Raw genomic sequence first — 57,671 nt, forward strand, 5'->3', positions numbered from 1 at the left:
AACGAGCAGATTGCCGATAAGGATCGCACGCCCTACCTGGACACGCAGTCGAAAGAAAAAATTGAAACACAACTGGGAAGCGACCAGGCCTTTACGGCGCTGACTGACCAGGTCGAGCCTGCTGATAATTCAAAAGTGGCCGTGCCCACCATCTCGCATACAACTCCCGTTGGAGAGAACGGCAAAGCTTCCAAGGCAGAGCGCTGGGGGCCGATCCCCGATTTCCTGAAGGAAGTCGATCTGCCTGAAGAGCAGTTTTCGAGCCCGGAGCCATCAGAGTCTGTCTTTGAGCCGAATCCGCCTCAACCTGAAGCAAAACCCATCTCGCAAAACTCAACACCGAAGCCGGTCACCGGCATCGAGAATATCAAGCCGGAACATAATAACGCGTGGGAAGTAAATCCGTCACAACAGAAACAGGAACCTGTCCGACCTGCCCAGGCTCCCGCTCCTCAGATTCGCATTCATACGGTCAAAGCGGGCGAAACGCTTTCGGAAATTTCGATCCGTTACCTGGGAACCAGTCGGAAATATCGTGAAATCTTTAATCTGAACCGTGACCAGCTTCGCAGTCCGAATGACATTCGTGAAGGAATGAAGCTCAGGATTCCCGTTTACCGCGGTCCGGAATCTTTGCCTCCGTCGGCCAATCGCCAGACCAACGTCGACAACCCGGTTATGACCGGGAAGCGGACCGTGGGACAGATGGTTTCCCAGCCGACTTTGAAATCAGATCCGGCTTCCTCAACGGTTCAGTTTGAAGGTTTAATTGAGTCGCTCTCGAGTACTCCTGCGTCAGTCTCAAAAGGCCAGCTGGATCAGAAACAGTTGATCCAGGAACTGGAAGAGTCAATTCAGACTGAGAAACTGCCAGCGGGAATCAAAGAGATTCCGGATAATTACCGCAAATTTATTCCTGTCCCCCGTTCTCCTTTTACGCCTGGAAACGCATCACAGGGTAATGGGGCTACTTCGGGTTCCGGGCGTTCTCTCTCGCAGGTTCAACCAGAGAATGTGGATGAGATCGTGGATGATCTGTTCGGTAAACAGGCTGAGCCAACCAGTCCGACAGCAGAGCCGAAAACCTATACAATTCAGCCTGGTGACACCCTGGAATCGATCGCCTTGCAGATCTACGGTAAACGTTCTGTTGCATTCAAAATTTATCAGCAGAACCGCGATCTTCTGAAGAACGCCAATTACATTCGTCCGGGAATGAAGCTGCAGCTGCCTTAAGTGATCACGTTTCTGAGCTGCATTTAAAGATGAACTTTCAGTCCGTTGAGTGGTAACGACAGTCCGTCATAAGCCAGTTCGACATGCTCGGGTAAACTTGCGTTCGTCTCTTCGTGTTCCAGCGAATGCGAAATGTGAGTGAAATAAGCCCGTTTGGGTTTGACTCGTTCGACCACTTCCAGACTCTGTTCCAGACAAAAATGCGTGGGATGAGGTTTGATCCGCAGTGCATCCAGGATCAGATAATCCAGGCCTTCCAGGTACTGCCAGCTTTCTTCAGGGATCTCGCTGACGTCGGTGCAGAATGCAATATCGTTGATCCGGTATCCAAGGATCGGCAGAGTGCCATGCATCAGTCGAATTGGCTGGATTCTGAGTCCCAGCAGATCAAACGGTTCGAGGCTCACGGTTTTGAAGTCGAGATGGGGCCGCGACATATGATGGCGATTATGTGTCGGTTCTTCGAAGGCATAATTAAAGGAACCCCGGATCTGCTCTTCGACGGCTTCTTCACAATACAGTTCGATTGATTTCTCCAGCCTGTAGCCGCTGATACGCACATCGTCGAGGCCGAAAATATGATCGGCATGGCTGTGAGTATACAGAACCGCGTGTACCCAGGGAATGTGCTCGCGCAGTAACTGCAGTCTGAGTTCCGGCGGTGTGTCGATCAGAAAGCCCCCTTCCGGTGCACCGATATAGACGGAGGTCCGGCTTCGCTCATTTTTGGGGTTCGACGACTGGCAGACTTCACAGTCGCAGCCAACGATGGGAATTCCCACGCTGGTTCCTGTACCCAGTGTGATGAACTCACCCTGCCTTTGAGAAAATATATTCGATTCCTGTTGCATTATATATCATTCGCTCTTGTGCGGGATTCACGGTAATCAGGTGCGGGCTGCGACCAAGTTTAATTGATTGGTGGCCGTAATGGTACCGATGCCGGGATCAGGTGTAGAGTTACTGTTTGCTCAAATTCAGCTGACGCCACAATATTCGCTGACCCCATCTGCGGTGACCACCAGTAACTGATCGGTGAGGGGGTGGTCCATATTCAGGTAGTCATTGGCGATATTATGCTGAATTTTTTCGATGACCTGCGATTCACTCAGGCTGAGTGCAAGTAAAAAATCACGATTGGGAACACCTGCCAGAAATTCGCTTCCCAGGAACTTACGGGCCTGCTGATAAAATGAGGGGCTGAGGACCTGGCTGGCGTTATAAGCGTCTGCTTTGCTCTGGATGATCATATTGGGACCTTCTTCCCGCGACATGCAGATCAGCTCTATGTCATTCTGCAGGAAATAATGATCCAGATTGGTCAGCGCGATCTCGTGTAACACTTCCCGGCTGATTTTCCATTTTTGCAGCAGCTTTTCATGGATATACCAGTAAGCGCGTGACTCATCCACCACGTAGAGTATCGCCAGATTCGCAACCCAGTTTTCACCGACAAAGTTCGGGAAATGTGTTTTCCACGATTCCTGGGAAATCAGAATGGGCATGATCCGGTCCTGAATGTCAATCAGATCCGGTTCGGTCTGCTCATCCCCCCATTCATTAATCTGGAGCACGGTTGCCAGTGCCGAGACAATATTCTGTTCGTAGTCATCCGGTGAGCTCAGATAAGACCGGTAAAAATTGGTCAGGTTCAGTTCCGATTCACCAAATTTGATTCGAAAACCGGGAATGATCTGTGAAGAAATCAAAGGGAATTTTTTCTGGGCCAGCTGCAGTACATCCTGGGCAAACAGTTCCGGTGGATTAGCCGGATTCAAATTCAGTTCCACCGAATGCAGGATCCTGTGTACGGTTTCGAGCAGTTCTTCACGATCCTGAGGTTCGTAAAAAAACGTAACCACCATTTGAATCGAACGCTCGCGGATCAACCACAGATTCCAGTGATGCCAGTTTTTTTGAAACAGGGAGGATTGCGCGAGCAACGCTTTCCACCAGGATGAATTTTTTTTGATGATGGCTTCACCGGAATAGGCCACTGATTCATGTTCAATCACCAGCGGCGGACGTTTCAATATATTCCGATGTTTGACGAAGAGCTGGTCGAAATCAATCTCAAGCCCTGCCCCGGACTGTGTCTGAGGCAGCACCGATTTCCAGTGACAGCTGATGGTTAACGTAGCGTTACCACCTGGGGGGCTGAGTTGGAGTACTCCATCCTGGTCATCCCTGGTCCAGTCAGAAGGAAATGCGAGAGAGTACCAGTTGGCGGGACCGGTGTATTGCGCCCATTGATCAAGATGATAGTCCGACAAAAAAATCACCATCAGCACAAGAAGTGTTTCTGATTCCAGAATAACCGGCGGCAAAGAATATTGCGCCCTGTGGTTATTTCAACGGTGTCTTACTCTGTCTTTTATAGTAGACGATTTTTGAAATGCTGCCTATCTGAAAATGAGGCTGATTCTTTGTGCCATGCTGCTGTTAATCTAAGCAGCAAAATGCCCTTCTGGAGGGCAATTTGGGAGAAAATCAAACGTCGCCGAACTCATCAGATTTTAATTTAATATTGTAAGTTGTTTCCTGGAAGCGACTTACAAAAAACTGTCTGAGATGAGCTCTTTGCTGGTACGACGTTTGCTTAAGAGATAACTACAGACAGAGAAAAGAGCAACTTCTACTGTCTGACTTGAACTTCACCAAAGGATACGCTGCTGGGGAGTATAGCCGAACTTTCCCTTGTCGGGACTGTTTGGGCGAGCGCCTATACACTCAGCGGCGTCCTTTTTTTAGTCGTGTCAAGTAACGACTAAAACGCATCATATAGAGGTTCAGCCGCTTTTACCAGTCTTTTCTGGTGAGAATTTTCCCCTTGTTTGTCCAATGGTCTGCTATTTTTTGGCAGGTTTTTGTGCAGTGGACACGGGTTTCATAATCAGCAAACCTAATGGTGGCAGATTCAACGTGATACTGTGATTCATGCCGTGGCTGCTGATTTTCTCACTATAGACTCCCCCGGCATTCCCCATATTAGACCCACCATAAATCTTGGCATCGCTGTTGATGATCTCGTGGTAGAAGCCTGGTTTGGGCACGCCGATGCGATAACCGTCCCGGGGAACGGGAGTGAAATTCGCGACAACGATCACATGCTCTTCGGTATCGGTCGCAGTGCGCTGAAATGCGAAGACGCTGTTCTTGGAATCATCACATTGGATCCAGGAAAAACCTTCCGGAGTGAAGTCAGTTTCGTAGAGTGCTTTTTCTGAACGGTAAAGGTGGTTCAGATCTCCGATCAGGCGACGAATGCCATCATGTTTTTCGTGGCCAATCAGTTTCCAGTCCAGTTCCTGATCGTGATTCCATTCGACCCACTGGGCCAGTTCGCCCCCCATAAACAGCAGTTTCTTGCCCGGCATCGTATATTGATAACCGTACAACAGCCTCAAATTGGCAAACTGTTGCCACAGGTCGCCGGGCATTTGAGAAATCAATGCGCGTTTGCCGTGTACCACTTCATCATGCGAGAGCGGCAGCACGAAGTTTTCCGTGAAGGCATAGATCATGCGGAACGAGAGTTCGCCCTGATGGTGTGAGCGGTAGATGGGATCGAAATGCATATACCTCAGGGTATCGTTCATCCAGCCCATATCCCATTTCATATTGAAGCCGAGCCCACCGTTATATACCGGGTGAGAGACTCCGCCCCAGGAGGTCGATTCTTCCGCGATCGTCAGAATGCCCGGATGCTGGCCGTGCAGACTGGTATTGGCATCTTTCAGGAACTGGATGGCTTCCAGGTTCTCGCGTCCGCCGCTCGGGTTGGGCACCCACTCCCCTTCCTTGCGTGAGTAATCCAGGTAGAGCATGGAAGCGACCGCATCCACGCGGAGACCGTCAAAGTGATATTTATCAACCCAGAAATGGGCGCTGGACAGCAGGAAGTCCCGGACTTCATTGCGTCCATAGTTGAAAATGTAGGTTCCCCAGTCCGGATGAAAGCCTTTACGGGGGTCCGCATGTTCGTACAGGCAGGTGCCGTCAAAGCGACCGAGAGAGTGACCGTCAGTCGGAAAGTGACCGGGAACCCAGTCAAATAAGACGCCGATGCCTGCCTGGTGACAGTAATCGACGAAATACATCAGGTCATGCGGACTGCCGAAGCGGCTGGTGGGGGAAAAATAACCGGTTGTCTGATAGCCCCAGGAACCGTCGAACGGGTGTTCCGTGATCGGCATCAACTGGATGTGGGTGTATCCCATCTGCTGGACGTATTCGACCAGTTGTTTTGCCAGTTCGCGGTAGGTAAAAAACTGCCGACCATCTTTGGGACGTTTCCACGAACCGAGGTGCACTTCATAAATGGTGATGGGTTGATCGTGCCAGTTGGTGGTCGCCCGCTTCTCGAGCCATGCATCATCCTGCCAGGGAAAATTTTCCAGGTCGTAAACAATCGAGGCGGTCTTGGGACGCAGTTCTGAATAGAATGCATACGGGTCACATTTTTCGAAGAACTCTCCGTTCTGGCCACGCAGACTGTATTTGTAAGCGTCTCCACTGGAAACACCAGGCATAAAAGCGGACCAGACCCCTGTATCGCTGGAGTTCAGATAGAATTCACCATGTTTCCAGTGATTCTTATCGCAGACGATGCAGACTTCCTGTGCATTCGGTGCCCAGACGGCGAAACGTGTTCCAGAAATTCCGTCAACTTCGTCCGGGTGTGCCCCCATAGATTGATACATGGTACAGTGCATTCCTGTCTTTAGTGCATGAAGTTCAGCAGAAGTAAATAAAGGCCGCCTGGTCTGAGATTTTGACTGCTGGCTCTGTGACCGCCACGGCGTTGTCGAGCGGTTTGTATTTGATTCAAAATGAGAAGGTTGACTCATTAGAGTGGAAATTTCATCAGCAGTGTAGTTGAAGACGCGAGCCTCGAAACCATCATAATCAGTAAACCCATTATAACAAGATTTCGACCAGATTGTTACTCTGCCTTAATGTGCTTTTCGCGTTAAATGGCGTTCAGGCCTTCTCTTTTGCGTCAGGATGTCAGACCTGGCTGCGTCAGTCTGTCAATCCGCTGTCGATTATGATGTCTGGGTAATTTACGGCGATCAAGTCGAATAATGCAGACGCGGGATCGTCAACCTGCGACTATTTCCAGATTCCCGTATTCTTTGCTCAAGTGGTACGACCTGCAGCAAACTATAATTAAGCATTCATCGATTTATGTGAATCGTTTTCCAGAAACAGCCCGGGTGCATGTTACCTGTGCTGTCTGATTGTGAGTGTCTTTTGTCTCTGCATCGGCATGCATTACTGATCGCGGGACCATTGGTCCTGGTCACGGGCTTTTATTTTCTGATCTTCTCCGGAGCTCAGGAGGGAAGAGCCTCAGCGAACGCGGTGCGCCTCAGCCCGCCTGAGCCATTCAAAGCACCGCCGGAAATCAAAACGCGCGAACAGAAACCACGACTGCAGACCGCATGCGAAACCAAAGCGGCCTGGCTGCGAACCCGGATTTCGATTCCCGTCAATGTACTGATTCAGCCTCCTTATGTCATTGTCGGCGATTATGAAGACTCAACGCTGGAGGCACTCTACCGCAAAGCGATCTCTCCGACCGAATATGCATTGAACGTTTCCTATTTCGATACCCCCCCGGATCGTCCGATTACGATTGTCGCACTCTCATCGGAAGAGCGGTATCAGCAGGTTGCCTCTGACCTCGACCAGAGAAAAACCGGTTCCTACTATGGTTACTTTCAGTCGAACGACATGCGGGTTGTGTTGAATCTTTCCACAGGCGGAGGAACGCTGGGACACGAGTTGACTCATGCACTGGCAGAGATCGACTTCCCCGCCATGCCGGAATGGTTTGACGAAGGCCTGGCATCGCTGCACGAACAATGCGAGTTTTCAGACGAGCAGACACAGCTGATCGGCATCCCCAACTGGCGCGGGCAGCTCCTGCTTTCCGCCCTGGATCGCAATCAGCTCCCCCCCCTGTCCACCCTGGTGAATCAGGTCAGAATCGATACCCGACGCGAAGCATTAACCTATGCTTATGCCCGCTATTTCTGCCTTTATCTGCAGCAGAAACGACTCCTTTCCCCCTTTTATCGCAAGTTGAGAACCAGTCAGGAATTCGATCCTACCGGAAGTGAGACTTTGAAACAGCTCTTAAATATCAATGATCTCGCCGACATCGATGCCGACTTCCGCATCTGGCTCAATGGATTTCGCCAGATAAAGACACCGGCAAAGACACCGACAAAGACACCGACAAATCACCCCGGATAGCAACACATCCTGCTGCGAAAAACGCGATCTGGTGAAGAATGCAAGACAAGGCTATTTTCCGGGCATCCTGCAGCGTCTATAATCAGGATGTTGAATCTGAGCTCCCTTCTTCTAATTGAAGCATCCACTTATGAATCCATCCGCCTTAAATGTCTGCAGTTTCGAAAGTCGCAAAAGCGACGCCATGACCACCCTGATCGAACGCAACCAGGGGAATCCCACGCTCGTGCATTCCATGGATGAAATTCCGCTGGAAGACAATGCCCAGGTGAAGTCGTTCTGCGAGAAACTGTTTCGAGGCGAGATCGATGTGATCGTCTTCATGACCGGTGTGGGAGCGACGGCGCTGCTGAATGCGGCTGAACTCTATTTCCCGCGCGCACAGGTTCTGGATGCCTTCCGCAAGATTATTGTTGTTGTGCGCGGTCCCAAGCCGACGGTCGTGCTGCGGAACTGGGAAGTCCCCATCCACTACTCGGCTCCGGAACCCAACACCTGGCGCGAAATTATCACTGCCTTTGATGAAAAGAAGTTTTCCGTCACCGGCAAACATATCGCCGTTCAGGAATATGGGAAACCAGTAGAAGAATTCTACGAAACGCTGCGGAACCGTGGTGCCCAGGTCCTGCCGATCGCCGTCTACCGCTGGGCATTACCCGATGATACCAGCGGGCTCCGCAATGCCATCCATGCAACGATTCGTGGCGACTATAACGTGCTGATGTTTACCAGCGCGCAGCAGATCACACACGTCCTGCAGATCGCAGAAGAAGAAAATGTGAAAGAAGACTGGTTATTGGCCGCTTCCAAAACAATGATTGCCTCGGTCGGTCCCGCCTGTACCGAAGCACTGCAGGAAGTCGGTCTACCCGTCGATTTTGAATCGAGTCCTCCCAAAATGGGCCCGCTGGTCAAAGATGCCCTGCAGGCTGCTCCCGAAATCCTCTCCCGCAAAGGCTGAAAAACTCTCCTGGCTTTCCTCCGTTTCCGGGAAACTCGACGGCGCTGAATTTCAGTCCGCAGAGTTTCCTGCTAAACTGTGTCCAGTTTTTTACTGTAACGTCTCCAGGACTTTTAGAACCGAGTATATTGGATTGAAAAACGTTATGGTTGAATGCGGTGGGCTCTGGAATCGTCTCACATCGCTGAATACCCAATATTTGTAATCGAAAGAAGAAACATGGATGCCCCCCTGGCTGAGACCGCCGGTTATCAGAACAGTCGTTTTATGAAAGCGGTCCGCCGCGAACCCGTCGATACGACTCCCATCTGGATTATGCGTCAGGCGGGGCGCTATCTGCCTGAATACATGGAAGTCCGCAACAAAGTGACTTTCATTGAACTCTGCAAAACCCCCGAACTCGCAGCCGAAGTCACGCTCACGGCGCAGCGCGTACTGGGCGTGGATGCTGCCATTCTGTTTGCCGACCTGCTTCCGATTCTGGAGCCGATGGGCCTGGATCTGGAATACCTCAAAGGGGAAGGCCCGGTCATTCACAATCCGATTCAGGACGCGTCCCAGGTGGATCGTCTCACAGATATCGCCGACATGGACTGTCTCGATTATGTCTTCCAGGCGGTCAAACTGATTCGCGCCGATCTGCCTGCCGACATTCCTCTGCTCGGCTTTGCCGGCTGTCCTTTCACATTGGCCAGTTACGCGATTGAGGGGGGGAGTTCCAAGAATTACCGCCGCACCAAACAGATGATGTACAACGACCCTGGTGCCTGGGCGGCGTTGATGAACCGCTTTGTCGATAACCTGGTTATCTACCTGCAGCGTCAGATCGCTGCCGGCTGTCAGGCCGTGCAGATCTTCGACAGCTGGGCCGGATGTCTTTCACCGGAAGATTATCAGCAGTACGTGCAACCCTATACCGCGAAACTCGTCGCTGGCGTTCAGGACCAGGCCCCTGTCATTAACTTCCTGACCGGGAACCCTGCATTGCTGGGTTTGCAGCGTCAGGCCGGCGGTCAGGTCTTTGGCGTGGACTGGCGCATCAATCTGGCGGATGCCTGGGAGATCTTCGGACCCGATGTCGCCATCCAGGGGAACATGGATCCGATTGCCCTCTATGCCGACCTGCCGGTTCTCAAGCAGAAAGCGAAAGCCGTTCTGGATGCCGCCGCGGGCCGCAATGGACACATCTTCAATCTGGGACATGGCGTGATGCCCGATATGAACCCCGATCATGTCAAAGCCCTTGTGGAAATGGTACACGAACTGGGAACCAGATAACCCGCCTGCCCCGTGAACTTCGCTGTTCAGATCGAGTCTGTTATGAATCAGTCTTCACCCGCAAAACGAATCGCAGTGGTTGGCGGGGGAATTACCGGCCTGTCCGCTGCATTTCGTCTGCAGGAACTGGCGCAGGAAAACAATCAGCCGATTGAACTCACGCTGTTTGAATCACAGCCTGCAGCAGGAGGCTGGATCGGAACGATCAATCAGGATGGTTATCTGATCGACACAGGCGCGGATATGTTTATTACGAACAAACCCGCGGCGATCGAACTCTGTCAGCGGCTCGGCCTGGAAGATCAGTTGATCTCCACCAATCAGCAGTATCGCGGCGCGCTGATTCTCAAAGCGGGCAAACCGGTCCCCGTGCCATTGGGGTTTGAGTTGATGACCCCTTCGCGGATTCTTCCCATGTTGAAGACACCTCTGCTCAGTCCGTACGGGAAACTGCGGATGGGGCTCGAATACTTTCTGCCCCGTCGTCACAGTGAGGCTGGTCTGAACGAAGACGATGAAAGTCTCGCAGAGTTTGTGACGCGTCGCTTCGGGAAAGAAGCGCTTACGCGACTGATTCAGCCTCTGGTGGCCGGTATTTATACTTCCGATCCCGAAAAATTAAGTTTGCGGGCCACACTGCCTCGCTTTCTGGATATGGAACGCGATCATCGCAGCCTGATCAAAGCGATTCGCCAACAGAAGAAAAAGTCGAAATCCGCTGACGCCACAGGAGCGCGATACGGTCTGTTCGCCGCCTTCAAAGAGGGGATGCAGACGCTGATCCGTATGCTGGCTGAACGCGTTTCCTTGAAGGGGACGATTCTCTACGATCACCGCGTGACACAGGTGACCGCCGCAGATGCAGGATACGTTCTCACCTTTGAGTCTGCCGGTCACACCCAGACTGAGCATTTCGATGCGGTGCTCCTCACAACCGCCGCACCGCAGGCGGGCAACATGCTGGCTGCTTACGCGCCTGTGCTGTCAGGACTGCTCAGGCAGATCGAATATGCGTCGACCGCGATTCAGGTCAGCGTGCATCGCCTGGAAAATATCAGGCATCCCCTGAATGCCTTCGGGCTGGTCATCCCTGCCGCTGAGCAGCGGAAGATTTTCGCGGTGGCATTCGCCAGTCGCAAATTTCCCGGACGGGCACCGGAAGGCTGTGTGCAACTGCGAACGTTTGTGGGGGGGGCGATGCAACCTGAGTTGCTGGAACATTCAGATGACGAACTGAATGCGATTGTGAATCAGGAACTGGCCGACATCCTTGGTGTTTCCGGTGAACCCGTTTATTCAAAGCTGCTCAGGCACAATCAGTCGATGCCGCAATATCATCTGGGGCATCTGCAACTGGTTGAGCGAATCGAACAGGCAGCCGCGGGATTACCGCGACTGGAACTGGCGGGCAATGCGTATCGAGGCGTGGGGATTCCCGACTGCATTCACAGCGCCGAACAGGCGGCAGCCCGTCTGATGGCGGAGCTTACCGCACCCGCTTAAGCACGAAGCCCTTCACGTCCAGCAGTTCGGAACCGGGCTTTTTGACTCCGGTCAACGTGAGGTCGCAGGTTCCTTTTTTCAGAGTGACGGTTCCCAGCTTGACGTTCGCCCAGTCTTTGCTCATGTAGTTGTCCGACTGTTCGACACGATCCTGATTGCCAATCTTGGGGGGATCGTGAGGCTTTGAAATCGTGGCATTCAAAGTCTGACCATTCACTTCGGCCTGTACTTCACAGCCGACATCTTCGGCGCGGCACGTGTATTTCAAGTTGACTTCATAACTGCCCGGCTGCAGTACCTCCAGATGCCAGACGGCGGACGCGTTGGGATCGGTCCAGTCTTCAAGCCAGCTGTTGGCGTAACCGTTGTGCCCATTGCCGCTGTAATTGATGCCCTCCCCTGCTTCGGGTGACAGAAATGATTCGTTGGCGGGCAGCGATACGAATGGTTCTCTGGGATGCCCCACGGGAATCGGAATCGGCTGGAATCCTGCCTGTGAGACATCCTTGAACCAGTCCTCGTAAGCGGCACTCAATTCTTTCATCACCGCAGGATGCGCTTTCATGACATTCTGTTTTTGAGACGGATCCGCCTGCATGTCGTACAGACTCCACTTGCCCCGCTCGTAAGCGGCCCGCCAGCGATCGGTACGCACCGAGCCGTTAGGTAACTCGGCACCCGGGATCGAATTGCGAAACAGGCGATCAGAAAAGAGCATGCGCTGCGGCCAGTCTGCCTTCCCGTTCTCCGTCAGTAACGGCACCAGGCTTTTGCCATCCAGAGGTTGATCGGCAATGTTTTCCACGCTGCAGAATTCGAGCAGGGTCGGCAGAATGTCGATATGTGCAGCGATCGGTTTGACGACAGTTCCCGGTTTGATTTTGCCCGGATAGCGGACAAACAGCGGGACCCGGATTCCCCCTTCGTGAATCGATCCCTTTCTCCCCCGCATGTTGCCATTATAGCGGTCACTGTTCGGGCCGTTATCGGTCAGGAACAGGACGATCGTGTTGTCGGTCAGTTTCAGATCATCCAGAGTCTGCATCAGTCGACCCAGATTGTCGTCCACACTTTCCACCATCGCATAGGCACAGCGCGCCTTTTCATCCAGTCCTTTGTTCGCGTATTTATCCCAGTACTTCTCCGGCACAATCCAGGGAGAATGTGGTGCATTGTAAGGAACGTAGCAGAAGAAAGGCTGGTCTCTGTTCAGCCTGATGAAGTCTATCGCTTGGTCGGTCAGGACATCAGTAATGTAACCTTTCGTCTTAACCGGCTTTTTATTGTGTTCCAGATTCGTATCGAAATAGCGATTCCAGTGACCGCCACAGAAACCGAAGAATTCGTCAAAGCCCTGCCCGTTGGGATGCATGGGATAATGTCGGCCGTTATGCCATTTGCCGAAGGCCCCTGTTTTGTAGCCGGCGGCCTTCATCATTTCGGCGATCGTAGTTTCTTCGGCCCGCATGTTTTCAAAGCCGCGCGTTACGCCATGCACGCCGGTCCGCAGGCTGTAGCGACCCGTCAGCAAGGAAGAACGCGTCGGTGCACAGACAGGAGAGACATAGAACCGTTCAAACCGCGCCCCCTGTGAGGCCAGCAAATCCTGTTGCGGCGTTTCAATCAGTGGATTCTCATGGATGCGGACATCCCCCCAGCCCTGGTCGTCAGTCATGATCAACAGCACGTTGGGACGTTCCGCAGCTTGCAGAATCGAACTGCTACTGAGGATGAGCGTGACTACAGATAACAGGACAAAATTCAAAAGGAGCGCGCGTCTCATGATAAAATTCAATATCCTCAAGGATCAGATTAGATGAATCGTGTGGCACTGTCGGCTTGCCCGAAAGTGAGAAAACTGGACAAACTTCAACTTGGAATTCCACTGGAATCTTTCCAGTAGATTGATCGTGTGGCAGTGTTGGCTTGCCCAAGAGTGCTCATGGAATAACAACTCTCCCCAGTAAAACGTATCCCCCGACCCCCGTCAATCCCACCACCAGCGTGCGGGCTGCTGCAGGTCTCGTTTGCTGACAGCAGACTGTCTTTCTTCCAGCGACGTATCGCGGCTCACCTGGAACTCTGTCTGGTTCAAAACCGCACGGGCATTGATGGTGACTCCCCCGCCTACCAGGCAGATCATCAGTTTCCCTGCCTTTTTATAATTCATGGCTGTCGGCACCTGTCTGGGAATATTCCCCTCGGGGACCAGGTAGTCTGAAGCGGTGGAAAAGAAGGAGTGTCGCCAGTCGATCTGTTCGTCCAGTCGTTCCCGGTTGATCAACGCTGCCAGCACGGTCAGGTCGGTGATCGACTGCAGTTCGGCGAACGTAGGGTGCAGGTCGGCCAGCTTCGCGAAATTATTTGTGAACTGCTGGGCATACTTTGTGGTCGAGACCCGGGTCTGGGCGGCATCGGTCCGTTGACCGGCTGCGTTCACGAATTCTTCCTGCGACATCATCTGCAGACGCTGTCCGGCAAACTGAAAAGCATCCCGGTCGACTGTTGTGGTGAAGGCATCATACAGGGGCGTGAACCACCAGCGCTGCGTGCTGTTCCCGCCCCCTCGGAGTGTGGCGAGATGACTTTTGATTTCGCGGATTCCCGAAGGCTCCAGGCCGATGGAAATCCGTTTGAGCATGTAGTCTGCTTCGACCAGGATGCGGGCATAATGCGAGCCGGCGGGAACTCCGGTCACACTGACATCCTGCATACCCAGGATCTGCGCCATGGTTTTGAAACGGACGGCGGCGGTCGCTGCGGAAGACGCGTTATTGGTGCGGCGGATGTACTCATTCATCTTTGCCAGGTTTTCCGGCTTCGCATCGAACGAACATCCGGTGATCAGCCCACGATCCTGAGATTGAAACGCGACCGCCAGATCATCCAGACGAATGGGAGGCCGCCCGGTTTCGACGCCGACGATCCGATTCTGGTCATTGGGGGCAAAGCCTTCTGCGGGACCGGCGATGATCAGATCACGGTTCGCACGATCGACAAACAGAAAGTCAATCCGCGTCAGTCCCGCCAGATACAGAACCTCGGGAGGCAGCGGCTCGTTCTTCGCTTGGTATTCCTGGCAGACCTTTTCCAGTTGCACCAGCGAGATCTTACGGAACTCCGATTTGCGGTTCAGATCCTCGGGTAAAGCTTTGGCAGCAAGCGCCTGCAGGCGCCGCTGATTCAACTGGCTGCTGTTCTGCGTCATTCGAAACGGCGCGGCGATCACGCCATCCGCATTTATGGTGATGCCACCCGCATTCTGGTTATTGTTATTGTTGCCGTTCTGATTGTTTCCGCCGTTGTTGTTGCCCCCATTGTTGGTCTGTGCCAGACCAGCTGCGCAGAAAGAGAAGAGCAGACAGAGGCTCGCCATTGAGCGCAGGATGCTGTTTCGATGGGGAATGAGAGAGAGGCCTTTCATCAATCAACGCTTTCCGCCTCGAGAGGCTGTCAGAAAATGCGGCCCGCAGATTAAAGATGACATCTGCTATTCTAGCAGGGCAAGCAGGCGGGAGGCAGGACTTTTCCGGTATTCTGAATCAGATTCCAGCAGATTCCGTGAGCTTCTGTGGCTCGCAGAATGCGGAATCGATGGTTAATGTAGTAGCGTATACCGTGTTTGTGGGTTGCCTGAAACAGAATGAGAAAGTATATGGCTGCGGTTGCTGAAATCAGACTCTATCATCAGAAGTATGCGGCTGCCCGGGATGATGCAGCTCAATTGGCTCAACTGGTCAATCACTCTTTCGAGCAATGTCGCCAGGCACTGGTGATGCTGGAAGAGCGCCTGGCAGAACTCGGCTATCCGGTGGCCTCTTTAATCCTGCAGCCTGAAGCAGAACAGGAATCGCGTATCACTCACATGGAAGCAGTGACGCAGCGCGAGGTTCCGGCTGTGTTCAAGCAATTGTGGCGGACCCTGGGTGGGATCTCTTTCATTGATCTGGCTGACTACGCGCATTGTGAATTCTGGGACCAGCTGGGAATTGAAGGAGCGCACGGATTTTGTGACGGTGTCCACGTCGATTCCTGTAGTCAGGAATGGCTGGATTACACCCTGGATGATTTCGAAGCCTGTCAGTCTGACAACGCTGTTTCGGAATTCCTTTATTCATTTGCCCCGGATGGCTATCACAAAGACGATATCTCCGGCGGCGGTCCCTACAGTCTGCGGGGGGAAGGCTGGCTGGCAGAAGTGGTCTTTTTTTTCTGGTCCGGTACTCGGGATCCGGAGAGTGCCCCTGCCTTTCCGCTGGATCTTTTGAGCTATCTGCGGACTTCAATTCTGGAGTGTGGCGGGTTTCCGGGATTATTCGGACATCCGAAATTTGAACGCATTCGCGAAAAACTGGTAGCGGGGCTGCCTCTCTTCTGATTAAATGGTGGATGACGCCGATCTGATCTAAGTGTGAACTCAACGGACGGTTATTTCTTAACTCTGAAATCAAACTGGAAAAAGAGCAAATCAATGACACGTTTTTCCCTGATACATGCTGGTGTTCGTCTTCTGGTGTTGTCTGCTATGATCGCGGTCTCCTGCCCCGGTTGGGCCGACGAAAAGCCGTCGGTGGATGAGCGGTTGCAGAAGCTGTTGCAACGTTTTCCCGACGCCGACAAAAATAAGGATGGCAAACTGACGCGGGAAGAGGTACTGGAATTTCGCCAGAAGCGTCAGAGACCGCGAGGTGCAGCCGCCGAGCCGACCCATGCGAATGTGAAGTATGGCAAACACGAACGAAACGTGCTCGACTTTTATCAGGCGGAATCGGATCAGCCGACACCGCTGGTGATTTACATTCATGGAGGCGGCTTTGTGGGTGGCAGCAAAGCGTTGAACCCCCGGATCGTGCAGCTTTATAACGATGCCGGCATCAGTATGGCTGCGATTCATTATCGCTTTATTGACGGCGAAGACATCCTGCTCCCTGAGCCGCAACGCGACGGTGCCCGGGCGGTGCAGTTCCTGCGGAGTAAAGCGAAGGAGTGGAATATCGATCCGAAACGTGTTGCCTGTTATGGCGGTTCTGCTGGTGCAGGGATTTCGATGTGGATTGGTTTTCACGACGACCTGGCCAAGCCGGACAGTAAAGATCCGGTCGAACGTGAGTCGACCCGCATCCAGGCGATCGGCACGATGGGAGGCCAGAGCACTTATGATCCGATCAAAATCAAAGCGTTGATCGGCGGCCGGGCCTGGGAGCATCCTTCCATCTTCAAAGCGTATGGCGTGAAAACCGCCGAAGAAGCACTGCACCCGACTCCGGAACAGCAGAAACGCTACGATGAATCCTCAGCGATTATGCATCTGACCAAAGAGGACCCGCCACTCTACATGATCTACAGCGAAGCCGACGGTCCCCTGCCTGCCAATGCGCGGCCCGGCCAGGGCATCCATCACCCCAACTTCGGCCGCGATCTGGTCAAGAAAATGAACGAGCTGGGCATCGAAAACGTCTTCATCTACACCGGCGACAACAAAAGCGGTGCCTCCCCCCAGGCAATGCTGGAGTTCTTTCAGAAACAGTTCGCCAAGGTGAAAGATTAAAAAGTGTTTCTGAACGAATATCAGTATTTTTATGCATTGGAGCCGCGCTGGTTCAGGCTTGATCGACACTATCGAATATATCTGACGCCTGATCGACTTTGTGGTGCCTACATTGCCGGACAAATCTTTGACGAACAATCCGCTGCGATTCAGTTACAGACGTTCTATCTGTTTTTTCGATATTTTGTAAAACGCACGCTTAAAAAACGAAAGGATCGCGAAGCTCGTTACGACTCGATGGATCCGACAGACAATTCCTTTCTTCAGGAAGATGATCTAAATTTTCATATTGATCGCAGGCAGGTGGTGTCTATCGCGGTGAATCGAAAGCACAGTTTCTGGACTCCGATCAATGTTGGCACTGTCAAAATTGAATTGACTGATGGAAGTGTCCGCCACTTCATTCTGATTCAACATCAGAATCCGGATCGGATCGCTAAAGAATTGAGTCTCTTTTCACCTGACACGGATATCAGCGGAAAGTCAGTACCACACCCAATCCACCGCAAACCTCAACAATCGGATTGGCTACGATTTGTATTGGTTTCTTTTGTCTTGTTTGGTTTTGCACTATTTTTTCTCGTGGCTGCGATTCTTAAATTACCGCGAATGAACTCTCTGTTAATGGCACCGCTCAATCTGATTGGTGCTCTCTATTTCCTGAGAAAAGCACTTAAGTATCGTAAGATTCCGTCAGAGGATGCTACCATCGAATCTTAGGTTCACTTGATTCTTTTTTTTGTGTGCTTTCGTACTTTTCGTGGTAGAAAAATAGTTCGTGCTCAATCAACCGAAAACAGTTTTCATCGTGGTTGATAAATCCCGGAAGGCCTGCTCTCCGTTGCCGGTGAAGTTGGAGCCGTGCATGATCGCCAGGGAAATGTATTGACGATATTTTCTCAGAAAGATCACATCTACTCTGCCTGCAGAACAGGGGTGGCCTGTACACACCGATCAGACAGGGAACATATCTTCGTATTTGATTCTGATTTTACAGGGGAGTGCCGCAAGGATGCAGAATCCCAGAAATGGCAGAATGAAGAGGGCCAGAAGCGAACTGATCAAGTCTTGTAACAGGACTACGAATCCGGGGATGTACATCGAACCTATGAAGTAGTTTTGCCCCTGCTTATGTAGAAAGTACCCTGTCATAAAAGCGATCAGAAATAATGAGATGGGAACCATAAATACCAGGAAGAACCCAAGCTCTCCGGTGTATCCTTTATCCTCGGCGATGTGAATGACACTGATGAGAGAGCCAATAATCAGAACTGCCAGTGACAGAATTCCGACGGAAGTCGCTAAAAAATTCCATGGTATCCAACTTGTGCTGCCGGCCTTTGTGGCGATAAACGCTAAGGCAAAGAAACAGACTCTCAATACGATGTAGAAAAAGACGCTTTTCAGCAGAGTCATATACCCGCTGCTTAATGGTCGCTTCGATTTGGCTTCCATCTCTGCTACTGCTTCCTTACGGAATGTCGGCAGCGTCTCGCGTCCCTCTTTGAGAACCGACATCAGTTCGCCAGGCGTGGTGACGGAAACCGTATTCGGCCACTGCGAGGAGTTCTGCTGCGCGTTATTTTCTGAAGTTACGATTGCCGTCCCCTCATTCCAGGCAGGCAGAATGACGAGGTCTCCTTTTTTTGCCAGTTCGAATAAGAATCGCATATTATCTTTGGAAATTCCATAGAGGCGAAACTTAATGCTGCTGGAGTCTGACTGATCCTTAAGACCATCCAGGTAGACTTCGACTTTGCTGCAATCCGCCATATGGGGATGATAGCAGCCATGACTGTCAGGCTCGGGGGCATCTGCTGACTTCAGAATTTCGCGAAGTGTTTCACACCGTGAGACCAGGGACGATTTACTGGAAGTCGCATTTCCGCTCTCCGCTGAGGTGGCTGCTACTTCTGCCTGACCGGGCAGGTGACGAAACTGAAGTTGAAAGTCGAAACTCATGGAAAATTCCCTGCACTTGGATTGATTTAAATTCCGAGACCAGTGTATTCAATTGTGCAGAAAGTGTCTATTCTCTCCTGAGTATTTTCTCCCCTGCCGATTTCGCGGAATGTCTCTGTTGAGGTTTGAATTCGTTCAGAGAAAGTTTGCGAGGTGAGCGAAACTCGTTTCGTGTGATTTCGTGACATTTCGTGGTCGCAGAATCCGATCGTGCTCTCTTACCCGAAAACCGTTTTCATCGCGGTCGACAGATCCCGGAAGGCCTGTTCTCCGTTGCCGGTGAAGCTGGAGCCGTGCATGACGGCCAGCGTTTTCGGGTTCAGGTCGGCCAGGCGGTTGAGAATCCGGTCGGTCTGTTTCGTGTAGGGGATGTAGTCGGCCAGTGGTCCTGCCTGCATCTGCTGCATTGCGGTCAGCACCTGTTCTGACAGATCACTTTCGGTGAGCGGCACCGGGTTGCCTCCCTGGTGAAACAGGTCGGAACAGAAGAGTGTCCCCTGCGTCTCTTCATACAAGAGCCCCGCATCCCAGCCGTGCGGCAGCTGCGCGGTTGAGCAGAAGCGGTACTGGTATTTTCCCGTATTGAGCTGTTCGCCGTCGACCATCCCTTTGGGAGGACGGATCGCGAAGTCGTTGATATTGACCATCGCCGAGACCAGGCTGCAGACCGGCTCTGCCTCGGGGGCCACTTCCAGCCACTGGTTGAGCGCCCCGCATTCATCCGATTCAAAATGACTGAAGGCGATGTAGCGGAGTTTCGCCGGATCCATCACCTGGGCGACCGCTTTGTGCAGCAGCGGAAAGCTGGACTTGTACCCGGTGGTAAACAGCAGCGGCGCGTCATCGCGGACCAGAAAATAATTAAACTGCAGATCCAGCCCTGCTGCATAACAGCCAATCCGAAACACATCCGGGGCAATTTCATGGATCGTGGGAGTCGCGAAGTCGAACATGGGTGTTGCTCTCTTATTAGTGAAACAGCCACAATAGATTTGATGTTTTTCAGATCGAAATGTTGCTCAGATCATACCGGACTGGTTCAAACTGTCAACTTTTGAGTTGATTGATTGATGACTGTCAAGCTGCTAAAACGATGACTACGACCTCAACCTACATTGAAAATAAAGAGAACGACAACCACAACGGTATGTTCGAGGAACCTCTTTAACTTACGGATTATTCCATGAAACAGCGCAAATCGGTTCGGGGGATTTTATTGAACGAACGGGATCAGGTGCTGCTGGTACTGCATCAGGATGCGTTGCCCGCTGATCCGACGCAGCCGGACGTCGTTGCTTACTGGGCGACTCCCGGTGGGGGAATGGAAGTCGGGGAATCGGAGACGGAGTCACTGCAGCGGGAGTTGCAGGAGGAACTGGGGTTGAGCGAGGTGGAGGTCGGGCGCTGTGTCGGTGTGCGGGAGGTGCAGCTGGAGATCCCCGGCATCGGTTCCGTGCTCAGCCATGAGACGTACTTTGTATGCCGGGTGAAAGAGACGCCTGTTTTGAACTACGAAGGATTGTCAGAATCGGAGCGGCGGACATTGCAGGCGATTCGCTGGTGGTCGCGACAAGAGCTGGCAGAGACGTCCGAAATTTTGCGGCCGGCGGCGTTACCGGAACTGGTGGCGCATGCCTGCTCTGAAGAGCGGGCTGTGATCCTGTCGCTTACAGAGTGAAAACCGGAAGCAAGGTGAATTTTCCCAGGTCTGTCTGGCCCGTGAAGCTTTGATTGAGAGATGCTATGCAAAAATAAGATGCGTTCTAGTGCGGGATTGGTTCCTCGAACCGTGGGGATTCGTTTTTCAGGGGCTTGTTTTCCAGGATGCGGTATAAGGTTCTACGATGCATTCCCAGTGTTCTGGCGGCTTCCGCTTTGTTGCCGCCACAACGCTTTACGACCTCGGTTACCATATACTGCTCCATGGATTTCAGGTCACCGTTGAGGGGGACCGATATGGAATTTCGACTCCCCATTGATTTTGCCGGATTTGAATTTTTCAGTTGTGCATCGACGAAGGAATTGTCGCCTAGAATTACAATTTTGGACAGAACGGTTGTCAGTTCCTGCACATTACCGGGCCAGTCATAGCGGGTAAGCGTTTCCCACGTGTCGTGATCGATGATGTGTCGGCTGCTTTGATGATTGTCATCTCCCGACCGGGTTAACTGTTCCAGAATATGGATGCTGAGCGGTTTGATATCGGCTCGTCTTTCCCGGAGTGGTGGGACGTTAATCGGAAGCAGATTCAGCCAGTCGTACAGACTCCTGTGAAAAGTACCTCTGGAGACCGCTTCACTGAGGTCGGTTGTCGTTGAGGCAATCAGTCGCAGAGATGTGGGTTCAGAGTTGATGCGCGCAGGCAGTTTTAACAAGCCATGTTCACGCATGCTGAGCAGCTGTTTCTGTTCATACATCGGCAGCTGGTCGATATCCTCGAGAAAGATGGTCCCTTTGTTGTAGTTCATGTTAGAGTGACTTCGTTTCAGCATTTTTAAAACAAAGTTCTCCGGCGGATAGACCTGTTCGATGTTGCTGATGGAAGAACAGTTGAAGTGTGTGAAAGGTTCGTTTGCAACTTGACTGAATCGATGAATCTTTTTCGCGAGTGTTTTTTTTCCGACACTGATTTCCCCCTGCAGCAGGACAGGAAAATCCAGGCGCGCAATGCGCTTGATTGTCGAAAGGACTTTCTGCATGGAAGCACTGACGCCGATGAAGGAATCATCGGCGGGACTGGTTGCAGGCGCACTCTGAATTTCCTGGGGAATGCTTTTTCGCTTGATCAATTTACTGGTTCGGTTGACCTGAATCGCGTGGTGCAGCGAACTGATGATTTGCTGTTGATTAAACGGCTTAGTGACGTAATCGCAGACTCCCAGACGAATGCCTGCGATGGCAGAATCCAGAGAACCACAGCCGGTCATGATGACGGAAGTGATGTCGGGTTGGATTTGCACCGCTTGACGAATCAGGCTGAGTCCATCTTCATCGGGAAGCTGCAAATCGGTGATTAAAACATCAATGGGATGCTGGTTTAAACAATCGATCCCTTCTTTTGTATTTAACGCTAGAAAGGCCTGCAAGCCTTCATTCATGATCATTTTTCTGACGATATTCCCGACTCCTGTATCGTCTTCAACTATTAGTATCGTTTCCAGGTTTGTCATGAAATGCTCTCACTCATGAGGATATTGGGAATGTAATGATTTTGTGCTAGCGCTATCGAGCGCTGACTACTTCCTTTGCAATACCCGGAGAGATGGATCCGAACTGTTTGAAAGTGACATCTGATATGAAATGTGATTTTCAAGGAACGCGCATCATACTACTCATGTGTCCAATCTGTAAATCTCAATATTTGTTTGTTTCGGTCAAAACGATCAGGCATGTCAGATTGTCTTAGCTGGGAGTTCGTCCTGCCCCGACAATTTCAGGATGATTGGAATGCCCGTGCTTTTCATCACCTTGATTGAAAATTTGTCTGAGCAGTAGCCGTCTGTGACAACAGGTCACGTTCATCTTGCGCACCTGTGACAGACTGTCACGAATCTGAGCTTCTTTCTGTATTTAGTGATGTGATTTCGTTAGAGCGACGATAAGTTTTGCGTTAATTGAATAGTGATCAAGTGAAAGAGTTGTGCTCCATTTCACGTTCATGACTCAGGTAGTGCCAAAAGGAATGAATTATGAAGAGTCAATCTGTCGTATTTCGAAATCTACCGCAAATGGCTATGAAATCAGAGTCAAATCATAGATATGGATTCGATCTGGCATTACAGGTGTCAAAGCGAAATGCCGCAAATTCAGAGTCGAACGACAAGCTTGATCGTACGAGAGTGATACCAGAGAGTGCCTTTTTAAAATTATTGAGAACGGAATTCAATAAGTCTGTTGATTGAATGGTAAGTATCTGAGCAACGCCCCACGCCTCCTGATTCAAAAAAACAATTCCCCATTGCCGTCCAGGGTATATGATTTCAATAGTGCTGATAAAAACACCATACCGAAAGGGAATCTGATTTTCATTTCCTGAAAATGACAGGGCTCAAGGTTTAAGTTGTATTCAATGATACCGCGATTTCGAAAAATACGCTAAGGGAAATCGCATCGAGTGGAAGGATCAGCAATGACATGCCAGGAAACAGTTCTGATTATCGATGGTGAAGACAGTGTCGGACGATTTGTCAAAGACACTTTAGAGACTGAAGGCAAGCAGGTATTGCTGGCCTTCACGGCGCGGGAAGGTCTGGAATACCTGCAGAGTCAACGTGTCGATATCGTATTTACAGAGCTTAAACTTCCAGACGGAAACGGAATCTCGGTTATCCAGACAGCCCTGCAGGTCCACCCGAACATCGCTTCGGTGGTAATAACTGGATTCGGGACTCTCGAATCCGCCATCGAAGCGATGCGCTTGGGGGCCTGTGATTTTATCACGAAGCCTTTCAGCCGGCCGCAGATATTGAAAGCACTTCACCGCGCCATCAATCTCACAAAGCTGAATACATTTCCCAAGTGGGAAAATGCTTCGACGCCTCCCTCCCGGGAAAAAATCAACAAAACATTTGTTGCACACAGCAGTCCCATGCGGGAAGTGATTGCCCAGGCGAAAAAATTCTCACAAATGGATATTCCCGTTCTGATTCAGGGAGAAAGTGGCGTCGGGAAGAAGTCACTGGCAAGAATGATTCACAGGGAGAGTCCCTTTTCCGATGGTCCTTTTATTCACATCAACTGCTCAATCATAGAAAGTACCGTACGCTTTAATAAACAGGGCGTTGGTATTCTTGATCGTCTGCTGCAGGCTGATTCCGTAGAAAACGAACAGAAGACGACACTTTTTCTGGAAGACATCGATCAGTTACCAAAGCTGGAACAACGCCAGCTGCTGAAGATGTTGAAAGAGGGACTGGTCAGGGCTCCCTGGGCACCCGTTTCGAAAGTAAATTCTATTCGGCTGATTACTTCTACATCCGTTGACCTCAAGGCAGCCGTACTTCTGGATGAATTTCATCGCAGTCTCTACGATAATTTGAACATACTGCCGATACAGGTTCCCCCACTGCGTGAGAGAAAAGAAGACATCATTCCACTGGCGATGCAGATCCTGGAGGAACTCTGTCAGGCCTGGAGTTGTAATTTTGCGGAATGTCGAAGCCGGATGAGCACCGAAATCTGTGAAAAGTTGTATGAATATTCCTGGCCGGGTAATGTTCAGGAACTGACCAGTGTGCTCTCCCGCTTACTCTTAACAGGTGATAGCGTGGTGGTGACCAAACTGCTCAATCAGTCTCAGTCGTCGAATGAGCAGGAAGAAACGATTTCCGTTCCTTTTCTTGGCGATCTGAAACAGATGGAACGCCATATGGTGAGCGAGGTCGTAAAGCGTTGTGGCGGAAATAAGGCGGCGGCGGCCAGAACACTGGGCATGCATCGCAGAACGTTGTACCGTATTCTGTCTAACGAAAGTGAGGATGAGGAATCGGGTCAGTCTGTGGGTATCAAACACTGAGTCCGATTCGTTAACCTGGAACGTTTCTAAACTCTGGAATTTCTTTCGTTGATCAGCGGAATGCAGTGGCTTAACAGCGAAACAAGTTCCTCGTCAGTTGAATGTGCAATCATTTCCATCTCAATCTGGTTTGCCTGTGCTGCGGCGACCTGTTCTGCCTGAGCCAGGCGTTCTGCTTCTTCTTTCAGCAAAACTCCAGAATCCTTCCCATTGGAGATTCGTTTCACATCGTGTTCCACACGTGATTCGGTCGCCAGCTTCTGCGCTTTCACTTTCGACATGTGAACGACTTTCAAGCCAATCATCGAAGCCAGTCCAAACAAGCCAATGTTGGCCCAGAGGTTTCGGATTGATGTATCAAATTCTGCCCCCCAGCCTGCAGCAAGCAGTGACAGGCTGAGCCATCCAATCAGGTTCGTCAACGAATTGCGACTGGTATCGTATAAAGCAATGCTGGACATGAGATTTACCTTTCGATCAATGCAGATTGTCATTTGTCTGTTTACTCGGAACCAGAACACCTTCCACGATAAGTATAAGTTCAGTTGCGCAAGAGGACTGTAAATTTGCAGGAATCTGTACCGAAAAGTAATTTATGAGACAATAGAGCACACAGTGTGAGACTTTTTGTCGCACTTCTGCTGTAGCTGGGAACGTGGATGAGTCAGCGATGACGATTTTGTTGGTACTCTTACTGACGTACGACGCTGCGTTTTAGCCACTGAGTCAATCAACCGGGGAGTGCCAGGGATGGTAGATGCTTCGGGGGCACTTTCTGCTACTGCTTAAACGCCGTGCGTTCAGCCGATTCAAATTGACTGCAGGCGACCTGGCGGAGTTGTGCTGCGGCCAACACCTTTGCGACCGCTTGATGCGACGGTGGAAAGTGGGACTTGTACCCGGAAGTAATCAGTAGCGGCGCGTCGTCGTTGATCAGAAAATAAATCGACATCAGATCTGCCTCACCGCATAACTGCCAATCCGAAATATGTCTGGTGCAATTTCGTAGATCGTGGAAGTCGCGAAGTCGAACATGAGGTAGGTTCCTGTTTGAATTGAACACAGATGTTTTGTTTGGATAAGGGCACTGTATTTCAAGGTCCTAAGGAAATTTATGTACTGCAAACATTTTAATTGGGGACGTACTGGCAAAATCTTAATTGTGTGTGGCAATATGTTCAAATTATGTTCATTCTATTGATCACTTACTATTGGTGGCAAATTTTATAGTTTGTGAGGTTCAGGCGTTCTATTCAACACAATTTATGTATCGGAAGATATTTGTTAAGTGTAACACAGGTAGTTGCTTATGGCATTTTGTGTATTATTTTTTCAAATTGAGTGTTGAAAAAATGATACTATATGCGATATCATTAATAGCATGGGTTCCCGTTAAAGAAGGGATTGATGCCAATGTCGAAAGTGAAATACGTCCTCTTGCTTCCAGTAAATTACAATGATGGAAGTGAAGTGCCCGAACAAGTTCGAAATGAAATTTTAGATCAGATTTATATTTTGGCAGGAGGGTATCGCGTCGACGGTGAAGGAGAAGGAGCCTATCGAATGCAAAATGGAACAAAGCAGGTGGATCGATCAATAGCAGTCTGGATTGTCGTGGATGAGGACGATATTCCCGAATTAAAAAATCTGGCAGGTGAGATTGCTGCTAAGCTTGAGCAGGAAACAATTTATCTCGAGCATACTGGGAGTACTGTCGAATTTATTCCGCCTTTTAAATTGGAAGGATAGATATGGCTTCGCAAGATAAAAAGATTCTAGAATCAGCAAGAATCATAGCGCAGTCAGCTGAAACATGGGCTGATCTGTCGAATGCACTTTTCGACCCTGAAGTGGGATTGATTGCAAAAGCATATCCTTCTCGAGAAGAGAGGGAAGCGTTTGTAAAGTCAGATGAGTATAAAGCGATTCGCCATTTGATAGACTCTGCTGCAGAACGGACTGGTTTGATAGCTGGAGCCACTCCGAAGAAAAAAAGCGGGAAATTTGTAGTTCGTCTTCCAGTCTCTCTCCATTCTGCACTTGAATCTGAAGCTGAGGATGAAGGGGTAAGCCTAAATCAACTCGTTGTAACAAAGCTGGCAGTTCAAATCTCTCGACTTGCATCGGGACGTTCTCCAGAGATGGCTGGCATTGCTCAAGCGTATTTGGAAGTTAGAGATGGTTATTCAATTGATCGTGTTGTTGCCGATCCTGAATTGAATGAAAAATTCCTTCTAAGATGTCGAGAACTAGGACTAACAGGATCTGGTTTTGAGCTGAATTGGACGCTCTTTAATGCTCGAAAAGCGAAGAAGCTTAGCGAGCTACCTAAAACAAAGAATTATACAGCGTCTCGAAAAGATGAATTTGAGTTCTCTAGCGAGATCGCTGTTCGTTACGTGCAAGAATTAGTCTGGAAGCGAGAGGCTCGTTCTATTTCTCTTGACAATATTATCTGCGATCCAGGCTTGGCTGCAGAGTTTGATGCAATTGCAAAAAAACTTGCTCCTGGATTCAGTCCACTTGATTACAGATGGGTTGCTTTAGGGGTACGAAAAGCTTCCGGGCGTTATGCAAAAAAAGCTGCAGAGGTTGATCTTCCTGATTTTGATGTTTTAGGTCGTACCTGCAATGTAAAACCAAGTAAACTTCCTACTGAACAAGGACTATATTACTTTCGATGTGAGGATGATTCCCTTTTCGTCGGGGACACCAATAACTTACGTCAACGGATTGAACGTCACTTCGAATCTGCTGGAGACGAGGGACTGCCTGATTGGCTTTATCAACGAGGGGCAAAATCAATTAGCTTAGGCATTGTTCCAATGCCAAAAGTTAGCCCAACTTCACGGAAAATAATCGAACTTGGGACAATTAAAAAATATAAGCCACTATTTAATTATCTTGGTAGTCGTGTTGTTTAGCGAGGAGCATGGATGAAACCAACAAATTCAAGGAAGTCAAAGCCAAGTCACTTACGACCGCCTGTGAAATGGCACGGAGGAAAGTTTTATCTTTGTCAGCGAATCATTGAAGAATTCCCCGAGCATCACACATATTTAGAACCCTTTGGTGGCGCAGCATCCGTATTGCTTAATAAAGTGCCTTCAAGCGTTGAGGTCTACAATGATCTCGACCATCGAATAACTCGATTATTTCGAGTGCTACGAGACAATGGAGAAGAGTTGCATCGACGACTAAGTCTTTCGCCATATAGTGAAGAAGAATTTATTGGCTCTTCAGAAAACTGTGATGATGAAATAGAACAAGCTCGACGGGACTTCATTCGGTGGAGACTTTCAATTGGTGGTAGAGGTTCGTCTTTTAGTTATACGCTTCATAGAGTGAGAAGGAATATGGCGGATGTTGTTTCGGGGTACCTCTCAATGATTGATGAGCAACTTCCATATATTATCGAGAGGTTTCGAACAGTACAAATTCTATCTCGTCCAGCAACAGAAGTGATTCGGACATGGGATGCGCCTGATACTCTAATCTATTGCGACCCTCCTTATGTGTCCTCTACTCGTCATGAAACTAGCAGATCTGTTTATGGCTACGAAATGTCTGATGAAGAGCATCTGGAGTTGGCAAGTGTTCTAAATAAGTGTGAATCAAAAGTGGTAGTAAGCGGTTATCCATCGCCTCTCTATGATGAGATTTTTAAAGCTTGGAGAGTTATCACCTTTGATATTGCAAATCATTCAGCTGGTGGAAAAACAAAAGCAAGGAAGCAAGAGACACTGTGGATTAATTGGTAAGTTCGATTTTGAATTCGGGGCAAAAAAACTTGGGTTCAAATTTAGAGACGAATGGATTGTATTATATGAGGTGTGAAAGGATTAACGATGTCCAAGACTATTACGCATGTGAAAATCTCACTGACTCAGTTTTTAAATTTTTCTACCAAGCCGCCAGAACAACAACTTACTGTAGTTAGGGCTATCCGAAAGCAGCATGAAGTAGGATATCGGGTTCCACCAGATTGCTATAAGCAGTTTCGGGAAGCTGTTATACGAATGCATCAAACAGGAAAGTCAAAAGATTATCTTGATCAGTTAGCTGGGCAACAAACTGAGCCAACGCGTGCGAAGCATTACCCAGGTCTAGTTGCTGGCTATAAAAAATTCATGGGGCGAAAAACTCTAGATTGGTTTGAACGACCAACAGGAGTCTGGGTGTGTGAAGATTTGAAAATAAATATTCGACCTGAACTTGCTTTGGTTATTGATGGGACTCCTACCGCAATTAAGATGTGGCTGAATAATGATGACTCATTGAATAAGCGGCGAGCTGAGATGATTACACATATGATGACAACAGCAATTCCCTCAGCTAATGATGAACTGACAACAGCAGTTTTAGATGTTCGAAAAGGAAAATTGTATCGTCAGGGGAAATCTGACAAGGAGCAAACTGCACTGCTTCGATCTCAAGCTAAGTGTTTTCTGTCTCTCTATCGAGAACTCTAATATTAAATGTTCTCTTTGATAGTTGAAATTTCTAACATTCCATGGAAAAGTGCAAAACGGTTCGAGGGGTTTTGTTGAATGAAGGGGATCAGGTGTTGCTGGTGCGGCATCTGTCTGCGTTGCCCGCTGATTCGACACAGCCGAAGGTGTCAGCTTACTGGGGGCTTCCTGGTGGGGAGATTGCAGATGGGGAATCGGAGGTAGAGGCGTTGCAGCGGGAGTTGCAGGATGTACTGGGGTTGAGTGAGGTAGCGATCGGACATCGGTTTTGTGTAAGTGAGAGCCGGGCAAAACTCACTGGCGGCGGTTCTATCGTTAGTCGTGAGGCGTACTATGTCTGTCGGATGAAAGAGGCGCTTGATCTGAATCGCGAAGGTTTATCGGAATCGGAGCAGCAGGAGATGCGAGAGATTCGCTGGTGGTCGCGGGAAGAACTGGCAGAGTCATCAGAAATTATGCCGCCTGTGGCGTTATCTAAGATTGTGGAGATGGCCTGCTCTAAGGAGTGAGAAACAGCACGGTTGTGGGATAGAAGCCGGGGTTATTCTTTAATCAGCCGAACAGGGATTGCCAGAGGGCGTTGACACGGTTGTTGATTTCATTCGGGTTGAGATGAAATGCACGGGCTGGAGGATGGTCTGACCAGGACCAGCGGCCGGCGACTTTGCCCGACTGATTGACGGCGATGGTTGCGTGTGTGTCGCCGCGGTGCCAGGTGCGCAGGGTAAAGAGTTGCACGCTCCCCTGTTGTGCTGAGCGTGGGTTGTCCGCGGTGAGCATCGTGGTGGAATTCAGGAGTGTGCCCCGTATTTGAGAAATGGCGTCGGGAGCACGCCCCAGTTGCGCGTCCGCTTCTGCTGTGGAAATTCCCAGGGGGATGCGGGCAGTGATGGATTCCAGTTCGGTTACCTGGTGGCGGGGGGCGTGTTTGAAGAAGATGCCGACCGTCACCAACAGCAGGAAATCCAGTGATGCGAGAATCAATGTCAGATAATGTTTCTTTCGAAGATACATTGGCTTGAAAACTCCCGTCTGCGAACTGGCTGCCTTGATTGTATCTATCTTAAACCTGCGCTGCTGAATTGTCACGTTGAATTTGAATTCTGCTGCGCGCTGTTCATCTGAGTTGAGTCGGGGGAGATCGGGTAGACTGGGACTGGAAATCTCTTTTTTCTGTGGGAAGACACCTGCGCACTGCCGGGCAAGCCGACAGCGGGCATCCGGTGCTTTGAGGAATCTCCACATACTTTCTGGGGGGATTCCGGGAGTGTTTCTGCAATTTTACTTCTGCAAAGCGAGGCATATCACATGAAGAACCAGGTAGATGAATTCTGTGGTCAGCGAACAGGATTATCGATAATGGCTCGGAGGAGGCAAGCGGAGATCAACAAAAACCGTGGCGATACGAATCGACAGGAGTTGACAGCAGGGCGAACCGGACGCGAGAAGTGCGCCAAGGTATGGCGATGGTGTGGCGATAGTGTGGCGACAGGCTGATTAATTTTATGCAGGTGTTGGAGCAAATCGCGTTAAGACCAGCGGGTTTTATAGTGCGAATATTTTTCCGTATTCGTAAACTTCACCTGATCCAGTAGTGGATCGCGCGCGACACACGAATAAACGCTGATTTTGCCGCGCGGAAAGCAGGAGTCAAGTCGAATTTCTTCAGCAGGAAGTGAACAGGATGAGGTCACTTAAATCAGTTTTGCATACGATCCCAGGCGTTGAGCAGAAAGTTGCCTCGTTTGACTTTGGTGGCCGGCGATTTTTGTTCTTCTGCCTGTTGTACCTGTTTCGCCAGCTGACGCGGATCGAGGGTGCCCTGCTCGAGTTGCTGCAGTCCCTGTTCCCAGGCCGCCTTTACAGATTGAGTCAGCGGTTCGTTGAGCCGGGCGTTGTAGTCGTTGAAAAACCCTTTTGTCGCGAAATAGAGGGCAGCGGGGATAGCCGGGTCCGAATCGGTGATTTTGATGTCGTTGAAGAAGCTGACCAGTTGACGATAACGCACGAGGGTTTGCAGCAGGAGCTCGGGATCGAGGTCGGCGGCGGTGGTCGACTGCTGCTTGGCGAGTGCGGCTGCATAGCCGGCGGCTTCACCGGTCTGCAGGAAGACCGGTTCCAGACGAATGGCGCCCCAGGCGATGTGAGTCGCGGAGAGACAGACGGGGACCAGCAGATTGTCAATGCCCTGTGGCAGCAGAGCGCGATAGGGGATCTGCGACGGACGGGATTCTTCGGTGAGGATCAGTTTGCCGTCGTACTTGAATCCGGGGCGACTGTCCGTCGTGCAGGAATGCGAGTCCATGTACCAGTCGGTCACGGCGATGCTGTCCGGGTGGATGGGAGTCCGGCGGTAGTCTTCTGTCAGCATGCCATCATTTTCATTGAAGACATGACGACCCACAATGCGGCGGGCTTCGCGGACATACATTTCGTAGGGAACGTGATCGTGGTCGGCGTATTCATCTTTGGGGAGCCCCCATTCGAGGTACTTCTTCCGCTGCGCTGCGGGGATCGATTCATCATGCTGCAGAAACCACATCAGCCCCAGACCGAAGTCGAGATGCTGCTGAATGATCTGCTCGCGAGCGGACCAGTCGGCTTCGGGGTATTCGTGATTCTGACCCGGCATGATCGGGCTGTTGACGTGCGACTTGTGATTGGGGCCACGACTGGCGGGGATGTAGCGGCGGTGAAAGTTGAGATAATCCTCGCGATTGTAGCTGGCCGGTTTGGGGATCGGGAGTCGATTGGCGGGATCGGATGTCACGCAGAACCGATAGTTATAAGCCTGGACGGCACCATCGGCGGTGAATGGGCTGGTGGGGTCCATACTCCCCTGCCTTGCTCCGTAGACGCGAATATTGACACCCTCTTTGACGATGCTCTCGGGGCGGTGACCATCGATGTTGACGAACACTTTCCCGGCGTGGGGTTCGTTGAATTCGTCCCGGGCTTCGCGACCGACGCGATAGGGAACGTCCGCCAGCGCGAACAGATCGCCTTCGTAGGTCGCATCGACAAAGGTGGTGCCTTTGACCTGGATACTTTCGGGAGTACCAAAGCGATTGAGGGTGACGTCGTTGATGAGCGCACCCTGGCGATTGACTTTGGTGGGGTAATGATTCAAGAGGAGTGTGATGTTCTGTTCCTGCGCGATGAGCCGATTGTATTCGCGTTCGGCGACATGGGGTTCGGCCCAGCCAATCGGGTATTTTTCGTGTGTGTAGCGAATCGTCTGGTGATCGCGGGAGTTTTGACCGAAGGTGTCGATGTAATAGTTTTCAATATTCTCCAGCAGTTCGCTGAAGAGTGGCGAACGGGGGCCGCCGTACAGCGCGTCCCACTGCATCAGACCGTTGGTCATCATGCCACCGAGGTGACCGTTATGCTGCACGAGCAGAACCGAACAACCTTCGCGGGCTGCCCGCACCGCACATGCGACACCGCCACCCGTGCCACCGATGACGACGACGTCGTAAGATTTTCCGTCTACCTCTGCTGCGGGAGTCTCTTTTGCCAGGGTAACCGGTTCCTTCGAGTGTCGGGTGCTAGCTCCGGGAGTCCGTGGTTTCGTTTCCGCAGCGAGCGGAGAAACGGCGACGCGGGTTGCCTGTGGATTGGGGAGTGGGCTGGCGATTGGTTTTTCCGCCATACTGATTTCGGGGAATCCGGACGCTTTTGTGCCGGCTCGTTCTTCAGTGGCGATTTCCACAGGGATCAGCTGCAGGCCATCGACGACGACATAGCCATCGGCGCCGGTATTGGAGATTGTGATGTGCGCCGGCTGCCCTGCTTCGAAGTGAAATTCACCCAAAGAAACCGGGATGCGATTGACGAGCGCGGGTTGCCTTTGATTGACGAGGACCGTTTTTTCTCCGTCTGCACTTTGGATGGTGACCGGCACTTTGGTGGAACGATTCTCATGCCAGGTATAGAGCAACCGGACTTCGTAGTCGCCGGTCTGTTTAATCTTCGGCGAGAAGCGGGCGGTTTTCTTACCGCGTTCTTTGTTGTTATCGTGAGTGTAAGTCGGTCCCAGGGGCGATGGCTGGCGATTGCTTTCACTCCAGCCACCGGTGTATTCCGCAGCGGAATCATCGAGGACAATTCCGGGCAGTTTTTCTGCCGTGGTGATGACGCGCGCCTGGGGTTGACCGCGTTTGACGGGCGAAGGCCAGTCGAGCAGTTGACCATCAGCGAGGAGTTGGGTGCGGAGACGCTGATAGTTGATTTCCTGAATCGGGGAGTCGGCGTCGATGGCCTGGCTGGCAGCAGTGGCAGCAGACTGGCTGAGAATCATGAGGACCGGTTCCATGCGGGTGGAACCAAAGGCGACATGACTGGCGGAGATCGCAAAGGTGACCAGCAGGTTGTTGCATTCGGAGGCTTTAGGAACGATTGCATCGAAGCCGATGGGATACGGACCGCGAGTGCCGGTGTGGCCGAGCAGTTTGCCTTCGCGGATCATCATGCCTTCATGAGCGATGCGACGGATTTCGTGGATGTCGACTCCATAAGAGGCCAGTCCGACAGATCGGGGGGCGACTTCGGTGTGACGACAGTGATGTTCGGTCATGACCAGGTCGGAGATCATCCGCCGTGACTCGCGAATATAAAGCTGATGCGGCCAGCCGCCGTTATCGAGGAATTCGTCTTTGCAGAGACCGTACTGGCTGATCTGCTGACGGACTTTTTCGGGAACGCGGGGGTCTGTCTTCAGAAAATGATACAGGCCGCGAGCGTAGTTCTCGTGTTCTTTGATGATTTTCTGACGCTCTGCATGGCTGGCTTCGGTGTAGCCTTTGTTTCCGCCAACGTAGTTCAAGCCGAAGTAAGCCGTGTTGAAATCGAATTTGCCATTAGGGAGTGCATCATGTTTGGTGAACCAGCGGAGGTCCATATCATCGCCGGCTTTCTGACAGGCCTGGATATAACGGGCGACAATTTCATAGCGGGCCGGATCGTAGTTGGCAGGAGGTTGAATGGGGATACGGTTCGCGGGTTGATCGGTGACGCAGAGTCGGAAGCAATAAGCCTGCACACCGGGGGCGGCTTCACCATGAGTACCGAGCTCCCCTTCTTCGATTAAAGGTAACAGACCACTTTCCGGATTGCCGGGAATGCGATAAGGATCGAGCGGAATGGAACGATCCCATAAGCCACGACGATCTTTGCGGCGACCGATGGCATCGACTTTTCCAAAATGAACCTGGGGGATTTCATGATACTGAATACCATTCAACGTTTCGTTGTACTGCGAATTGGCTTCGCGGGTCAGCGAATAAGAAACACCGGCGGCTGCGAGCAGATCGCCTTCGTAGGTGGTGTCGATAAACATTTTTGCGTTGATGCGAGTCCCTTTTTCGGTGATCAGGGTTTGAATGTTCGGTCCCTGTTTGATGACTTTTTTGAGCGGCTCTCCTTTAAGAACGGTCACGCCGGCTTCTTTGATCATCTCATCGAAGACCTGTTCGGCGACATGCGGTTCGAGCTGTGTTTCGAGAGGCTTGTTGTATTTGCGGCCGATACGCTGATAGAACTCGCGTGCCATGCCGGCGACGGTGGCGGCTTTCCCCATGTCGGAAAAGCTGAGACCGCCCGAACTCATCCCCCCCAGATGCTGACCCGGTTCAATAAGAATGGCCTGCTTTCCGAGGCGGGCTGCTTTGACGGCTGCGACAACGCCTCCCGAAGTTCCGCCATAAACGCAGATGTCGACACTGTGCTCGGGTTGATCAGCGGAGATCGGTTGCAGGGAAATCAGAGAGCAGAAGAGGAGAGTGAAAACAATAACGAAGTTGCGAGGCATGGCAGGAACTCAATCTTTCTCGGGGAGCGATACCGGGTTAAGACTTGCAGATGACGTTTGTGTTCGGGTCAGTCCTGTAAGATCCATTTCAATGGAAATCGAGCGATTGTCAAGGCAGTTGTGTCGTAACCGTCATTTTTAAAGCCACCATCTTCGTAGAAACAGAAGATCGTGCCATCGGGTAACGCCGCTAAATCGCTGTAGCCGCTGATACCGGGTTCGAGGACCTGCTTGCCGGTCCAGGTCTGACAGTCATCGAAACTGACCTGCAGTGTCAGGTTTTTCCGATCGCGATTGGGCTTTCTGCGTTTGGTTTTGTTTTCCAGGTTGTCCGGGTTCGCGAAGACGATGGCATTCTTCGACTGTGATTTACTGGCGGGGAGACGCAGGATGCTGGCCATGCAGACCGGTTCGAGGAGTTGATCGTCAAAATGTTTGTTGGTCCAGTTGGTGGCACCATTGTCACTCACGGCAACCAGACGCCGATGCGGCTCTGATTCGGTACGGATATTAACCAGGACCTGATTGTTGAATAACTGGACGGCGACGGTTTCGCTGGGATTCACAACAGTCTCGCCGGCGACGGTGTCTCCCTGTTTGACGATGATGTCGCCGCGTTGCCAGGTCTTGCCGTGATCGTCGCTGAAGATGGTGGCGACGCTGGACGGACGGTGTTTTTTACCCCCCGTCGAAAGCCAGACAGGCACGAGCAGCCGACCGTTCTGTAATTGAATGCCATGACCGGGGCCGGTGGCGATGACGTTCCAGTCGTATTCCTTACGGAACTGTTCGAAGACACTCGTGATTTCGACGGGATCACTGAAAGTCTTGCCGTCGTCTTTGCTGTCGATATAAAAACAGCGACCGTAGTTTTCACAATACAGCAGATGAACCTGACCGGTCTGGGCATCATCAAAGGCAACCACATTGTTGACCGTGTTTTCTTTAGCATCGTGAATTGTCTGAGGAGCATCCCAGGTTTTGCCGCCATCAGTACTGCGGCGCATGAGGATGTCAATGTTAGCCCAGTCGCCGGATGTTTTACGGGCTTCACAGTAAGCCAGGAGTGTGCCCTTCTTTGTGGAGATGATGCCGGGGATACGATAGTGATGGTACTGGCCGTCGCGTGCTTCAAATAAAACGGTCTTCTGCAGATCGTCTGCCTGGCTGTGTTGCAGCGGCGAGAGAATTACGAACAGTGAGAGGGAGAAAAACAACATGGAGCGCAGTGGAAGGTGTGTCATTTTACCGGTTTCCCGTCTAAGGTTAATAATATTATTGTTGCGATATTATTATCTCTTCTGTAATATTATAAAAGTACGAACAGAATTGAAAGCATAAAACGTATTTTTTCAAACGAATGAGATTCCTCTATGAAACCGGCGATTGTGGATCTGGCCGAGCGGATTCAGACTGATATCCAGGCGCGCAAGCTGAAACCCGGCGATCCTTATTTTACCACCAGTGAGACAGCTCGCTCTTTTCAGGTAAGTGGAACTACCGCGAACCGGGCGTTGCAGTTACTGACACAGCGTCGCGTGCTGGTTCGCAAACAACGGGCGGGGACCTTCATTGCCGAACCGGATGAAGAACAGTCACACGGATTGAAGTGTGTGCATCTGGTGGTGGATCAGAAATTTCTGGAACGTGAAGGATTGCTGGCAGATGGAATCGTGATTGGCATTCAGCGGGAACTGCCGGACGCGGAGTTGCAGTTCAACTTTCTACCCCACCGGGAGGAAGAAGCCTATGTGGAGGAGATTGTCAATCGCGCGTTGAAGTCGAGTGAGCCGGAAGGCTTCGTGTTACAGCGAGCTCAAGTCGGGGTGCAGCGAATTCTGGAAGAGAGCGGCCTCCCTGCTGTGGTGAACGGGTTACTGCAGCCTTCGATCAGTGGGCTGGCTCAGATCGATCGCGACCAGAAACAGATAGGTCGTCTGCTGGTTCAGGAACTGTTGCGAAAGAAATGTGCCAGGATTCTGGTTGTACTGCGGGATCAGGTAACAGCGGGAGATCATCAACTGCTGGATGCGATTCTCCAGGAAATGTACGCTGCTGGTCTGGGACTGGATCAACTTGCGATTCGTTGTCTGCCCGCTGATGACCGGGCGATTCAGGCGGCTGCTTTGGAAGTACTTCAGCAGTCGACCGGCAAGCTGGGGGTGTTGTGTCGTTCTGAACCGGCTGCCCGCGCGATTGCAGAGAGTGTGTCCGAACAGTCGCTGCCTAAAAGCAGGCGTCCGGTGCTGGTCGTGGCAGACCGGTTTGCCCGTGATCAGTCAGACTGCCCATTTCCTTACATCCGCGCCTGCCTTTCTCCCGTCGCGTATGGACAGGAGATCGGCAGAATGCTGCTGCGACAGGTCAACGGGGAAGACGCGTTTTCGATGGAGACGCGCGTCGAAGTAGAACTGGTTCAACCGATCAAAGCGTCTCCCGGCTGAAACCGGTTTATCGGGCACAGCCTGAAAGATCGATGATCTGTTCGGGACCCTGAATGAAAATGGTCTGAATGTTCTGTGCATCGAGATTGAGGCAGTTCAGATTCACGACACGGAGGTTGCTGTTATCGTAGGTACGGAAGTAGTAATGCCGATTGGTCAGATCGGAGACGCCGGTCCACATGGTGTAGTCGCCGACGACTTTGCCCTGCTCGACTCCACGGGCGGAACCTTTGGGGATATCGAACTGGTTGAGAATATGAAAGGTCTGCAGAACGCCGTCGTGAGCCGTCTGGACGGGAAAGGCGGTTGTGGAAAAAGCGACGGCGCGCACGAACCGGGATGGCGGTGTAAAGTCGCCGGGCAGTCCGAGCATGCCACTTCCCTGGCCGAAGCCTTTGATAGAGACGTCGTCGACTTTGATATCAGTAATGTTATTTGTGAGCAGGTTGACGTAGTTGCTGAGATTGGTCATCTGCCAGTCGAAGGTGGGAGCGTTGGTGAGAACGCCCAGCGGGTTCTGATAAATGTTCAATTTACCTTTAACGTATTCGATAACAATGGATTTTCCGCTGGCGTCGTTCACGATGTAATGAAATGGGGGAACGCCTCCGAGTTGCGGCATGACGACTTTACCGACTTTGATCTGTTTGATGGATGTAGTAACTTCTTCCACGGTCTGACAGGTGCCCAGCAGATAGAGTGGGACTTCGACAGGACTGATCGATTTGTCGGTATCCTGTGCTGTGAGGTCCTGATATTCGGCATATCCGGGAAAATAGAAGATGCCGACATGCAGTCCTTTTTCGTTAATGCCGTCTACAATGACCGGGAGGTCAAAGGCATTCATGCCGACCATGCCGTACTGAGAAGTCCAATGCAGCCCCGGCTGCTGATTCGGAGTGCTGCCGACATTCTCCCGCTGACGGGGAACGATAATGATGTTTGACTGCAGGTCTTGTGCAAATTCCAATGTACGACCGAAAATGGCTGATCCATCTTTGGGTTTAATGGTAATTCCCGTGCAGGCAGAAGTAATTGATGAAGGGATAATGAGTGTTGAAAGTATGACCGCCGGGGCAACGATCAATCCGATGAGGCGTTTCACTGTAGTTCTCCGAGAATTTGACTGTGAATCATGACGATTCGGTTTTTAAATCTGTAGCGCAGTTCGTTTTCCGGAGGTGATTTCGAGGGGATGATACTCCGGTACTCTCTCAATCGACTTGATCGCAGAGAGAAAATGAGTGGGTACGCGAACTATGTGGGAGATCTCAGGGATTGCGAAACAGAATAGCGACAATGCCGATTAGCCTGTCTCCAGGTTTACTGTAGCGTCTCCAAGGTCATTTGGCCCGAATGAGTTCTTTGCTCTTAGAGTTTTCCATCGCGGAGCATCTCTCGCGCCGCATTGCGACCGCAGGCTCCCATGACGCCGCCTCCGGGATGAGCGGCGCTGCCGCACAGGTAGAGTCCCTTGATGGGGGTGCGGTAATCACTCCACCCGGGGACCGGACGCATATTATACAGTTGATGGGCGGGCATGGCTCCCTGAAAGATATTGCCGCCTGTGAGGCTGAAGGTTCGCTCCAGATCAAGTGGCGAGAGCACCTGTCGATGGAGTACAGACGCAGGGACATTCGGTGCGAATTCAGCGATCCGATTGAGACAACGGTCTGCGAACTCCTCTTTGATTTCGTCCCAGTTTCCACGGGCCAGCTGATACGGAGCATATTGCACGAACAGTGACAGGATATGCTGGCCGGGAGGCGCCAGGGTTGTATCGACGGCTGAGGGAATCGTCATTTCGATGATGGGTTGTATCGACGGTTGACCATACTTGGCATCATCGTAGGCCCGTTCGATCTCTTCACAGGTGGCACCGATGTGGATGGTCCCCCGGTGCTGTGGTCCCGGTTCCTGACAGCCGGGCAGACAGGTGAAATCGGGGAGTTCACTGACGGCAACGTTGATTTTCATACTGGCACTGCTGTAATCGATGCGACCGACGGCGTTCTCGAATGTTTCAGGAAGCGTACCGGTGGGGATCAGTTTTTCAAATGTCACATGCGCGTCAGCATTCGAGGCGACGGAACGGCTGGAGATTATCTCACCCGTTGACAGGCGAATGCCAGAGATCTGCTGACCTGAGATCAGAATTTCTTCCACCGTCACACCCGTGCGAATTTCAACACCGGCTGCTTTCGCAGAGGCTGCCATCGCCTGGCTTAATGCTCCCATGCCCCCTTCCACGTAACCCCAGACCCCGCGTGCGCCGCCGGCAGAGCCCATTACGTGGTGCAGTAAAACATAAGCGGTACCCGGAGCGGACGGAGGTTGAAAAGTGCCGATAATCGCGTCAGTGGCCAGAGTGGCTTTGAGGATATCGGATTCGAACCAGCGGTTGAGGATGGGGAGGGCCGGTCCGGTGAGCAGCTCGATTGCTTCGGGGATCGTTTCCCCCAGTCTTTTCAATGACTGATGTAAATGGTAGGCGGTTTTCGTGTCGCGGAGTTTCTTGATGAAGCCGACGGACCGCCAGCTGGCAGGGAGTGGCAACAGATCGGGGGGCGTCTGCATCAGCGCAGGTTCCAGGGACTCGGCGATTTTTTCCAGCATCGCTTCATAGCGGGGAAACTGTTCTGCGTCGCGTGGGCTGAACTGTGCGATCTGTTCCTGATTCTGTTGCAGGTCAGGGCCCAGCAGCAGGGATCTGCCATCCGTTCCGGGAGTGAAAGAACTGGGATTGCGCGGCAGGACGCGGTAACCGTAACGCGCCAGTTGCATTTCCTGTTCGATTTCGGGGAGCAGCAGGCTGACCAGATAGGAAGCAGTAGAAACCTTGAAGCCGGGCCAGAGTTCCTCGGTGACGCAGGCACCGCCCACCAGATCGCGGCGTTCAAGTACCAGAGTCTTCCACCCCTGCCGAGCCAGTTGATGGGCACAAACCAGTCCATTATGCCCTGCTCCGATAATCACGCAATCATACATTGATGTTTGTTCCGTTTGAGTAGGAAATCGACACACTGATCAGATTGTATTATGAGAAAAATCGGGCGATGTGCCAGTGAGAGAGCAACGCTATACATGGGGTTATGGTTGTCTCCTAAAAAATGAATTCGATTTTTTAGGGTCTGTGTACAGTCGCTTCGGAGCCCGTTATGATTTCTCTTACACCTCAATCTCAATGAATCTTACGAGCTAAATCTGAAATGATTATAAGGACAGGAATGAATCGAATCCGGTTTTCAGGCATATTGCTACTGGGAGTATTTCTGTGTGTCGGCTGTGGACGTTCTGCCTCTGCACCAAAGGCTACGGCCCCGATGACTCCCGAAGAAGCCGCACTTGATATCGTGACAGCCATCTATACGATCAGCGCCGAAGTACAGAAAAAAGTACCTCAGAACTGGGACGATCTCGAAGCTTACGCTTCCACCCTGCAGGATCCCGCACGTCAGGATGCCCTGGATGCCATTAAGAAAATCAAAAGTATGAACTACAAGGTGACCTGGGGCATTGATGCGAAAGTCATTCGCGAACGAAATGCCAAAGCAGGCGAATTTGTCATTATTGAATCTCCGGATGGTCAACTTAAATCGACTTATGGCGGCGTGATTCTGAAAAAACCTTCAGCGAAAGAGTCAGACGAAAAGCAGCTGGAGAAACAGGAATCTGACAAAACAGAAACAGATGCCACGACAACTCAATGACTCAATGAGTTGAGTATGATCGCTTATTCCACAATGGAAAATGTGCTTCCGAAATTACTTTAGAAATAACCGACCAATTTTAACAACGGGTGAATTCATGCGACTGATTTCTCTGATGTGTTTACTGTTCTGCGTCCTGCTTTCTCCAGTTTCGGCCGCCGATTTAAAACTGGAAAAGATTCCAGGAGCGAAACCTAAAAACGTGGTTTTCATCCTGGCCGATGATCATCGTTATGATGTAATGGGTTTTCTGGGGCATCCGTGGGTAGAGACTCCGGCGATGGATGCGATGGCGAAAGAGGGAGTGTACTTCAAAAACGCGATGGTGACCACATCGCTCTGTTCGCCCAGTCGTGCCTCGATTTTAACCGGGCAGTATATGCACAATCATGGAGTTGTGGATAACAATGTTCCCGCAAAGCCGGGCACGATCTTCTTCCCTCAGTATCTGCAGCAGGCCGGTTATAAGACCGGGTTCTTTGGAAAATGGCATATGGGGGGGCATTCCGATGATCCACGGCCCGGTTTTGATAAATGGATTTCCTTTCGCGGACAGGGGCATTATTATCCGCCGGAACATCTGAAAAACTGGACGTTGAACATCGATGGAAAATCAGTGCCTCAGAAAGGGTATATCACGGATGAACTGACGGATTACGCCATCGAGTGGCTGGATGATACTGTGAAGCCGAGTGGTAAACCGTTCTTCGTTTATCTGTCTCATAAAGGCGTGCATGGAATGTTCCACCCGGCGGAGCGGCATGCGGGGCGTTACAAAGATAAGTCGATGCCGATCCCTAAGACGATGGAGAACACCTCTGAGAATTACTTCAACAAGCCGATGTGGCTCAAAAACCAGCGGAACAGCTGGCACGGGGTCGACTTCGCGTATCATCAGGATACAGACATTGAAGAACATTATCGCCTGTATTGTGAAGCACTGCTGAGTGTTGACGAATCGATTGCCCGCGTCAGGAATTGGTTGAAAGACAACGGCCTGGCAGAGAATACGCTGGTCATGTACATGGGGGACAACGGGTTCCAGTGGGGCGAACATGGCCTGATCGACAAACGGACTGCCTATGAAGCTTCCATGCGTGTGCCTCTGGTCGGGGTCTGTCCCGGTCTCTGGAAACCGGGAACCGTGATCAATGAAGTGGTTGCGAATATTGATATCGGGCCGACCATTCTGGCAGCCGCCGGTTTGAAGACGCCTCCTCAAATGGACGGCCAGAGTTTTCTGCAACTGGCTGCCGGGAAGATGCCTGCGAAAGACTGGCGCCAGAATATTCTCTATGAGTACTACTGGGAATACAATTTCCCTCAAACGCCAACCACGTTTGCGCTACGAACTCCGCGATACAAATTCATTCAATATCACGGCATCTGGGATATTGACGAGCTCTACGATATGGAGAAAGATCCCCACGAAGAGCATAATCTGATCTTCGACAAAGACCAGCAGCAACGCATTCAGAAAATGCGTGCGGAACTGCATGCGATCCTGGAGAAAGCGGATGCCAATCGCGTTCCCTTCAGCCACAAGCGTCGTATGGGGGCCAACCTGCGTCTGAAAAGCGGTTCGAAACCAGCTGATTTTCCGCCCGATTTGATGAGGGAAAAGGACGCGAAGAAATAAGTTGTTGCAAAACACTGTATTTATATTCCATGAAGAATTGCTTCCTCGCTGGTGACAGTCTCAAAAAAAGATTGTCAGCTTCATTTCCGTGATTTAAAATAGCCCTCAGGAGATTGTGGGCCCATTCGTCCTGGCATCTGTGTTTTCAGTTTGATGTACCAGAATTAGGGGGAACGGAAATGAGGGAGTATTATTTCAGGGAACAGCGCACTCAGTATCAGAAATGTCCCGCTTGTCAGGCGGAGATCGAAGTGGACGCAGATCAGTGTCGATTTTGTGACTGTAAAATGGCATCCGTGACGCAGGAATCAGAGCCGGAGTCCTTAACGCTTTCCCGTCCTGAAACAAATGAATCGGCCAGTAGCATTGCCGTCATGATGCTTTTGAACATTGTGGTCAGTCTGGCGGGGGTTTTTGTCACCTCTGCAGATCGGTATCCTGATAAGCCAGCGCATGACCATGAATTTCGACTGACTGAACAGGAAAGTGACTACAACGCGAGCTTGTTTCAGAAGAAGCGTTCGCAGACGGAAGATCGCTTCCATGCACGAGCGGATCGAAATACTGTGACGGAAGCAACATATTCCAACAGGCATAAACCGCAGCGGTTCTAAATGGTTTCGCCGAATCATTACAGTTGACTTTGTTCGCTCATCGAATCTGTCGAACAAGGTCGGCTTTGCGCAGAGAGACGGGAATCGATAATCTATCTTGACAGACGGGGAGACTTCAGCGACAGTTCGAGGAGTCTAATACCGGAATTATGGTTCTGCCTCGGGACAGAAAATGGATTCGCTGCCCCTCGATCACCCACGTCTGAAAAAGAACAACTTCGACCTCATTCGATAACTGTTTGCGTCGATCGTCTGTCTGGTACACGCATATGAGGTTTCGGATTTCAGCCAGTTAGCGACTTTAGCGGGCTTTCTCTCCACAAAAGTGGCGGTCCAGGGGTTCTTTGTGGTCAGTGGATTTCTGATTGTGATGAGTTATGAACGATCGTCTTCTCTGAGATCCTATGCCAGCAAACGGGTACGGCGAATCTATCCGGCTTATTTCACTGTGGTGATGCTGTCTGCTGTATTTCTGGTGCTGGTCAGTCAGAAAACAGTTCAGGAGTATTTTTCGCTGGCGTGGCTGAAGTACCTGGCTGCGAATCTTACATTTATTAATTTCCTGCAACCTTCTCTGCCAGGAGTTTTTGATGCCAATAAATTTCCGGTCGTGAACGGTGCGCTGTGGACTCTTAAAGTGGAAGCGATGTTTTATATCGCCGTACCTGTTGTGGTCTATTTCTTAAGACGTTTCCCCAGGCTGCCACTTCTGATTCTGATTTACCTGCTTTCGATTGCCTACAGCGAACTGCTGTTGTCGGCTTATGCCAAAACAGGGGTAGAGTTCTATGACCGACTGGCGCGACAACTGCCCGGACAGATGTGTTTCTTTATGGCGGGAGCGGCCCTGTTTTATTATTTGCCAATCTTTGAACGAAATATCAAATGGTGCGTCACGGCGGCGGCTGTGATTCTGATGGTTGACGGGATGCTGCTTCCCCTGCCCTGGTTGCAGCCCGCTGCTCTGGCATCGCTGGTTGTCTTTTTCGGTCTGTTTCTCTATGCCGGAAACTTCGGAAAGTATGGAGATTTTTCCTACGGCGTTTATATCCTGCATTTTCCGATTCTGCAGTTACTGCTGAATACCGGCTGGTTTCCAGAACATCAGTGGCTGTTTCTGCTGACTACCATCGGCCTGACCGCAGTGGGAGCGTTCCTGATGTGGAACCTGATTGAAAAACGCTTCCTGTTACGCAGCAGTCATTATGTTGCCGCGGTCGAATCTCCTCGAGACCAGTTGACGGTTCCACAGCCAGCTGGTCTGTCAGCCGAGTGATCTTACTTTGACTTCAGATCAAAGTTGAAACTGTTCTCGCCGGTCTTGACCTCAGCTGTCAGTTCCGTTTTGTCATTGTATTTGGCAGGTACCAGTTGCATGCCAGCATCATCGGGATTATCAGGCATTTTGAGAATCATGACTTTGTGTGTTCCCGGAGTGGCTCCAGAAGCATCCGAATTGTATTCCAGCGTGTAAGAGCCATCGGTTTGAGTCGTAGCGTTTGATGCGCGGCGTCTGGCTTTGTCAGATGCCTGTTGCGGTTCAAAAATGATTTTGGCATTGCTGAGAGGGGCTCCATCCATGGTGACGACGCCAGTAACTTGAGCGAGTTCGGGGATGGGTTCGCCTCCCCCGCCACAACCTGTGAAGGTCAGGAGCAGGATGAGGCAGAAAACAGGGCTGAATCGTGAAGTAATGCAAATGTCCGACATGATATAAACGTTCTTATTCAAGTAGTGCGCAAACAATGAAACTGTGCGCAGACTGCAGTTGAAGATGAAAAATACCGCGACGGCAATCAGCCATCGCGGTATTGCAGACGGAAGACTGTATCCAGTTTTACTGTAGCGTCTCCAGGTCCATTTGGACCGAGTATATTAGATTGATAGACGCTATGGTTAAATGTGATGCGTTCTGGATAGAAGGATCGAGAGATCTTTGTCCGTTAGAATTCCGGAATGATCTCACCGCCTCTGATAGAAATTAAAGCGGCGACAACGCCAACTCGATCGACATTCTCACTGACGAACCGTACGGAACCATCGGCCAGCATCACATGCGCGCCACCTACGTGATGGCTGCCTGCGCCCCAGGCATATTGTTTGTTATTGCCATCGTAGTTATAGTTGATGGCATACGTTGGTGAACCGGGGAGAATGAAAAATGTATGGGTGGCTGCATTCCAGTAGGGACCATAGCTGGTTGATGTCTTCAAAAGTTTTGTTTCACAGAAGATCATCGTATTGGTTGTACCATCTACGATATCCCGAAATCTTGCTGCACCGTTTGGACCTAATGTGCCTTTTGAAGTACTTGTGTTCGCTCCCCAGCTACCACCACTCCCCCCGGTTGTGTAATTAACGACTCCGTAACTGGTACGCCAGCCCGGACTCACATAATAAGCACCGGATGTGGTTGAGTTTGATGGATTCCCAGGATCGGATGGGCATAGAAAAACGGGTACGGGTGATTTGACTACTGAATACTGGTCTGTCGTGACAGTACCCGTGCACTGATTACCATGGTTTGCACGACCGCTGGGTAAACTAAAATTGTATTGATTGTAAATGTTTGCCTGATCAATGTAGGGCAGAATCATCTGATAGCAAGTATGATTCAACAGATTACCAGTCGAGCCGTGTACTGTATCGCAATAGTTAAGTCCAGCATTAACAGTGGCTGGAGGAAACACCCGATGTGTATCGTGGTAGTTATGCAAAGCCAGGCCCATTTGTTTCAGATTGTTTTTACAGGTGCTGCGTCGGGCTGCTTCGCGAGCCTGTTGAACTGCAGGTAACAGCAGTGCGATTAAAATGGCGATGATGGCAATCACCACCAGAAGTTCAATCAATGTGAAACCGTTTTTCCGTGATTTGAGTGTGCGCATGAAAGTGCCTTTTTCATAGAAAGTGGATAACGAAATAGAATTCAGAAGAATTGACGTGGCTGATATTTCGTTAATGGGAGCGCACAACTAGCGAAATCAGTATTTGCTACTGTTAAGTAAAGAATTTTTAACAGAGCTAATTAAATTATGTGACTGAGATGATGCTTGCACAAGGTTATTGGTTAAGAAATCTAATTAAAAGGCGAGTTTTTCATTAAGAATTTTGATTAATCAAAACTTTGAACTGGTAAGGTATTGTATAGTAATTGCTTAGGGGGTTTCCGGCGGTCTGGTCGAAGCGCTGGTCGAAATGAGAAGAACGTTTATCCAACGTTTCAGCAGAAATGAAATGCGACACAGGGAATGCTCGTGTATTCTTACCTTCCCTGACTTGAAGTCAGTAAGCAATTGATATTCAGAGGGTGCAGTGAGGTATGAATCAGTGAGAGGGAGTTAATATCGGGAAATTAATTCGTTACCTCTTTGTTGATTCTGTATTATGACCGCTGAAACTGGCCTCTCATCAATCATTCAGGGACCCAATATGACCCGTCTTATTTATCAACTCTCTGAACTGGACTCCTCGTTTGTTGCAGAAGCGGGAGGCAAAGGCGCTTCCCTGGGAGAATTGATGCGGGCACAGGCGCCGGTTCCTCCTGGCTTTGTTGTGACGAGCTCCGCCTTCCACTCTTTTTTTTCTTCCGATCAGATTCAGCAGCCGATACTGGACACCATTCAGGCTTTGAATGACCGGCAGATTGATCTTTCTCAGGCGCATCAGCAAATTAAATCCTGCATCGAAGTGGTTGAGGTACCGGATCAGATCTGTGAAGCCGTGCAGCAGGCATCGCGCCAATTAGCTGCGCCGCGTGTTTCGGTTCGTTCCAGCGCAACTTGTGAAGACAGCGCCACCAGCGCCTGGGCAGGACAACTCGAGACATTTCTGGATGTCACTCCTGATGAAGTCATTGAAAAAATCAGGAGCTGCTGGTTGTCTCTGTTCAGCGAGTCTGCATTAGCTTATGGAGAGCATCACTGTTTTACGACGGGCGATATTTCCGTGGCAGTCGTTGTGCAGCAGATGGTGCAGAGCGATATTTCAGGAATCGGGTTTTCGGTTCATCCCGTCACTCAGGAGCCTGACATTCAATTAATCGAAGCCTGTCTGGGGTTGGGGGAAGCCATTGTTTCGGGGAGAATTATTCCTGACCAGTTTGTTGTTGAACGCGATTCCCGTCGGATTCTGGAATCCATCACTGGAGATCAGAAAGAAGCGTTATGGATTCGTGAAGGACACCAGAAACCGGTCTGGCAGGATCTCGATGGGCGAGGCAGACAACCGAAAATCACGGAGCAGCAGGTTTCCGAATATTCTGCTCTGCTGAACCGGTTACACCAGCATTATGGTCATCCCATTGATACGGAATGGGCGATTCAGGATGGGAACTTTCAGGTTTTGCAGGCACGACCGATCACAACACTGGCGGCGGAGTATGACAAAACTCTATTTGATGATTCACAGGGCTGGCAGTTCTGTGTGCGTCGTCCTTTTTTCCTGCTGGCGGGATCTCTGTTACCTTATTGGATGGATGCCAGGCATGCAGATAACACAATTGGCGGACACTTGAATGAAGTGTTACTGATTCAGGATGAAACAGGGATGATGAATGTGTTTTATCCCCATGATTCCAGCGAGGCATTTCTCAGTCGCATTGGTGATCTGTTTCAGAATGACCGGGAGCAACTCATCCGAATCTTAAGATATGGACTGGGTCTGTATGCCCAGGCGCCGCCGGTGATTGAACAGGGATTGAGCGGTTTTGCGGATTTAGAAGAACTCGAAGACCTGTTTGCTGATATTGCGCAGCATACCACCGTCTTCCCTGCCTGGGTTCTGATTTATATTGAACAGCATCAGATCGATGATCCTGAGGTGCGGTCTCTGGCAGAGCAGATCCGTACTCATTCCCTGTATCCGGTGATCGAACGAAAGATTCTGGAACCTCTGGCTGTTCAAACAGCAGAGCAGCTTGGATTTGCAGAACCAGATTGTGCGTGTGAATTGTTTTTGTGGAGCGAGTTAAAAGCAGGTGTTGTGACACGTGAATTACTCGAATCCCGCTACGCGGCGATCAGGGAAGGCAGACGGTATATTTTTCAGGTGATTGATGGGCGGGAGACGTTTCATCTGGTCTCGCAGACCGGCTATCTACTGACTCGGCTGGCGAAGCAGCGAAAGCTTCAACCCCGCTCCCAGGAAAATGAGCTGACAGGTCAAGTCGCCTGGCCGGGGATTTTTCGGGGGCGGGCACGGGTCGTTCTCAGTCTGGATGCGCAAGGGCTGACAATTTCACCTGATGAGGTTCTGGTTTCCATCCAGTCGAGTCCGGCATTGATGCCTTTGCTGCAACAGTGTGGTGCGATTGTGACCGATGATGGCGGCATTGCCTGTCATGCTGCGATTCTGGCACGGGAGCTGAAAAAACCAACCCTGATTGGCACCCTAGAGGCAACACAGAGAATCCAGACGGGAGACCTGGTCGAAATCGATACATATTCTCAGGTCGTAAGGATACTGGAGAAACAGCAACAGTAAAAAAAGCACTGAAACCAGTCTGGTAACAGTGCTTTTATGGGGATGACAGGACTTGAACCTGCACGCCTTGCGGCACTAGATCCTAAATCTAGCGTGTCTGCCAATTCCACCACATCCCCGGAGGAGGTCTTTCAGTGGGAATACTAACGATTCCCGGAGGTTGATACAAATCGAAGGAGAGAAAAAAGTCTGACTTTCAACGGGATTCCCGAAGATTTCTTCATTTTTTTCCCTGGATTCTGAGACAGAATAAATGTGTTAATCGGTTGCGGAATCGGTCTCGGATGATTCCTGTTCCTCTTCCTGCTCCAGTTTCGAAATCTGATCGCGGAGCGAGGCAGCAGCTTCGTAATTTTCCTCGGCAATCGCAGCCGTCAATTCCCGGCGGAGCTTGATCAGATTGTACTGCTGCTGACTGGATGTAGGAGCCCGCTTGGGAAACTTGCCGATATGTTCACAGGCACCATGGATATTTTCCAGAAGCTGAATCAGCGGTTCGCGGAAGGCGATGTAGTCATGCGGACAGCCCAGCCGCCCTTCACTGCGAAATTCCTGAAACGTGATCCCGCAATTCGGACATTCCAGTTCCTCATCCAGGTCCAGATCCTGTGAGTTCAGTTCGATCAGAGTGGCTTCATCCTGCGGTTCCCACTCATCGGACGGGGCCTGCCCGCTGATATATTCCTGGAAATGTTCTTCACAGAAATGGAGTGCCTGTGCCTGCCCGTTTTGTATTTCGGTCAGGTGATAGACGGCGGGTTTATTACAGACTCTACATTTTTTCATGGTCGAAACTTTTATGGATAAGGGACTGATAAGGATTTCCTGAAGAGGAAATGTGCCACCTCTACTCTGATTCTATACGAACCGGTAGCGGGGCTCAATCGCGATTTCCAATTTGATTTTAACCCGGATGCGCAGACGGCGATTCACCGATATCAATGATGCTGCAGGCCTGGATGATGTTTAAGCCAAGCTCACCCGCACGCTGGAGTAACTCCGGGCTTTCACTGCCTGGGTTGAACCAGACTTCGTCGGCTCCTTTCGCCTGGATTTCTTGCAGCAAGCCAATTCCGATCTGCGGGGGAACATATACGCTGATCCGATTCAGATGCGCAACAGGTATGTCTGCCAGACTGCGATAGACAGTCAGACCTTCAATGCTGGATTCGCTCGGGTGAACCGGGAAGACTTCGTATCCCTGTTTGAGATGGGCGCGGACCGACTTGTTTCCGTATTTGTGTCGGTCCGCACTGGCTCCAATGATGGCGACTGTCGGTTGTGACATGCCTAGTCCTGTTTTTTCAAAGAGGAAACAAATTCGTCGTAATGTTTCTGGACTTCTGCCTGCGACGGAGTTTTTCCTTCGCTGACAATCACCCGGTACTTCATTTCCAGTGGTTTGCTTTCATCAAACTTTGTATCGAAGAAGGCACCGAAGCGACCGTAGGGACGTTCGGAATAACGTGATGGTTTGGGGACGCTGGGGTCTTCCAGATATTCCACATTATAGCGTTTGCCGTCGATTTCGTACGACATGGCAAACCAGCCCAGATTGATATGACCGTTGGGATCTGTTTTGTCAGATACCTGGAATGGCGCGGGCTGCTGGGGAAATCCTTCAGGACGCACATAGGTGGCGTTGTTGGATTCCGCGACGTCCTGTGCGGCACGGTACTGGAAGCCGGCGTGTTGACGGTCTCCGTCCAGGATGATTTCGCCTCGTTTACTTTCCAGTTGAGTCTGCCAGTCAATCTGCCAGCCAGGGAGTTCCGAGTTCGCGACTTTAATGGGAGTGACGGTCACTTTACGTGTTTCAATGATGACCGGTTCTCCCTTGGCATCTTCCCAGCGGATTTCAGAAGTCATTGAACCCTGTTTTGGTCCCCCTTTGAGGTCAATAAACTTTTCGTGACGCAGATGTGCGCCATTTTTACAATGCCAGAAATCGAGTTCTTTACCTTCGAATTTTGTTTTATTCCAGCCGACATACAAGCCGCGATGGTGTGTGTATTTTCCGCCGGGACCTTTGGTGATGACTTTTTTACTGCCGGGACCGTAGACATGGTGGAAAACCTTGTAGGTGTCGTGGAAGCTTTCAGCAGAAGAGTCGTCATAGGGATAGACATACTGCAGGACCGGGTTTCCGTTATAGTACAGGTCGGCCACTTTTTTTTCCGGCTGATCCTTCCAGGTGAAGCCCGTTTTTTCACTGGCAGAGGCACCGGCGGTGATTGAAATTAAAGAGAGCAGTACGAGGGACAGGATGGTAAGTCGCTTCATAGCAGGTTCCATGAATGTTTTTGTTGAGTGGAGATCTGGTTCAAGAAGAATACATCATAAAAAATCCCGTATTCCTGGTGGGAATACGGGATTGGGATTGATTATCACCGGGATTAACCGGCGTTGGAATTCGGATCGTTTTTAGGTGGTTTCCCATCGACCCAGGGACCAGCCAGTGTCATATAGCTGGGCTCTTCCAGAACACTTCCCTTGTCGCCGGCTTTCCAGCCGGGAATGTGTTTGGGTTTCTGCCGTGCCTGTGACATGGCTTCCCATTTTTTCGACCAGCTGCCGTCCCCTTCAGTGATCTTATGGGTATCGGCATCGAAGTGGTAAACTTTACCATTGCGATAGCTGTTAGATCCCATGTTGACCACTGCGATTGCGGCAGCACCCAGATCTGGCGGGTTGTTACACTTGCTCTGATCGTTGGCCTGCATGGCTTCGACCCAGTTCTTGAAGTGAGCGTAGGTCGTGTCTTTGATTGGAGTGACATCGATCCGCTGCTGTTTCAGAGAACTGTCTCGGGTGACTTGAGGTCGTTCGGGAATGAAATCATACCCTTCGAAGCCTTCGCCGTTACCAAAGACGAACGAACCATTGTGTCCGCGGATGATCTGTTTAATCCGGGTTTCCTGGTTACACATGGTCGCATTGACCAGTCCCTGGACTCCTTCATTGAAGTCAGCGGCAACCGTGGCCACATCGGGAACGTCGCGGCCATCGTATTCCAGGTAGAGCCCCCCTGCTCCGACAACACGACCGGGATAACGCAGGCCGGTTGCTTTGAGCATGGCTGTGGTTCTGTGGACGAACAGGTCGGTAAACATACCAGAGCCGAAAGGCCAGAAACGACGCCACTGTGCGTAAACAGCACGGTCGAACGGCTGATACTCGGCCAGACCTTCTTTGGTACCCAGCCAGAGGTTCCAGTCGATGTTCTGGGGGTTCATCTCTTTTTTCAGAGCGTAATACCGCCACTGGCCCATTGACGAGTTACGGAAGTATTCGGTCTGGAACTGGAGTACCTTACCCAGTTGGCCATCCTGCAGACGGGCACGGACGTCATCCCAGACAGGGAGGCTGGTGGACTGCACACCGACCTGCATGATTTTGCCAGTCTTCTTCCAGGTTTCTACGACCTCCAGAGCCTCTTCGACTTTCTTGGTCATTGGTTTTTCACAGTAGACGTGAAGACCGGCGTTCATCGCGTCGATGGTCTGCTTGGCGTGCCAGTGGTCGGGAGTACCAATGGCGACCGCATCCAGTTTTTCTTTTTCGAGCATGTCGCGGTAATCGACGTAGGCAGCTACGTCATTTCCCAGCTCTTTTTTGATATAATTAGCAGTGCGGTCCCGATGTTCTGAATAGACATCAGCAACGGCAACCAGTTCGATGTTCATGCCATCTTTTTTCAGCTGAACCAGCTTTTTCACGTGGGCGCCAAATCCACGACCACCAGGGCCGATAAAGGCGATGCGAATCGCTTCGTTGCTGTTTCCGGCTCCGAAAGCGGGGGCGGAAGCCAGTCCGGCGATCGTGCTGGCAGCGACAGCCGTTGTTCCTGAGGTTTTCAGGAAATCTCTTCGATTGATGGGGCTTTGATCCATTTCGTTATCTCCAGTGATATAATAAAGTGTGACTGTTACTGGATGGTATCAATGGTCGGCGATACCAAATGCGTCAGAGGGTCGCAGGCGCGCACCTTCAAGCGCTTATGGGGGAAGGAAAAGGAAACTGCTTTCCCTACGTCAAATAGTAGCAATATTGTGGGCCTAATGGTACTTAACCCTCTACATTTTCTGGATTGTTGCCGATTCAACTGATACAGCCAGAACTGGGTGTCGGCCAGAGTTTTTTCTAAATAAAGACAATTAAGTGTTGGACTAAGTGGTGTTAATACGAGGATTAGCAGGTTTCGACGTGTGTCGGGGGGGCATGGTCTCAATCGGTAACTTTGATGGCGTGCATCGAGGACACCAGTTGATGATTCAGACATTAGTTCAGCATGCCCGTACCCATAACGTCCCTGCGATCGTATTTACCTTTGATCCGCATCCGATTCACCTGCTGCGTCCCGAGCATGCTCCTCCTGAATTGATGACGATAGAACAGCGCGCAGAGGTTCTGGAGAGTCTGGGTGTGGATTGTGTGATCGCTTACCCCACCGATCAGACATTATTAAATCTGACCGCGGAAGAGTTCTTTCAGCAGGTCTTATGTGATCAACTGCAGGCCAGAGGTATGGTGGAAGGCCCCAATTTTTATTTTGGCAAGAATCGCGCCGGCGATGTCACTTTATTAGGCCAGCTCTGCGAACAGGCGGGGATGTTTTTCGAAGTTGTCGAGCCAACTGTTTGCGGATCGCGAATGATCTCTTCTTCCGAAGTTCGCAAATCAATTCAAGAGGGAGATCTGGGTGAGGCGAACGACATGCTGGGGCGCCTCTATCAGATCGAGGGAACTGTCGACCATGGTGCCGAGCGGGGACGTCAACTGGGCTTTCCGACCGCGAACCTCACCGGAATCAAAACGCTGATTCCCGCCGATGGCGTGTACTGTGGGATCGGCGTGATCGACGGTCAACAATACCCGGCTGCGATCCATATTGGGGGAAACCCTACCTTTCAACAGGAAGAAACCAAGGTTGAAGTTCATTTGATTGGTTTCTCGGGAGAGATTTACGGACAGAAACTCCAGGTCCAGTTTCTGGAACAGTTACGGGGAACTCAAACCTTTGCCGATGCCGAAGCGCTTAAATCGCAACTTCAGATTGATGTCGAATCAGCAAAAAAACTGGCCAGTCAATGGATAGATTTACAATAATGCGCTAAGATGGCCAGTTGACTACGTGAATTCAGTCACTGGAAGCAGCAGGAAATCGCAGAGCAGGAAAAATGAATGAGTACAATTAACTGGGCCCCCCTCTGTGAACTGATTCATGCGCATCAGAAATTTCTGCTTTCCTGCCACGTCCGTCCGGACGCCGATGCACTGGGTTCAGAGCTGGCGCTGGCCTGTTTTCTGCGGCAACTGGGGAAAGACGTGCGGATTATCAATCCCTCGGCTCATCCCAAAAGTATGGATTTTCTGGTTCAGGAACATGAAGTCCGTTACGTCGGCGATGGAGTTTCAACAGAAGAATTTGAATGGGCGGAAGTGCACATCGTGCTCGATACGAGCGCCTGGTCTCAATTACCCGGACTGGCAAATTTCTATCGCAAAACAGATTCCAAAAAAGTAATCATCGATCACCATGTCAGCTCCGATTCTCTGGGAGCGGAAGAATTCAAAGACGTCACATCCCCTGCCACCGGCTGTCTGGTCTATGACCTGGGATGTGCTCTGAACTGCAGTCTGGATCCGGAAATCGCCACCCTGCTGTATGCGGCAATTGCTACGGATACGGGCTGGTTTCGTTTCCCTTCTACCACCGCCTACACCATGCAGATTATCAGTGAGCTGATCAAAGCGGGGGCGGAACCACATCAGATCTATGAGCTGCTCTATGAACAGAACAGCTTACCTCAACTGAAACTGATGGGGCGTGTACTGGGGCAGGTGCAGACAGATTTCGATGGTCTGCTGGCTTATACGATCGTCAGTTGTGAAGACTTCAGTGCTACCGGGACCACTCCCGTCGATACGGAAGGGCTGGTCAACTATTGTCTGACACTTGCGGGAACTCAAGCCGCATTTATCGCTGTAGAACAGCGCAGTCGGCAGGTGAAGATCAGTTTTCGCAGCCGCACCGCATGGGATGTTTCTAAAGTTGCCGAATCATTCGGAGGCGGCGGACATCGACAGGCTTCTGGTGCGATGTTGAACGGTCCCCTGTCCTCTGCTGTGACAAAAGTACTCGGAAAGTTTCGCGAGATGTTTGAGACCAGCGAAAAGTAAAATCGCTCACCATACTCTCGTGGTTTTTTATGAAAACTATTTTCCCGATTTGATTGCTCTTGGTCTGACCCTGTTATAGCATAAGAGATATGAATTTATATCCAGCTGTCCATTTCAGATTCAGAGGGTAATCGATGCGCTTATACGATCAACTCCGGTTTTTAACCTGTCTCCTGGCCTCATATGCTATTCTGAGTTTGCCGGGCGATTTCTCAATGGCCGAGAGCCCGATTCGCAATACACAAGATCCCAAAGATGTTGCGACCTCGCCGGAACAGACCGTAAAAAACATGACGGTTCCCGAAGGGTTCAAGGTAACGGTCTTCGCGAGTGAACCGGACGTGCATCAGCCAATCGGATTTGAAATTGATGACCGGGGTCGTCTCTGGGTTGCTGAATGCTTCAGCTATGAGCGTGGCACCTATGACGATCAATACCAGGACCGCATTATCATTCTGGAAGACACAGATGGTGACGGTAAAATGGACCAGCGAAAAATCTTCTGGCAGGGTCCCGGGCCTTTGACCAGTGTGACCGTCGGTTCGAATGGAGTCTGGGCTTTGTGCCGCGGAGAATTGCGTTATTTCGAAGACAAGAATCACGATGACGTTCCCGACGGCAAACCACAGGTGCTGCTGGAAGGCTGGAATTATAAAACGGTTCGACACAATATTGTGAGTGGTCTCACCTGGGGACCGGATGGCTGGTTGTATGGGCGTCATGGAATTACGGATTCCTCTCTCGTAGGGACACCTGAGACCGTGCCCGCAGACCGCACGTTGATTCATTGTGGCATCTGGCGCTATCACCCCGTCACTCATAAAATTGAAGAAGTCAGTTCCGGTACGACCAATCCCTGGGGCTTCGACTACGACGAGTACGGCCAGATGTTTTTCACGAATAATGTGAATGGTCATCTCTGGCATATGATTCCCGGCTCGCACTACATTCGCATGTCAGGACATGGCAGCGATCCCAATCCTTATGTCTACGAATTGATGACTAAGTGTGCGGACCACGATCACTGGGACAGTTCATCAGGGAAATGGACCGACTCCCGAGATACCTCGGGGATTCACGGAAAACTGGGTGGGGGACACAGTCACTGTGGCGGTATGATTTACCTGGGCGACAGCTGGCCTCAAAAATATCGCAACTCCCTGTTCCTGTGTAACACGCATGGCCATCGAGTGAATAATGATGCTTTGGAGCGGGAAGGTTCCGGCTATGTTGGTACGCATCGTCCCGATTTTCTGTTAACCGGTTCAGACTGGTTTCGAGGCACCGAATTGAAATACGGCCCCGATGGCAGTGTTTATCTCACTGACTGGGCGGATCTGGGAGAGTGTCACGATCACGACGGCGTGCATCGGACCAGTGGTCGCATCTACAAAATATCGTATGGCGATGTACCGCAACCTGAAAAACTGGATCTGAATCAAATGTCAGACAGTGAACTGGTCAGACTGCAACTGCATCCCAATGACTGGTATGTCCGACATGCCCGCCGGATTCTGATGGAACGTGCCGGAACAGCTGAGAACTGGAGTCAGCCTAAGGCAGAGCTGTTAAAGATTTACGATACTTCCAAAGATGTTTCGCGGCGGCTGCGTGCTCTGTGGACGCTTTATTGTACGAATCAATTAAACGACGCCTGGCTTGTGAAACAGCTGAGTGATCCCAGTGAGCACGTTCGCATCTGGGCCATTCGCTACCTGGTGGAAGGTGACGATGTTCCAGAAGCAGCCGTGAAGCAGTTTGCACAACTGGCACGCACAGACTCTTCCGGACTGGTACGACTTTATCTCGCTTCGGCAATGCAGTCGCTGGCACCGCAGGACTGTTGGGAAATCGCTGCGGCCCTTGATCAGAATCACCAGGATACTGAAGACCGGAATTTCACCCTGATGCTCTGGTACGGAATTGAACCCGCGGTCATGGGCGAAAGTCAGTCCGCATTGAAGTTTCTCAGTCATGCCACTCGACCACTGGTACGCCAGTTGGTGGCACGTCGTCTGACCGAAGACATAGATCAACATCCAGAATACGTGGCACAACTGATTCAACAGGCGATTGACACAAAAGAGAGTGCAAAACAGCAGGATCTGTTAGCCGGAATTCAGGCTGCTCTACAGGGACGCCTGAAAGCAGAGGCCCCAAAGAACTGGCAGGCATTTAAAGAAGCAACTGCCAGGACGGATTCCAAAGAATTGCAGGATCAGATTACAGAGCTCTCGGTTGTATTTGGTGACGGGCAGACAATGGATGCACTCAAGCAGATTACCGTCGATACCGAGCAGTCCATGAAAAGCCGTTATCAGGCATTAGAAACTCTGTTGAGCAGTTCGCAGGATAAAGATCTGTTATCAATCATTCAGAAGTCGGTCTACACGACAGAACTTCAGCCACTGGCATTTCGAGGATTAGCTCGTTTTTATGATCCGCAGACGGTTCAACGAATGCTGGGCCGTTATCGCAATATCAAACATGATGGACGACAGGTCCTGCTCGATACCGTTTGCAGTCGCAAGGAATATGTATTGCTGCTGCTGACTGCCATCGATAAAAAACAGGTTCCCCAGGAAGATGTTTCCGCATTCCATGTGCGTCAGCTTCGTAATTTCCAGGACAAAGAAGTGGTCGAAAAGCTGAATCAGGTCTGGGGCCAGGCGCGGGAAACTCCTGAAAAGAAACGCGCACAGATCGAGAGCTACAAAGCCTTGCTGACAGCGGAACGACTGGCCAAAGCCGATCGTGTCCAGGGGCGGGCTCTGTATGAGAAAACCTGTGCGAAATGTCATCGACTGTTTGGAAATGGTGGCCAGATCGGTCCTGATCTCACAGGGGCGAATCGGACGAATATGGATTATCTGCTGGAGAATATGGTCGACCCCTCTGCCCTCATTCCCAAAGGCTACGAAATGGTGGTGGTGGCACTTACCGATGGTCGTGTCCTGAACGGAAATGTTGTCCGAAAAACTGACAAGCAGCTGACATTGCAGACACAGAATGAGTTGCTCGTACTCGATCGTCAGCAGATTGACGACAT

At 50.9% G+C, this 57,671-nt stretch carries 44 protein-coding genes and 1 tRNA gene (2 of these 45 only partly in view); 24 read left to right on the forward strand and 21 right to left on the reverse strand.

Features of this window, described 5'->3' with window-relative positions:
- On the forward strand, positions 1-1,236 hold the 3' portion of the coding sequence (locus ACN0YN_RS03820; RefSeq protein WP_417383663.1) for a LysM peptidoglycan-binding domain-containing protein. It extends 129 nt beyond the left edge of the window; only the last 1,236 of its 1,365 coding nucleotides appear in the window; the start codon falls outside the window, past its left edge; it ends in the stop codon at positions 1,234-1,236.
- Between the two features lie 23 nt (positions 1,237-1,259).
- Here ACN0YN_RS03820 and ACN0YN_RS03825 read toward each other — a convergent pair whose 3' ends face one another.
- The 3 genes from ACN0YN_RS03825 to glgB all read right to left on the reverse strand — a co-directional run bounded on the left by ACN0YN_RS03825 (position 1,260) and on the right by glgB (position 6,086).
- The gene (locus ACN0YN_RS03825) at positions 1,260-2,087 is read right to left on the reverse strand and encodes an MBL fold metallo-hydrolase (RefSeq protein ID WP_417383664.1); all 828 of its coding nucleotides are present in this window, start codon (positions 2,085-2,087) and stop codon (positions 1,260-1,262) included.
- 126 nt (positions 2,088-2,213) lie between these two features.
- Positions 2,214-3,509, reverse strand: a complete 1,296-nt coding sequence (locus ACN0YN_RS03830; protein ID WP_417383665.1) for a DUF1444 family protein — start codon at positions 3,507-3,509, stop codon at positions 2,214-2,216.
- 576 nt (positions 3,510-4,085) lie between these two features.
- On the reverse strand, positions 4,086-6,086 hold the full coding sequence (glgB, locus tag ACN0YN_RS03835; protein WP_417383666.1) for a 1,4-alpha-glucan branching protein GlgB: 2,001 nt from the start codon (positions 6,084-6,086) through the stop codon (positions 4,086-4,088).
- A gap of 373 nt (positions 6,087-6,459) precedes the next feature.
- Between glgB and ACN0YN_RS03840 the strand changes: the two genes are divergently transcribed.
- The 4 genes from ACN0YN_RS03840 (at position 6,460) to hemG (ending at position 11,242) form a co-directional block, all read left to right on the forward strand.
- Entirely contained in the window at positions 6,460-7,500 is a 1,041-nt protein-coding gene (locus ACN0YN_RS03840) for a hypothetical protein (RefSeq protein ID WP_417383667.1), read from the forward strand.
- A 130-nt stretch (positions 7,501-7,630) separates the two neighbouring features.
- Entirely contained in the window at positions 7,631-8,461 is an 831-nt protein-coding gene (locus tag ACN0YN_RS03845; RefSeq protein ID WP_417383668.1) for a uroporphyrinogen-III synthase, read from the forward strand.
- A gap of 219 nt (positions 8,462-8,680) precedes the next feature.
- Positions 8,681-9,739 carry a uroporphyrinogen decarboxylase gene (gene hemE / locus ACN0YN_RS03850; RefSeq protein ID WP_417383669.1) on the forward strand — a complete coding sequence of 353 codons (1,059 nt, stop codon included), beginning with the start codon at positions 8,681-8,683 and terminating at the stop codon, positions 9,737-9,739.
- A 42-nt stretch (positions 9,740-9,781) separates the two neighbouring features.
- Positions 9,782-11,242, forward strand: coding sequence for a protoporphyrinogen oxidase (gene hemG / locus ACN0YN_RS03855; RefSeq protein ID WP_417383670.1), 1,461 nt, complete (start codon positions 9,782-9,784; stop codon positions 11,240-11,242).
- Here hemG and ACN0YN_RS03860 read toward each other — a convergent pair.
- Positions 11,226-13,025 carry an arylsulfatase gene (locus ACN0YN_RS03860; RefSeq protein WP_417383671.1) on the reverse strand — a complete coding sequence of 600 codons (1,800 nt, stop codon included), beginning with the start codon at positions 13,023-13,025 and terminating at the stop codon, positions 11,226-11,228. The genes hemG and ACN0YN_RS03860 overlap by 17 nt on opposite strands.
- A gap of 204 nt (positions 13,026-13,229) precedes the next feature.
- The gene (locus ACN0YN_RS03865) at positions 13,230-14,666 is read right to left on the reverse strand and encodes a DUF1598 domain-containing protein (RefSeq protein WP_417383672.1); all 1,437 of its coding nucleotides are present in this window, start codon (positions 14,664-14,666) and stop codon (positions 13,230-13,232) included.
- Between the two features lie 231 nt (positions 14,667-14,897).
- On the opposite strand from ACN0YN_RS03865, the gene ACN0YN_RS03870 reads away from it, so the two are divergent.
- The 3 genes from ACN0YN_RS03870 to ACN0YN_RS03880 all read left to right on the forward strand — a co-directional run bounded on the left by ACN0YN_RS03870 (position 14,898) and on the right by ACN0YN_RS03880 (position 17,510).
- Positions 14,898-15,620 carry a hypothetical protein gene (locus ACN0YN_RS03870; protein WP_417383673.1) on the forward strand — a complete coding sequence of 241 codons (723 nt, stop codon included), beginning with the start codon at positions 14,898-14,900 and terminating at the stop codon, positions 15,618-15,620.
- 93 nt (positions 15,621-15,713) lie between these two features.
- Positions 15,714-16,790 (forward strand): alpha/beta hydrolase, encoded by a 1,077-nt coding sequence (locus tag ACN0YN_RS03875; protein ID WP_417383674.1) that lies wholly within the window; start codon positions 15,714-15,716, stop codon positions 16,788-16,790.
- A gap of 3 nt (positions 16,791-16,793) precedes the next feature.
- Positions 16,794-17,510, forward strand: a complete 717-nt coding sequence (locus ACN0YN_RS03880) for a hypothetical protein (protein WP_417383675.1) — start codon at positions 16,794-16,796, stop codon at positions 17,508-17,510.
- A 234-nt stretch (positions 17,511-17,744) separates the two neighbouring features.
- Here the strand turns inward: ACN0YN_RS03880 and ACN0YN_RS03885 are convergent, their stop codons facing one another.
- On the reverse strand, positions 17,745-18,752 hold the full coding sequence (locus ACN0YN_RS03885; protein ID WP_417383676.1) for a hypothetical protein: 1,008 nt from the start codon (positions 18,750-18,752) through the stop codon (positions 17,745-17,747).
- Between the two features lie 218 nt (positions 18,753-18,970).
- On the reverse strand, positions 18,971-19,705 hold the full coding sequence (locus ACN0YN_RS03890) for an MBL fold metallo-hydrolase (protein ID WP_417383677.1): 735 nt from the start codon (positions 19,703-19,705) through the stop codon (positions 18,971-18,973).
- A gap of 230 nt (positions 19,706-19,935) precedes the next feature.
- Between ACN0YN_RS03890 and ACN0YN_RS03895 the strand changes: the two genes are divergently transcribed.
- The gene (locus ACN0YN_RS03895) at positions 19,936-20,430 is read left to right on the forward strand and encodes an NUDIX hydrolase (protein ID WP_417383678.1); all 495 of its coding nucleotides are present in this window, start codon (positions 19,936-19,938) and stop codon (positions 20,428-20,430) included.
- Between the two features lie 85 nt (positions 20,431-20,515).
- On the opposite strand, the gene ACN0YN_RS03900 is transcribed toward ACN0YN_RS03895, so the two are convergent.
- Positions 20,516-21,922, reverse strand: coding sequence for a sigma-54-dependent transcriptional regulator (locus ACN0YN_RS03900; protein WP_417383679.1), 1,407 nt, complete (start codon positions 21,920-21,922; stop codon positions 20,516-20,518).
- Between the two features lie 959 nt (positions 21,923-22,881).
- On the opposite strand from ACN0YN_RS03900, the gene ACN0YN_RS03905 reads away from it, so the two are divergent.
- Positions 22,882-24,267 (forward strand): sigma-54-dependent transcriptional regulator, encoded by a 1,386-nt coding sequence (locus ACN0YN_RS03905; RefSeq protein WP_417383680.1) that lies wholly within the window; start codon positions 22,882-22,884, stop codon positions 24,265-24,267.
- Positions 24,268-24,293: 26 nt separating this feature from the next.
- On the opposite strand, the gene ACN0YN_RS03910 is transcribed toward ACN0YN_RS03905, so the two are convergent.
- Positions 24,294-24,728: a hypothetical protein gene (locus tag ACN0YN_RS03910; protein ID WP_417383681.1), complete on the reverse strand. Its 435-nt coding sequence runs from the start codon at positions 24,726-24,728 to the stop codon at positions 24,294-24,296.
- Between the two features lie 952 nt (positions 24,729-25,680).
- Here ACN0YN_RS03910 and ACN0YN_RS03915 point away from each other — a divergent pair.
- The 5 genes from ACN0YN_RS03915 (at position 25,681) to ACN0YN_RS03935 (ending at position 29,248) form a co-directional block, all read left to right on the forward strand.
- Positions 25,681-26,016, forward strand: a complete 336-nt coding sequence (locus tag ACN0YN_RS03915) for a hypothetical protein (RefSeq protein ID WP_417383682.1) — start codon at positions 25,681-25,683, stop codon at positions 26,014-26,016.
- A 2-nt stretch (positions 26,017-26,018) separates the two neighbouring features.
- Positions 26,019-27,191, forward strand: coding sequence for a toxin-antitoxin system HicB family antitoxin (locus ACN0YN_RS03920; RefSeq protein WP_417383683.1), 1,173 nt, complete (start codon positions 26,019-26,021; stop codon positions 27,189-27,191).
- 12 nt (positions 27,192-27,203) lie between these two features.
- Complete coding sequence (locus ACN0YN_RS03925; RefSeq protein WP_417383684.1) at positions 27,204-28,028, forward strand: DNA adenine methylase; 825 nt, start codon at positions 27,204-27,206, stop codon at positions 28,026-28,028.
- Positions 28,029-28,115: 87 nt separating this feature from the next.
- The gene (locus ACN0YN_RS03930) at positions 28,116-28,739 is read left to right on the forward strand and encodes a hypothetical protein (RefSeq protein ID WP_417383685.1); all 624 of its coding nucleotides are present in this window, start codon (positions 28,116-28,118) and stop codon (positions 28,737-28,739) included.
- 41 nt (positions 28,740-28,780) lie between these two features.
- Positions 28,781-29,248 (forward strand): NUDIX domain-containing protein, encoded by a 468-nt coding sequence (locus tag ACN0YN_RS03935; protein WP_417383686.1) that lies wholly within the window; start codon positions 28,781-28,783, stop codon positions 29,246-29,248.
- Between the two features lie 43 nt (positions 29,249-29,291).
- Here the strand turns inward: ACN0YN_RS03935 and ACN0YN_RS03940 are convergent, their stop codons facing one another.
- From ACN0YN_RS03940 to ACN0YN_RS03950, 3 genes are all read right to left on the reverse strand, one after another.
- Complete coding sequence (locus tag ACN0YN_RS03940; RefSeq protein WP_417383687.1) at positions 29,292-29,984, reverse strand: hypothetical protein; 693 nt, start codon at positions 29,982-29,984, stop codon at positions 29,292-29,294.
- Between the two features lie 454 nt (positions 29,985-30,438).
- A complete protein-coding gene (locus tag ACN0YN_RS03945; protein ID WP_417383688.1) occupies positions 30,439-34,551 on the reverse strand; it encodes an FAD-dependent oxidoreductase in 4,113 nt (1,370 codons plus the stop codon).
- Between the two features lie 68 nt (positions 34,552-34,619).
- Positions 34,620-35,795, reverse strand: coding sequence for a sialidase family protein (locus tag ACN0YN_RS03950; RefSeq protein WP_417383689.1), 1,176 nt, complete (start codon positions 35,793-35,795; stop codon positions 34,620-34,622).
- A gap of 129 nt (positions 35,796-35,924) precedes the next feature.
- Between ACN0YN_RS03950 and ACN0YN_RS03955 the strand changes: the two genes are divergently transcribed.
- A complete protein-coding gene (locus ACN0YN_RS03955; protein WP_417383690.1) occupies positions 35,925-36,995 on the forward strand; it encodes a GntR family transcriptional regulator in 1,071 nt (356 codons plus the stop codon).
- Between the two features lie 7 nt (positions 36,996-37,002).
- Here the strand turns inward: ACN0YN_RS03955 and ACN0YN_RS03960 are convergent, their stop codons facing one another.
- Both ACN0YN_RS03960 and ACN0YN_RS03965 read right to left on the reverse strand, forming a co-directional pair.
- Positions 37,003-38,100, reverse strand: a complete 1,098-nt coding sequence (locus ACN0YN_RS03960) for a linear amide C-N hydrolase (RefSeq protein ID WP_417383691.1) — start codon at positions 38,098-38,100, stop codon at positions 37,003-37,005.
- A gap of 266 nt (positions 38,101-38,366) precedes the next feature.
- Complete coding sequence (locus tag ACN0YN_RS03965) at positions 38,367-39,983, reverse strand: phytoene desaturase family protein (protein WP_417383692.1); 1,617 nt, start codon at positions 39,981-39,983, stop codon at positions 38,367-38,369.
- A gap of 239 nt (positions 39,984-40,222) precedes the next feature.
- Here ACN0YN_RS03965 and ACN0YN_RS03970 point away from each other — a divergent pair, with 239 nt between their 5' ends.
- The 4 genes from ACN0YN_RS03970 (at position 40,223) to ACN0YN_RS03985 (ending at position 44,234) form a co-directional block, all read left to right on the forward strand.
- Positions 40,223-40,705 (forward strand): hypothetical protein, encoded by a 483-nt coding sequence (locus ACN0YN_RS03970; protein WP_417383693.1) that lies wholly within the window; start codon positions 40,223-40,225, stop codon positions 40,703-40,705.
- A 97-nt stretch (positions 40,706-40,802) separates the two neighbouring features.
- Positions 40,803-42,344 (forward strand): sulfatase, encoded by a 1,542-nt coding sequence (locus tag ACN0YN_RS03975; protein WP_417383694.1) that lies wholly within the window; start codon positions 40,803-40,805, stop codon positions 42,342-42,344.
- A gap of 179 nt (positions 42,345-42,523) precedes the next feature.
- Positions 42,524-42,958, forward strand: a complete 435-nt coding sequence (locus ACN0YN_RS03980; protein WP_417383695.1) for a hypothetical protein — start codon at positions 42,524-42,526, stop codon at positions 42,956-42,958.
- A gap of 256 nt (positions 42,959-43,214) precedes the next feature.
- Positions 43,215-44,234 (forward strand): acyltransferase family protein, encoded by a 1,020-nt coding sequence (locus ACN0YN_RS03985; RefSeq protein WP_417384119.1) that lies wholly within the window; start codon positions 43,215-43,217, stop codon positions 44,232-44,234.
- A 2-nt stretch (positions 44,235-44,236) separates the two neighbouring features.
- On the opposite strand, the gene ACN0YN_RS03990 is transcribed toward ACN0YN_RS03985, so the two are convergent.
- Both ACN0YN_RS03990 and ACN0YN_RS03995 read right to left on the reverse strand, forming a co-directional pair.
- Positions 44,237-44,668 carry a carboxypeptidase-like regulatory domain-containing protein gene (locus ACN0YN_RS03990; protein WP_417383696.1) on the reverse strand — a complete coding sequence of 144 codons (432 nt, stop codon included), beginning with the start codon at positions 44,666-44,668 and terminating at the stop codon, positions 44,237-44,239.
- Positions 44,669-44,901: 233 nt separating this feature from the next.
- Positions 44,902-45,843 (reverse strand): DUF1559 domain-containing protein, encoded by a 942-nt coding sequence (locus ACN0YN_RS03995; RefSeq protein ID WP_417383697.1) that lies wholly within the window; start codon positions 45,841-45,843, stop codon positions 44,902-44,904.
- Positions 45,844-46,387: 544 nt separating this feature from the next.
- Between ACN0YN_RS03995 and ACN0YN_RS04000 the strand changes: the two genes are divergently transcribed.
- Positions 46,388-48,439 carry a PEP/pyruvate-binding domain-containing protein gene (locus ACN0YN_RS04000; RefSeq protein ID WP_417383698.1) on the forward strand — a complete coding sequence of 684 codons (2,052 nt, stop codon included), beginning with the start codon at positions 46,388-46,390 and terminating at the stop codon, positions 48,437-48,439.
- 37 nt (positions 48,440-48,476) lie between these two features.
- Here ACN0YN_RS04000 and ACN0YN_RS04005 read toward each other — a convergent pair.
- From ACN0YN_RS04005 to ACN0YN_RS04025, 5 genes are all read right to left on the reverse strand, one after another.
- A tRNA-Leu gene (locus ACN0YN_RS04005) sits at positions 48,477-48,558 on the reverse strand.
- Positions 48,559-48,697: 139 nt separating this feature from the next.
- Positions 48,698-49,225, reverse strand: coding sequence for a UvrB/UvrC motif-containing protein (locus ACN0YN_RS04010; protein WP_417383699.1), 528 nt, complete (start codon positions 49,223-49,225; stop codon positions 48,698-48,700).
- Between the two features lie 118 nt (positions 49,226-49,343).
- Complete coding sequence (locus ACN0YN_RS04015; protein WP_417383700.1) at positions 49,344-49,727, reverse strand: CoA-binding protein; 384 nt, start codon at positions 49,725-49,727, stop codon at positions 49,344-49,346.
- 2 nt (positions 49,728-49,729) lie between these two features.
- Positions 49,730-50,722 carry a DUF6807 family protein gene (locus ACN0YN_RS04020; protein WP_417383701.1) on the reverse strand — a complete coding sequence of 331 codons (993 nt, stop codon included), beginning with the start codon at positions 50,720-50,722 and terminating at the stop codon, positions 49,730-49,732.
- 113 nt (positions 50,723-50,835) lie between these two features.
- Positions 50,836-52,332, reverse strand: a complete 1,497-nt coding sequence (locus ACN0YN_RS04025; protein ID WP_417383702.1) for a Gfo/Idh/MocA family oxidoreductase — start codon at positions 52,330-52,332, stop codon at positions 50,836-50,838.
- A gap of 328 nt (positions 52,333-52,660) precedes the next feature.
- On the opposite strand from ACN0YN_RS04025, the gene ACN0YN_RS04030 reads away from it, so the two are divergent.
- The 3 genes from ACN0YN_RS04030 to ACN0YN_RS04040 all read left to right on the forward strand — a co-directional run.
- Positions 52,661-53,548 carry a bifunctional riboflavin kinase/FAD synthetase gene (locus ACN0YN_RS04030; RefSeq protein ID WP_417384120.1) on the forward strand — a complete coding sequence of 296 codons (888 nt, stop codon included), beginning with the start codon at positions 52,661-52,663 and terminating at the stop codon, positions 53,546-53,548.
- Between the two features lie 75 nt (positions 53,549-53,623).
- Positions 53,624-54,622, forward strand: a complete 999-nt coding sequence (locus tag ACN0YN_RS04035) for a DHH family phosphoesterase (RefSeq protein WP_417383703.1) — start codon at positions 53,624-53,626, stop codon at positions 54,620-54,622.
- Between the two features lie 215 nt (positions 54,623-54,837).
- A protein-coding gene (locus ACN0YN_RS04040) for a PVC-type heme-binding CxxCH protein (protein WP_417383704.1) crosses the window boundary here: on the forward strand, positions 54,838-57,671 show its 5' portion. 139 nt of this gene lie beyond the right edge of the window; only the first 2,834 of its 2,973 coding nucleotides appear in the window; it begins with the start codon at positions 54,838-54,840; the stop codon falls past the right edge of the window.

Origin of the sequence: Gimesia sp., assembly GCF_048260065.1 — a bacterium.
Classification (GTDB): Bacteria; Planctomycetota; Planctomycetia; order Planctomycetales; family Planctomycetaceae; genus Gimesia.

Coding starts and splice junctions, on each gene's coding strand:
- ACN0YN_RS03975 (WP_417383694.1), top strand. CDS start 40,803: ATGCGACTGATTTCTCTGATGTGTTTACTGTTCTGCGTCCTGCTTTCT.
- ACN0YN_RS03970 (WP_417383693.1), top strand. CDS start 40,223: ATGAATCGAATCCGGTTTTCAGGCATATTGCTACTGGGAGTATTTCTG.
- ACN0YN_RS03905 (WP_417383680.1), top strand. CDS start 22,882: ATGACATGCCAGGAAACAGTTCTGATTATCGATGGTGAAGACAGTGTC.
- ACN0YN_RS03865 (WP_417383672.1), bottom strand. CDS start 14,666: ATGAAAGGCCTCTCTCTCATTCCCCATCGAAACAGCATCCTGCGCTCA.
- ACN0YN_RS03875 (WP_417383674.1), top strand. CDS start 15,714: ATGACACGTTTTTCCCTGATACATGCTGGTGTTCGTCTTCTGGTGTTG.
- ACN0YN_RS04015 (WP_417383700.1), bottom strand. CDS start 49,727: ATGTCACAACCGACAGTCGCCATCATTGGAGCCAGTGCGGACCGACAC.
- ACN0YN_RS03980 (WP_417383695.1), top strand. CDS start 42,524: ATGAGGGAGTATTATTTCAGGGAACAGCGCACTCAGTATCAGAAATGT.
- ACN0YN_RS04010 (WP_417383699.1), bottom strand. CDS start 49,225: ATGAAAAAATGTAGAGTCTGTAATAAACCCGCCGTCTATCACCTGACC.
- ACN0YN_RS04025 (WP_417383702.1), bottom strand. CDS start 52,332: ATGGATCAAAGCCCCATCAATCGAAGAGATTTCCTGAAAACCTCAGGA.
- ACN0YN_RS03950 (WP_417383689.1), bottom strand. CDS start 35,795: ATGACACACCTTCCACTGCGCTCCATGTTGTTTTTCTCCCTCTCACTG.
- ACN0YN_RS04000 (WP_417383698.1), top strand. CDS start 46,388: ATGACCCGTCTTATTTATCAACTCTCTGAACTGGACTCCTCGTTTGTT.
- ACN0YN_RS03840 (WP_417383667.1), top strand. CDS start 6,460: ATGTTACCTGTGCTGTCTGATTGTGAGTGTCTTTTGTCTCTGCATCGG.
- ACN0YN_RS04035 (WP_417383703.1), top strand. CDS start 53,624: ATGAGTACAATTAACTGGGCCCCCCTCTGTGAACTGATTCATGCGCAT.
- ACN0YN_RS03945 (WP_417383688.1), bottom strand. CDS start 34,551: ATGCCTCGCAACTTCGTTATTGTTTTCACTCTCCTCTTCTGCTCTCTG.
- ACN0YN_RS03955 (WP_417383690.1), top strand. CDS start 35,925: ATGAAACCGGCGATTGTGGATCTGGCCGAGCGGATTCAGACTGATATC.
- ACN0YN_RS03965 (WP_417383692.1), bottom strand. CDS start 39,983: ATGTATGATTGCGTGATTATCGGAGCAGGGCATAATGGACTGGTTTGT.
- ACN0YN_RS03930 (WP_417383685.1), top strand. CDS start 28,116: ATGTCCAAGACTATTACGCATGTGAAAATCTCACTGACTCAGTTTTTA.
- ACN0YN_RS03890 (WP_417383677.1), bottom strand. CDS start 19,705: ATGTTCGACTTCGCGACTCCCACGATCCATGAAATTGCCCCGGATGTG.
- ACN0YN_RS03885 (WP_417383676.1), bottom strand. CDS start 18,752: ATGAGTTTCGACTTTCAACTTCAGTTTCGTCACCTGCCCGGTCAGGCA.
- ACN0YN_RS03920 (WP_417383683.1), top strand. CDS start 26,019: ATGGCTTCGCAAGATAAAAAGATTCTAGAATCAGCAAGAATCATAGCG.
- ACN0YN_RS03925 (WP_417383684.1), top strand. CDS start 27,204: ATGAAACCAACAAATTCAAGGAAGTCAAAGCCAAGTCACTTACGACCG.
- ACN0YN_RS03915 (WP_417383682.1), top strand. CDS start 25,681: ATGTCGAAAGTGAAATACGTCCTCTTGCTTCCAGTAAATTACAATGAT.
- ACN0YN_RS03895 (WP_417383678.1), top strand. CDS start 19,936: ATGAAACAGCGCAAATCGGTTCGGGGGATTTTATTGAACGAACGGGAT.
- ACN0YN_RS03845 (WP_417383668.1), top strand. CDS start 7,631: ATGAATCCATCCGCCTTAAATGTCTGCAGTTTCGAAAGTCGCAAAAGC.
- ACN0YN_RS03825 (WP_417383664.1), bottom strand. CDS start 2,087: ATGCAACAGGAATCGAATATATTTTCTCAAAGGCAGGGTGAGTTCATC.
- glgB (WP_417383666.1), bottom strand. CDS start 6,086: ATGAGTCAACCTTCTCATTTTGAATCAAATACAAACCGCTCGACAACG.
- ACN0YN_RS03990 (WP_417383696.1), bottom strand. CDS start 44,668: ATGTCGGACATTTGCATTACTTCACGATTCAGCCCTGTTTTCTGCCTC.
- ACN0YN_RS03900 (WP_417383679.1), bottom strand. CDS start 21,922: ATGACAAACCTGGAAACGATACTAATAGTTGAAGACGATACAGGAGTC.
- ACN0YN_RS03870 (WP_417383673.1), top strand. CDS start 14,898: ATGGCTGCGGTTGCTGAAATCAGACTCTATCATCAGAAGTATGCGGCT.
- hemE (WP_417383669.1), top strand. CDS start 8,681: ATGGATGCCCCCCTGGCTGAGACCGCCGGTTATCAGAACAGTCGTTTT.
- ACN0YN_RS04020 (WP_417383701.1), bottom strand. CDS start 50,722: ATGAAGCGACTTACCATCCTGTCCCTCGTACTGCTCTCTTTAATTTCA.
- ACN0YN_RS03860 (WP_417383671.1), bottom strand. CDS start 13,025: ATGAGACGCGCGCTCCTTTTGAATTTTGTCCTGTTATCTGTAGTCACG.
- hemG (WP_417383670.1), top strand. CDS start 9,782: ATGAATCAGTCTTCACCCGCAAAACGAATCGCAGTGGTTGGCGGGGGA.
- ACN0YN_RS03935 (WP_417383686.1), top strand. CDS start 28,781: ATGGAAAAGTGCAAAACGGTTCGAGGGGTTTTGTTGAATGAAGGGGAT.
- ACN0YN_RS03940 (WP_417383687.1), bottom strand. CDS start 29,984: ATGTGGAGATTCCTCAAAGCACCGGATGCCCGCTGTCGGCTTGCCCGG.
- ACN0YN_RS04030 (WP_417384120.1), top strand. CDS start 52,661: ATGGTCTCAATCGGTAACTTTGATGGCGTGCATCGAGGACACCAGTTG.
- ACN0YN_RS03995 (WP_417383697.1), bottom strand. CDS start 45,843: ATGCGCACACTCAAATCACGGAAAAACGGTTTCACATTGATTGAACTT.
- ACN0YN_RS03910 (WP_417383681.1), bottom strand. CDS start 24,728: ATGTCCAGCATTGCTTTATACGATACCAGTCGCAATTCGTTGACGAAC.